General features: G+C 32.7%; 42 protein-coding genes. 10 read left to right on the plus strand and 32 right to left on the minus strand.

Going from position 1 to position 45,247, the window contains the following annotated elements; translation table 11 throughout:
- The first annotated feature begins 654 nt into the window (after positions 1 to 654).
- Complete coding sequence (gene yedE / locus LQU93_RS01635) at positions 655 to 1,716, plus strand: YedE family putative selenium transporter (protein ID WP_229932143.1); 1,062 nt, start codon at positions 655 to 657, stop codon at positions 1,714 to 1,716.
- Positions 1,717 to 2,594: 878 nt separating this feature from the next.
- Here yedE and mrdA read toward each other — a convergent pair.
- The 15 genes from mrdA to LQU93_RS01710 all read right to left on the minus strand — a co-directional run bounded on the left by mrdA (position 2,595) and on the right by LQU93_RS01710 (position 16,811).
- A complete protein-coding gene (mrdA, locus tag LQU93_RS01640) occupies positions 2,595 to 4,394 on the minus strand; it encodes a penicillin-binding protein 2 (protein WP_229932144.1) in 1,800 nt (599 codons plus the stop codon).
- A complete protein-coding gene (locus tag LQU93_RS01645) occupies positions 4,391 to 4,900 on the minus strand; it encodes a hypothetical protein (protein ID WP_229932145.1) in 510 nt (169 codons plus the stop codon). The genes mrdA and LQU93_RS01645 overlap by 4 nt, the downstream gene beginning before the upstream one ends.
- Positions 4,849 to 5,307, minus strand: coding sequence for an N-acetyltransferase (locus tag LQU93_RS01650; protein WP_229932146.1), 459 nt, complete (start codon positions 5,305 to 5,307; stop codon positions 4,849 to 4,851). The genes LQU93_RS01645 and LQU93_RS01650 overlap by 52 nt, the downstream gene beginning before the upstream one ends.
- Positions 5,304 to 5,906 carry a ribosome biogenesis GTP-binding protein YihA/YsxC gene (gene yihA, locus LQU93_RS01655; RefSeq protein WP_229932147.1) on the minus strand — a complete coding sequence of 201 codons (603 nt, stop codon included), beginning with the start codon at positions 5,904 to 5,906 and terminating at the stop codon, positions 5,304 to 5,306. Before yihA ends, LQU93_RS01650 begins: the two co-directional genes overlap by 4 nt.
- Complete coding sequence (gene lptA / locus LQU93_RS01660) at positions 5,903 to 6,379, minus strand: lipopolysaccharide transport periplasmic protein LptA (RefSeq protein ID WP_229932148.1); 477 nt, start codon at positions 6,377 to 6,379, stop codon at positions 5,903 to 5,905. The genes yihA and lptA overlap by 4 nt, the downstream gene beginning before the upstream one ends.
- On the minus strand, positions 6,358 to 6,879 hold the full coding sequence (lptC, locus tag LQU93_RS01665) for an LPS export ABC transporter periplasmic protein LptC (RefSeq protein ID WP_229932149.1): 522 nt from the start codon (positions 6,877 to 6,879) through the stop codon (positions 6,358 to 6,360). The genes lptA and lptC overlap by 22 nt, the downstream gene beginning before the upstream one ends.
- A complete protein-coding gene (locus LQU93_RS01670) occupies positions 6,870 to 7,358 on the minus strand; it encodes a KdsC family phosphatase (protein ID WP_229932150.1) in 489 nt (162 codons plus the stop codon). Before LQU93_RS01670 ends, lptC begins: the two co-directional genes overlap by 10 nt.
- On the minus strand, positions 7,355 to 7,942 hold the full coding sequence (hisB, locus tag LQU93_RS01675) for an imidazoleglycerol-phosphate dehydratase HisB (protein ID WP_229932151.1): 588 nt from the start codon (positions 7,940 to 7,942) through the stop codon (positions 7,355 to 7,357). The genes LQU93_RS01670 and hisB overlap by 4 nt, the downstream gene beginning before the upstream one ends.
- 1 nt (position 7,943) lies before the next feature.
- Positions 7,944 to 8,717, minus strand: a complete 774-nt coding sequence (locus LQU93_RS01680; RefSeq protein ID WP_418884057.1) for a septal ring lytic transglycosylase RlpA family protein — start codon at positions 8,715 to 8,717, stop codon at positions 7,944 to 7,946.
- Complete coding sequence (locus LQU93_RS01685) at positions 8,701 to 9,906, minus strand: lytic transglycosylase domain-containing protein (RefSeq protein ID WP_229932152.1); 1,206 nt, start codon at positions 9,904 to 9,906, stop codon at positions 8,701 to 8,703. The genes LQU93_RS01680 and LQU93_RS01685 overlap by 17 nt, the downstream gene beginning before the upstream one ends.
- Positions 9,907 to 9,918: 12 nt before the next feature.
- Positions 9,919 to 10,707, minus strand: a complete 789-nt coding sequence (locus LQU93_RS01690) for a TatD family hydrolase (RefSeq protein WP_229932186.1) — start codon at positions 10,705 to 10,707, stop codon at positions 9,919 to 9,921.
- Positions 10,707 to 11,966 carry a GGDEF domain-containing response regulator gene (locus LQU93_RS01695; protein ID WP_229932153.1) on the minus strand — a complete coding sequence of 420 codons (1,260 nt, stop codon included), beginning with the start codon at positions 11,964 to 11,966 and terminating at the stop codon, positions 10,707 to 10,709. Before LQU93_RS01695 ends, LQU93_RS01690 begins: the two co-directional genes overlap by 1 nt.
- Positions 11,967 to 12,054: 88 nt before the next feature.
- Positions 12,055 to 13,572: an AAA family ATPase gene (locus tag LQU93_RS01700; RefSeq protein WP_229932154.1), complete on the minus strand. Its 1,518-nt coding sequence runs from the start codon at positions 13,570 to 13,572 to the stop codon at positions 12,055 to 12,057.
- Positions 13,569 to 14,417: an NAD(+) kinase gene (locus LQU93_RS01705; protein WP_229932155.1), complete on the minus strand. Its 849-nt coding sequence runs from the start codon at positions 14,415 to 14,417 to the stop codon at positions 13,569 to 13,571. Before LQU93_RS01705 ends, LQU93_RS01700 begins: the two co-directional genes overlap by 4 nt.
- Positions 14,418 to 14,444: 27 nt before the next feature.
- The gene (locus tag LQU93_RS01710; protein ID WP_229932156.1) at positions 14,445 to 16,811 is read right to left on the minus strand and encodes an EAL domain-containing protein; all 2,367 of its coding nucleotides are present in this window, start codon (positions 16,809 to 16,811) and stop codon (positions 14,445 to 14,447) included.
- A gap of 86 nt (positions 16,812 to 16,897) precedes the next feature.
- Between LQU93_RS01710 and LQU93_RS01715 the strand changes: the two genes are divergently transcribed.
- Positions 16,898 to 17,419 (plus strand): hypothetical protein, encoded by a 522-nt coding sequence (locus tag LQU93_RS01715; protein WP_229932157.1) that lies wholly within the window; start codon positions 16,898 to 16,900, stop codon positions 17,417 to 17,419.
- Here LQU93_RS01715 and LQU93_RS01720 read toward each other — a convergent pair.
- Both LQU93_RS01720 and ciaB read right to left on the minus strand, forming a co-directional pair.
- A complete protein-coding gene (locus tag LQU93_RS01720) occupies positions 17,416 to 19,758 on the minus strand; it encodes a putative bifunctional diguanylate cyclase/phosphodiesterase (protein ID WP_229932158.1) in 2,343 nt (780 codons plus the stop codon). The genes LQU93_RS01715 and LQU93_RS01720 overlap by 4 nt on opposite strands.
- 27 nt (positions 19,759 to 19,785) lie before the next feature.
- Positions 19,786 to 21,621 carry an invasion protein CiaB gene (gene ciaB, locus LQU93_RS01725; RefSeq protein ID WP_229932159.1) on the minus strand — a complete coding sequence of 612 codons (1,836 nt, stop codon included), beginning with the start codon at positions 21,619 to 21,621 and terminating at the stop codon, positions 19,786 to 19,788.
- A gap of 102 nt (positions 21,622 to 21,723) precedes the next feature.
- On the opposite strand from ciaB, the gene LQU93_RS01730 reads away from it, so the two are divergent.
- The 3 genes from LQU93_RS01730 to LQU93_RS01740 are packed head-to-tail and all read left to right on the plus strand — an operon-like array spanning position 21,724 to position 23,775.
- Entirely contained in the window at positions 21,724 to 22,722 is a 999-nt protein-coding gene (locus tag LQU93_RS01730) for a hypothetical protein (RefSeq protein ID WP_229932160.1), read from the plus strand.
- Positions 22,719 to 23,240 carry a hypothetical protein gene (locus tag LQU93_RS01735; RefSeq protein WP_418884051.1) on the plus strand — a complete coding sequence of 174 codons (522 nt, stop codon included), beginning with the start codon at positions 22,719 to 22,721 and terminating at the stop codon, positions 23,238 to 23,240. The genes LQU93_RS01730 and LQU93_RS01735 overlap by 4 nt, the downstream gene beginning before the upstream one ends.
- Positions 23,233 to 23,775 (plus strand): hypothetical protein, encoded by a 543-nt coding sequence (locus LQU93_RS01740; RefSeq protein WP_229932162.1) that lies wholly within the window; start codon positions 23,233 to 23,235, stop codon positions 23,773 to 23,775. Before LQU93_RS01735 ends, LQU93_RS01740 begins: the two co-directional genes overlap by 8 nt.
- Here LQU93_RS01740 and LQU93_RS01745 read toward each other — a convergent pair.
- The 8 genes from LQU93_RS01745 to tupA all read right to left on the minus strand — a co-directional run bounded on the left by LQU93_RS01745 (position 23,762) and on the right by tupA (position 32,240).
- Complete coding sequence (locus LQU93_RS01745; RefSeq protein ID WP_229932163.1) at positions 23,762 to 25,849, minus strand: RNA degradosome polyphosphate kinase; 2,088 nt, start codon at positions 25,847 to 25,849, stop codon at positions 23,762 to 23,764. The two genes, LQU93_RS01740 and LQU93_RS01745, sit on opposite strands and share 14 nt — an antisense overlap.
- A 194-nt stretch (positions 25,850 to 26,043) precedes the next feature.
- Entirely contained in the window at positions 26,044 to 26,544 is a 501-nt protein-coding gene (locus LQU93_RS01750; protein ID WP_229932164.1) for a tetratricopeptide repeat protein, read from the minus strand.
- 4 nt (positions 26,545 to 26,548) lie between these two features.
- Positions 26,549 to 27,226: a tetratricopeptide repeat protein gene (locus LQU93_RS01755; protein WP_229932165.1), complete on the minus strand. Its 678-nt coding sequence runs from the start codon at positions 27,224 to 27,226 to the stop codon at positions 26,549 to 26,551.
- A 35-nt stretch (positions 27,227 to 27,261) separates the two neighbouring features.
- Positions 27,262 to 27,744, minus strand: a complete 483-nt coding sequence (locus tag LQU93_RS01760) for a hypothetical protein (protein ID WP_229932166.1) — start codon at positions 27,742 to 27,744, stop codon at positions 27,262 to 27,264.
- A 1-nt stretch (position 27,745) separates the two neighbouring features.
- Positions 27,746 to 28,531 carry an NYN domain-containing protein gene (locus LQU93_RS01765; RefSeq protein ID WP_229932167.1) on the minus strand — a complete coding sequence of 262 codons (786 nt, stop codon included), beginning with the start codon at positions 28,529 to 28,531 and terminating at the stop codon, positions 27,746 to 27,748.
- 92 nt (positions 28,532 to 28,623) lie between these two features.
- Positions 28,624 to 30,573: a TonB-dependent receptor domain-containing protein gene (locus tag LQU93_RS01770; protein WP_229932168.1), complete on the minus strand. Its 1,950-nt coding sequence runs from the start codon at positions 30,571 to 30,573 to the stop codon at positions 28,624 to 28,626.
- A gap of 126 nt (positions 30,574 to 30,699) precedes the next feature.
- Complete coding sequence (locus LQU93_RS01775; protein ID WP_229932169.1) at positions 30,700 to 31,314, minus strand: IMPACT family protein; 615 nt, start codon at positions 31,312 to 31,314, stop codon at positions 30,700 to 30,702.
- A 107-nt stretch (positions 31,315 to 31,421) separates the two neighbouring features.
- Entirely contained in the window at positions 31,422 to 32,240 is an 819-nt protein-coding gene (gene tupA, locus LQU93_RS01780; protein WP_229932170.1) for a tungstate ABC transporter substrate-binding protein TupA, read from the minus strand.
- A gap of 77 nt (positions 32,241 to 32,317) precedes the next feature.
- Between tupA and tupB the strand changes: the two genes are divergently transcribed.
- The 4 genes from tupB to LQU93_RS01800 are packed head-to-tail and all read left to right on the plus strand — an operon-like array spanning position 32,318 to position 36,013.
- The gene (gene tupB / locus LQU93_RS01785) at positions 32,318 to 33,010 is read left to right on the plus strand and encodes a tungstate ABC transporter permease TupB (protein ID WP_418884052.1); all 693 of its coding nucleotides are present in this window, start codon (positions 32,318 to 32,320) and stop codon (positions 33,008 to 33,010) included.
- Positions 33,007 to 33,951 carry a tungstate ABC transporter ATP-binding protein TupC gene (gene tupC, locus LQU93_RS01790; protein WP_229932171.1) on the plus strand — a complete coding sequence of 315 codons (945 nt, stop codon included), beginning with the start codon at positions 33,007 to 33,009 and terminating at the stop codon, positions 33,949 to 33,951. The genes tupB and tupC overlap by 4 nt, the downstream gene beginning before the upstream one ends.
- A gap of 30 nt (positions 33,952 to 33,981) precedes the next feature.
- Positions 33,982 to 34,812 carry a UTP--glucose-1-phosphate uridylyltransferase GalU gene (gene galU, locus LQU93_RS01795; RefSeq protein ID WP_229932172.1) on the plus strand — a complete coding sequence of 277 codons (831 nt, stop codon included), beginning with the start codon at positions 33,982 to 33,984 and terminating at the stop codon, positions 34,810 to 34,812.
- Positions 34,799 to 36,013, plus strand: coding sequence for a glucose-6-phosphate isomerase (locus LQU93_RS01800; protein WP_229932188.1), 1,215 nt, complete (start codon positions 34,799 to 34,801; stop codon positions 36,011 to 36,013). Before galU ends, LQU93_RS01800 begins: the two co-directional genes overlap by 14 nt.
- Here the strand turns inward: LQU93_RS01800 and hemE are convergent.
- The 7 genes from hemE to gyrA all read right to left on the minus strand — a co-directional run bounded on the left by hemE (position 36,010) and on the right by gyrA (position 43,485).
- Entirely contained in the window at positions 36,010 to 37,035 is a 1,026-nt protein-coding gene (gene hemE, locus LQU93_RS01805) for a uroporphyrinogen decarboxylase (RefSeq protein ID WP_229932173.1), read from the minus strand. The two genes, LQU93_RS01800 and hemE, sit on opposite strands and share 4 nt — an antisense overlap.
- A gap of 16 nt (positions 37,036 to 37,051) precedes the next feature.
- Positions 37,052 to 37,558: a YqhA family protein gene (locus LQU93_RS01810; RefSeq protein ID WP_229932174.1), complete on the minus strand. Its 507-nt coding sequence runs from the start codon at positions 37,556 to 37,558 to the stop codon at positions 37,052 to 37,054.
- Between the two features lie 176 nt (positions 37,559 to 37,734).
- On the minus strand, positions 37,735 to 38,766 hold the full coding sequence (locus tag LQU93_RS01815; RefSeq protein WP_229932175.1) for an aspartate-semialdehyde dehydrogenase: 1,032 nt from the start codon (positions 38,764 to 38,766) through the stop codon (positions 37,735 to 37,737).
- 61 nt (positions 38,767 to 38,827) lie between these two features.
- Positions 38,828 to 39,991 (minus strand): sigma-54-dependent transcriptional regulator, encoded by a 1,164-nt coding sequence (locus LQU93_RS01820; RefSeq protein ID WP_229932176.1) that lies wholly within the window; start codon positions 39,989 to 39,991, stop codon positions 38,828 to 38,830.
- Positions 39,988 to 40,260 (minus strand): hypothetical protein, encoded by a 273-nt coding sequence (locus tag LQU93_RS01825; protein ID WP_229932177.1) that lies wholly within the window; start codon positions 40,258 to 40,260, stop codon positions 39,988 to 39,990. Before LQU93_RS01825 ends, LQU93_RS01820 begins: the two co-directional genes overlap by 4 nt.
- A gap of 107 nt (positions 40,261 to 40,367) precedes the next feature.
- Complete coding sequence (locus LQU93_RS01830) at positions 40,368 to 40,865, minus strand: LPP20 family lipoprotein (protein WP_229932178.1); 498 nt, start codon at positions 40,863 to 40,865, stop codon at positions 40,368 to 40,370.
- A gap of 10 nt (positions 40,866 to 40,875) precedes the next feature.
- The gene (gene gyrA / locus LQU93_RS01835; protein ID WP_229932179.1) at positions 40,876 to 43,485 is read right to left on the minus strand and encodes a DNA topoisomerase (ATP-hydrolyzing) subunit A; all 2,610 of its coding nucleotides are present in this window, start codon (positions 43,483 to 43,485) and stop codon (positions 40,876 to 40,878) included.
- Between the two features lie 757 nt (positions 43,486 to 44,242).
- Here gyrA and LQU93_RS01840 point away from each other — a divergent pair.
- The coding region (locus LQU93_RS01840; RefSeq protein ID WP_229932180.1) for a cache domain-containing protein at positions 44,243 to 45,247 on the plus strand (1,005 nt) is incomplete at its 3' end.

Raw genomic sequence — 45,247 nt, forward strand, 5'->3', positions numbered from 1 at the left:
CAAAACAAGCGAAGCGCTCACGAAGTGATGTTTGTTTAAAACAAGCGAAGCGTTCACGAAGCGATGTTTGTTTAAAACTTCTCAAGCTCAAAGGGCAAAAGTAGCAACTAAAGCCAAGCAAGGCGATGTTTGTTAAAATTTTTCAAACTAAAAAACGATGGTAGCAAACAAAGTAAAATTTACACATAACATCACAAAAAATATCATCTATTGTAATTATAGGCAAAGTAAAACAACTATTGTAAAACTATGAGTATCAACAAAATAGAAAATTTACCAAAATGACAAGAAATCTTAAGAATAAAAATTAATTCAAGCAAAATATCAAGACAATATAGCAAAGTCAAAGCATTTCAAAGCTTTGACGCAAATTAAACAAAGTTTTAACAAAAAAATAAAATCAACGCATTAAATTTACTTAGTCGATCTGTGAAGTGGGTGCTGATAATCATTTTTCTCGCATCCTGATAAAACGAACATGGAAAAAACAATCATAGCAAACAAAACAATCTTTTTCATCTTAATTCTCTTAAATTTTGATATAGCTTTTGATATTTTACAGTGTTTGATTAAATATTTTATTAACTTTTTATTATTTTATCTATAAAATAACGATCTAGGGGCTAGTTAGCCTAAATTTATACAGGAAAATTTATGAATAAACTTAAATATTATGTTATTTCAGGTGGAGTTTTAGGTGTATTTGGTGCTTTGCTTGTATATCTTGGCAATCCAGCAAATATGGGAATATGTGCGGCATGTTTCTTGCGCGATACAACAGGTGCTTTTGGATTTCACAACGCTCAGACGCTACAATACATTAGACCTGAAATTTTAGGACTTATATTTGGCGGCTTTTTAGCTAGTGTATTTTGGACTCGTGAGTTTTTGCCAACAACTGGCTCATCGCCATTTGTTAGATTTTTTCTAGGTATATTTGCGATGATTGGCTGCCTTGTGTTTTTAGGTTGTCCTTGGAGAGCATTTTTACGCCTTGGTGGTGGGGATATGAGTGCATTGGCTGGAGTAGCTGGACTAATCGCAGGTGTTTTTGCTGGATTTAGCTTTAAAAAATTTGGCTATACATTAGGCGATACTCAAAAGGCAACAAAAGCTATCGGTTTAATGCCGCTTTTTATAGCTGTTGTTATTTTTTTGGCATTGATTTTTGAGTTAAAACTTGGCGAAAACAACGCTATATTTAGCTCATCAAAAGGTCCTGGTTCGATGCATGCAAACGTATGGGCCTCACTAGGCATAGCAATGATTGTTGGGATATTTATGCAAAAGAGTAAATTTTGTAGCACTGGTGCGATAGGTTCGATGTTTAGGGGCGAGTTTTCAATGTTTAGCGGTGTAATTAGCATAATCGTATTTGCAACAATTACAAATCTAGCTCTAGGTCAGTATAAATTTGGCTTTGAAATGCAGCCTATTGCACATAATCAATGGGTGTGGAATTTCTTAGGTATGGCACTTGCTGGACTTTGTTTTAGTCTTAGCGAGGGTTGTCCGGGTAAGCATTTAGTGCAAATTGGCACTGGCAACCTAAACTCAGTCATATTTGTGATGGGGATGATGGCTGGTGCTGCACTCGCTCACAACTTCATGCTTGCTAGTTCGCCAAAAGGCATAACGCAGTTTGCTCCATATGCACTTGCGATAGGTTTTTGTTTTGCGATTTATGTTGGTGTGTTTAACAAAAAACAAGCCTAGATAAATAACCTTGGCTAATTTAAATTTTAATAAATTAGCCAGGATTGTTGTAAAAAACAAATAAAAGTAAATTTAACACAAAACCAGCAAAAATTTTTCTTATTAAAAGCTACTTTTTTGGTTGTGAGTATGAAAATTTAAATTTGCGAAATTTAAAAAGCATCTTTGCGTATAAAATATTCACAAAATAAGTAAGCTAAAAATATAAATTTAACAGCAAATTTTATGTTTTGCCATTCTTGTAAAAAGCCAAGGCTTTAAAATTTACAAAAATGCATAAAAAGCACAACAAGCGAAGCGATAGCGAGTGAAATGAGACAAGTTTGTTTAAAACAAGCGAAGTGCTTTTTGCAAAGCAAAAATGTTTCTATAAAACTTCTCAAGCCCAAAGGGAGGCCATAATGAAATCTAAGCGTAGCCAAGAAAGGATGATTGTAACACCATAAAGCAATACTATTTAAAGTTTTATAGTCCAAAAACGTCATAAACCAAGCTAAAACAGTGCAAGAAAAATACCAAGGCAAGCTTTTGTAAAACAAAGCAAAATCATAAATTTTACTTTGTTTGTCACTGCAAATAAGCAAAGTAAAGCCTATTGTTATATCACAATATTTTAAAAGCAATCAAAACTAAGTATAAATTTAATCAAATTTATACTATATCTTGCAAGTAGTATGGCGAAAAATTCGTTTAAATTATCTTTGCCCTAATCACCAAAAATTTACCTTTAATACTCTTAAGTTTATTAAAATACACGCTTTATAAGCAACTATGCTTAGTATAGTGGCAAAGTAGTTAAGCCTAGAAATTATTAATCAAAACAAAAATATATTTAAAATTTACCTAAATCTGATTTTAATCCGTATATTTTATTGCATTTAACGGCGCGATTGCTTTTTAATATACCCCATTTCAACTAGCTTTGAGATTATCTTTGCTACTTTTGGCCCAGCTGCACTACCGCCACCACCACCATGCTCTACTAGCACAGTTACAACATATTGAGGATTTTCATAAGGAGCATATGACGTCATCCATGCATGTGAGCGTTTTAGATACTCCATGTCCTCTTCACGCATACGTTTTACTTCACTTTGAGAAATTCCAGATGTTTGAGCCGTGCCAGTTTTGACAGCAACAGTTACATTTAGATCCTCAAAATACCTTCTAGCGGTGCCACGTTGGTGATTTGCCACTTCATACATAGCATTTCGTATATAAGGCAAAGTTGCCTTTTCTAAATCGTTAAAAATCGTATCACTTGGGGCAAAATTTACACTCTTATTATCATCTATACTACTTAAAAAATGTGGCACTACATCAAGTCCTGTAGCTATCATGGCTGTATTTCTGGCAATCTGCATAGGCGTAACTAAAAAATTGCCCTGCCCAATTGATGTATTTAAGGTCTCGCCTTGATACCACGCTTTAGAGTATTTTCTCATTTTCCACTCTCTGCTTGGAACTACGCCTATAAACTCATTTGGCAAATCAACTCCAGTCTTTACTCCATACCCATGTCGCTCAAGTATCGGCACGATGGCATCAATGCCTATTTTTTGACTATTTTTATAAAAGTAATCATCGCAGCTCTCTCTTATTGCTTTATTCATATCAACAAAACCATGCCCATAAGCATTCCAACATCTAAATTTTCTACCTCCAAGCTCGTAAGAACCACTACAAAAATATCCATCAGTTCGCTTAACACCATTGTTTAAAAATGCCATTGCCATACTCATTTTTACAACTGAACCTGGCGGATATAGTCCATTAACTAGTTTGTTTGTAAATGGATGATTTATGTCTGTTATTAGTTTGTCCCACTGCGTCTTTGATATACCTGTAACAAATGGATTTAAATCATACTCTGGAAAGCTTCCAGCTGCAAGTATTGCTCCATCTTTTAGACTCATTACTACAACTGCACCAGCCTCTTTGCCAAACACATCAGTAACAAACTGCTGAAGCTCTAAATCAATGCTTAATTTTATATTTTGAGAGCTTGGCGAAGTGTGACTAACCTGCTCTAGCTCTTCATTTAACGCATTTACTTTTATTCGCCTATTTCCAGCAACGCCTTGAAGGATTGAATTATAGTATCGCTCAATACCGGTTCTTCCAATATGATTTGTAAGTTTAGTTAGTGGGTCATTATCCATATCTTGTTGATTAGCCCTACCAACATATCCTACAACATGAGACGCTAAAGAACCATATGGATAGTGACGCTTTGATGTTGATATGATTTTGATATTTTCATGCTGTGAAAGTATAGTAAAATATGGCAAAAATTTATCATACTCAATAAAATCAACTACGCTTATAAATTCTTGATTATACAAAGAGTCGTTTTTTTTATATTCTCGTTTGATTTTTGTTGCATTTAAATCGGTAAAAATTTCAGTTATTGTTGAAATTTCATTATCCAAAATTGCATCTTTTTTGCTTAAATGTGGAGCAATTGCAAGTGAAAAACCTAAACGATTTACCGCTAGTGGTCTATCTTTTGTATCAAATATAAGTCCGCGTATAGGTGCTATATTTTGAGTTTTTATAGCATTTTGCTCTGCAATCTCTTCATAATACTCATTTGAATTGACACTTAAATGATATATTCGTGTAAGCAGTGCTGCCCAAAAAGCAAACATTATAGCAAACACTATACGCATTCTCATATCAGTCTATCCTTAAAAAGCACAATTGCAATAATTGATTCAATAGCTATATAAACAGCGTATTCAAAACCCCAATTTAAAATTTCAATCCCTTGCATATGGCACAAAATGCAACTTATCAAAAATGTCATAAAATAACCACAAGCAACAAATAAAATAAGTAGGAATTTACGATGCTTAAACGTTACAGAAAGCCAATCAACAGCAAAATAATAAAATATAAAAAATCCAACTATGCTAGAAAATAAATAATATCCATGCGTTAGTTCAGCAAAAAGCAAAAATGCTATACTAAGATACCAACCAAATCCCAGTTCAATATATGATTTTTGCATCTTTTTTGCATATTCAATAATCATATATGTAAAAAACACACCAATTAATGGTGGTAAAAATACAAAAATACTAGTGACAATCTCGTATCCAAAAAGACACGTTATGCCAATAACATAGCCTAAATATCGTAAATCAGAGCTATTTCGTCGCATACTGGAAAGAACTTGCATTTAATACAGTCAGCCCAAATTTTCTGTACTGGTAGTTCAGATTTTGCTATCTCGACAAAACCCAAACGCTCAAAAAACTTACGCTGATAAGTTAGTGTAAAAACTTGAGAAATTTCATAAAATTTTGCCTCTTCAAGCAAAGCCTTAACTATCATAGAGCCTATACCCTGGCCCCTTAGATCTTGCCTTACTACAAAACTTCGCACTTCGGCTAGATTTGGCGTATGTATATGAAGTGCACAGTAGCCAACTATCTCATCATTATCACACGCTAGAGTATATGAGCGAATATTTGTGCTTACCTCGTCGCTGTTTCTTGGCAAAATAATACCACTTGCAACCTCAGGAGCAACTAGCTCTTGCATCATTACTATATCTTTTGGTTTTGGCTTTCTTAATGTTATCATCTACCTAGAGTCTCTTTTATGATAATATTTAGTGCCTTATTTATATTATTTTTATTTAAAGTTGATACCAAAATACCATCTGGATCATGCTTTAACACAGCAGATTTAAGACTTTGATTAAGCTTATCTGATTTTGTGTATAAATTTATAAGTTTTTGATCTGGCCTTAAAAAACTTTTAATATATTCATTGACATTTTTATCGATGTCTAAATTAAAATGGCGAGAATCAATAAGATGAACAAAAAGTCTAATTGTAGTGCGAAATTTCAAATATTCATCTAAATTTTTACGCCACTCATTATGTAAAGATTTTGCGACTTTTGCATAACCAAATCCAGGCAAATCTACAAACATTACATTAAATTTCTCCGCACTCTCATCGTCAATAATGCCAACTTCAAAAAAATTAATAAGCTGGGTTTTTCCAGGGGTTGATGAGCTTTTTGCAAGTGAGTTATGACTAGTTAAGGCATTTATAATGCTTGATTTGCCAACGTTTGAACGCCCTAAAAATACTATTTCACTCATTCCAAACTCAGGTGCTATTTTGATACTTGGCGTTGATGTGATAAATTTTGCACTAATAGCTCTTATCACTTTTTCTTTTCCTCTGTGTGAAATATAAACTTAACAGGCTGTTTTGAGCCACTTCCAACATTATAAGTGCCATTTTTTTGATCTATTGTAATCTTTTCTCCATACACGTTTTTATCAGTGTCTATCTCTTTTAAATGTCCATTTCCAGTTATGGTGTATATCTCTTTGTTTGGCTCATAAGTTAATACATCACCCTTGCCTGTATAGTGTTTTTCACGCATGAAAACTTTAAAATTTGCATTTGTTGTCGCTGTATATTTTATAGGTTGGCGATTTTTATCAAAATTTACAACAACTTTAGCCGCTCTTAACTCGTCATAACTTCCTTTTTTTATATACACATTACCTATAAATTCAGTAACTTGTTTATTTTCGTCAGCAAAAAAACTATCAGCTACTATCTCTACTTGCTCAGCCCTTAGTCCAACAATCATAAAAAATACAACTAAAATTATCTTTCTTGCTCTATCCATGCCTTTATGCCTTTTATTTTTGTTTGCTTATTTTTCAAATCATACTCTAAACTTTTCCCAACTATTTTATCGCTATTTTGTGTCATAACAAAGTCGTTTTTTGATACAGCAATCTTTGTTTTTTGATTGTATACAACCTCATCTGACTTAAAATTTAAACTATCATTGTTATCATAAACCACATTTTGTATAAACCTAATATTGTCGCCTTGTATTTTTGCTTTATCCGAACTTAAAAAATGCAACAAATCTCCACGCAATATCTCAGACTTAAATATTAAAAACTCATCTTCTTTATTATATCTGTTTAATTCGTCAGCTTCGTATCTAGCAGATATCATAGTCGCATTTATCTCATAATCAACTACGTCATTTACTTGCATATTTGCTACACTTAAATCTTTTTTAAAATCTTCTACAAAATATGGATCAGATGAAGCTAAAAAAACCATCGCTATACTAAAAATAGCAATAACTGCATAAAAAATTTTTACAACCAAAGCTTAGACCACTCATCAAATAAATTTTCGTTTTTTATTAAAATTTCTATCATTTCGCGGACTGCACCATTGCCACCCTTATGTTTTAGTTTGGTTTTTACTTCCAAGTCCTTAATTGCATTTTTTGGCTTAAAACTCCAAGCAACAGCGTTTAACAACTTATAATCATTATAATCATCGCCAATTGCAGCAGCATTTTCAAAACTAAGTCCTTCAAAGCTTAAAATTTCTTTTGCAACTTCTAGTTTATCATGCACACCCTGATAAACATGCGTGATTTTTAAATCCTCGGCTCTTTTTTCTACAATTTGCGAACTTCTGCCAGTTATTATGGCGACCTTTTTACCAAGCTTTAACCAGCTTTGTATCGCATAACCATCTTTAACATTAAAACTTTTAAACAACTCACCATCATTACCATAATTAATCTTGCCATCGGTCAAACATCCATCTACATCTAAAAATACAATCTCAATCATAAACTACCCTTTGTGCTTGGCATACCAATTAATTCATTTTGCTTTAATGCACGCCTTAAGGCAACGGCAACTGCCTTAAATGTGGCTTCAATAACATGATGAGTATTTTTACCACGCATTTTTGTTAAATGAAGTGTAATTCCAGCATTAAAGGCAAATGCTTTAAAAAACTCCTCCACAAGCTCGACATCAAACTCACCAACTTTACCTATCTCGCTAAAATTTTCATATACCAAAAATGCACGATTACTTAAATCTAAAGCACAACTAACAGCAGCCTCATCCATAACAACAACACTATCGCCATATCTTTCTATATTATTAGTAGGGTACAATACATCACGTAAGAGTTGTCCTAAAACTATTCCAACATCCTCAACACTATGATGAAAATCAACATCCAAATCACCCTTGCACTCAACATCAAAGCTAATAAGAGAGTGCTTAGCCAGAGCTTCAAGCATATGATTAAAAAAACCAATTCCAGTATTAATATGTGAAATTTCGCCACTATATAGCTTAAGACTTGCTTTAATATCTGTTTCTTTTGTTGTTCTGTTTATGCTTACTCTATCTTGTTTCATTTTAGCCTCTAATTATATACGCACCTTCAAAATGCCCACTTTTTATAAAATCTCTAGCCTCTTCTTCGCTTCTAAATCCAGTCAAAAAAACCCTATAAATCGCCATGTTATCTATGCTATATTCGCGGATTATGGATTTATATCCCATTATGTTTTGATGCTCTTTTTGATATATGTTTGCACCTTTGATGTTTCTAAATGCACCAATTTGCACCATAAACTCCCCGCCAACCACACTCGCACTTGGCAAATTTTGCACGACTTTGGTATCACTAGGCTGCTTTATCTCACCACTAAATCCAACAACCTCCATACTAACAGGTGCCGTGCCAGCTTGTATCATGCCGATTTGAGTTGCTGCTGCTTTTGAAAGATCTATAACGCGATTTGCCACAAATGGACCACGGTCATTTATACGCACGACAACACTTTTTTTATTGTTTAAATTTGTCACCTTTACGATTGTATTCATTGGCAAAGTCTTATGTGCTGCTGTCATATTGTGCATATTATACACTTCACCATTTGATGTTTTTTTGCCATGAAAATTCGGACCATACCAACTTGCTACACCACTTGCCCTATCACCGACATTAACAACAGTTGGATAGTATGTTTTGCCATTTATTGTATAAGGGCGCATTGTTGCTTTTTGCACGGCTGGTGAATTATTTATCTTTGCGTTTGTGGGTCCTGTTGGAGCAAATAAAGCGTTGTTGTAAGAGCATGCTGTTAAAAATATCGCTAAAAATAAAATTTTAAGGTATAACAATATTGTCTCCTATAGCTAATACATCGTTGCTTGCTAGAGCATTTGCCTCTTTTATGTCTTTAATGGCCACATTAAAACGTTTTGATAAAATTTCAAGAGTATCACCATTTTGCACTACATAACTTTGGATTTTATTACGATCTGAACGTGGAATTATTAATTTTTGATTAATACTAATAATACTAGTTTGTAGCTCATTATACTCTTTTATTGCTTTGTGACTCACACCAGAAGTCTTGGCAATATTTAGCAAGGTATCGCCCTTTTTAACCGTGTATGTATAAAATTTATTGTTTGACTGAATTGGTTTAAAATTTTCATTAAATATAGAAAGTTTGCTCTCTGGTAGATATATGTGGTAATTTTTTGAATTTGGTGGCGTAAAAGCGTAATTTAGATGAGTGTTTTCTTCTTTTAATCTTTTAACACTTAAGCCAACACTATCGCCTACTTGTTTTAGCGTTGTTCCGCCCGGCACACTAACACGAGTAAGCTTTTGCCCTTGTGTGGATAGTATATTAGCATCTCTTGATAAAATAAACTCACTATCTTTAGCAATTATGCTAGCACGTAAAATTTTGATAATAAATCTTCTTGTTTCGTCTGGTAAGTATTTAGCATTTGGATCTAACAAGGTAGTTAAATCATCTGTTCCGGCATTTCTAATAGCCTTTCTTAAACAGCCATCTCCGCAGTTGTATGCCAAAATAGCCAAATACCACTTGCCAAATTGAGATTTTAGCCCTTTTAGATACTTTGCAGCAGCATTTGTAGCTTTTATAGGATCTCGTCTTTCATCTACATATTTGTCTATTTTTAGCCCATGTGCTTGTGCGGTTACTGCCATAAATTGCCATATACCAGCAGCCTTTGCGTTTGAAACAACCTTGTTTGAAAAACCAGACTCAACCATGGCTAGATAAAAAAATGGCTCTGGAAGCCCTGAGCTTTTAACCGAAGTTTTTAAAATCGGTATATACTTATAACCTGCTCTTAAAACTCTTACAAAATCATCAATTTGTCTTTTTGTGATAGATTTTTTCATATCTTTATAGTATGATGTGTGAGTAAAATTTTGTGGTATATCAAGTGATTGTAAAATATCTACTTGATTGATATTTAAATTTTGTTTTGTATTTGCATTAGCACAGGTTAAACCTATTATAAGTAATATCTTAAATAATGCTTTCATTTATCTCCTTATTTAACTTGCAAAACATTTAAACAACCTATTTGCATTTAACGTGGTTGTTTCGCAAATTTCTGCTTCGCTAAGGTTTAAAATTTCAGCCATCTTTTTGGCAACATACCTAGTATACACAGGTTCATTTCTCTCTCCACGATATGGCGTAGGAGTAAGATATGGCGAATCAGTTTCTATTAATAACCTATCTTTTGGTATTTGTTGCAAAATTTCAACCAATTTTTTGGCATTTGAAAATGTCAATACTCCGCCAATACCAAAATAAAAATCACCATACTTAATAAGCTCTAAAAGCAAAGGCGACGCATTATAACAGTGCATAACCGCACCTTGTTTTAGTCTTGGTGCATACTCTTTTAAAATTTCAAAGCAATCTTCATTCGCATCTCTAATATGCAATATGACAGGCTTTTGTAGCTTAATTGCTAACTCAAGTTGAGCCAAAAAAACCTGCTTTTGCAAGCGTTTTTCTTCATTTTTTTCGTTTTCATCTTTTGGTAATCTAAAATAATCAAGTCCACACTCACCAACGGCAACGCACTTAGGGCTCGATGCATATTTAAGCAATATATCTTCATCATATCCATCTTTATCATATGGATGAACTCCGACAGCATAATAAACATCGTCATAAGCACTGGCTATATTGTGTATTTTTTCTATATCATTTATATCAGCACCTGGTATTAAAAATCCGCCTATACCATCTTTTCTTGCTCTATTTATCACATCATCTAAATCATCATTATATCTATTATCATCAAGGTGACAATGAGTGTCGATTATCATCATACGTTTGCAATCTCCACTCTATTTCTTCCATTTTCCTTTGCTTGATACAATGCCTCATCGGCTATATCTATAATCTCTTTTATGCTATATTCTCTATCATAAAATGCCACACCAATAGAAACTGTAATTTTTACATTTTCACCCTTAATACTTACAACACTTTCTGCTATTGCTGCACGTAAATTTACAAAAAACCTTACAGCGTCCTCTTTTATAACATCCTTTAATACGATGCAAAATTCCTCTCCACCAAAACGTGAAACTATATCGTAATTTTTGACACTCTGAGTTAATTTGCTAGATAAAAATTTAAGCACACAATCGCCACCATCATGACCATAAGTATCATTTACGCTCTTAAAATGATCAATATCAAGCATAGCAAGTGCAAAATTTTCATCGCTATCTTGTATCTTCTCACAATATTCTTGCATATTATCAAAAAAGTAACGTCTGTTGTAAGCACCGGTCAAAAAGTCACAATTTGCAAAATTTCCTATTTTTTCTATATTTTCTATTGCATCTATTGTATTATTTACACGACAAACTATCTCTTCTCTCTCAAATGGCTTTGCGATAAAGTCATTTGCACCATGCTTTAAAAACATTGCTGTTCCAACATCAGCATTAGGCGATGTCATAGCAATGACGCCTAAACGATTTTTATCAGCATGCTCGCGAACTTCATGAAGTAGCTCCAGACCATTTTTAACAGGCATATTATAATCAGTCAGTATTAGCTTCATGTCTGGATTATCATAAAAATAATTCATAGCCTCTTCTCCATGAGCTGCAGCAAAGACTTGAAATTGTAAATTTTGAAGTATCTTTTTAATAGAATTTCTAACTGGAGTAGAGTCTTCTACCACCATTACTTTGTATTGTCTATTTTTGCTTAATCGATTAATCATTGAAAATATATAATTAACCTCATTAACATTGCCCTTATAAACATAATCAATAATATCTTTTTGTGTAAATTGCTCTTTTGTAGCTTTATCGATACTACCAGTCAAAACTATAACGCCTATGCCTTTAGATATAGCATAATCAACTATCTCGCCATTTGGGGCATCTGGTAAATTTAGATCAAGTACAGCTAAAAAATATTTATCCTTACTGCCATCAATTAAACTTCTTGCTTCAGCATAAGTATAAGCAACATCGGCTTGCATATCTAGCACTTCCTTTTCCATTTTTTTAGCTAAAAGCTTTGAAAGTGCCTTATTGTCATCTACTATTAAAATTTTATCCATAATTACATAAACTCTTACACATATAAAATTAACAAGGCTCTAATTTTATCAAAAAAATTTATTTTAAAACTTAAATAAAATTCTTAATCTAACCCCTTAAAAGCTCTTTGGCAAAATCCAATGCCTCTTTACTAACAATTTCACCGCTTATCATTCTAGCTAACTCATCCGCCCTTTGATGCTCTTTTAATTGCCTAACACTCGAAATTTCACCTATTTTTTCTACCAAAAAATGAGACTGTGCTTTTGAGCTAAGTTGTGGCTGGTGAGATATGGCAAAAATTTGATAAAATTGTGAAATTTTAACTAAAACATTAGCTATACTCATAGCCTCTTTTCCACTTAAATTAGCATCTATCTCATCAAGAATTATCACACCATTGCCACTTTTTGTTATCTCGCTTTCACTAGCTATAAACGCCAATCTTAACCTATTGGTCTCTCCAGAACTTAACTTGTTTAGAGTCGTTTGATTTAGCGTTAGCACAATCTCATCACAACCAAGCTCGTCGCAAACTTTAGGTTTTATTTGCAAACTCACATCACTCATATAAAGCTCTTTTAAAAAACCATTTATCATATTTTCAAGCTTGTTTAATACAGATTTTCTACTTTCTGACACCTTGCTTGAAATTTCATCAAGTTTTTGAGCAATCTCTTTAAAATTTCTTTGTAGCTGCGTCTTTTCAAAGCTGATATTTTCATATCTTTGTAACTCTTCTTCACGCTTTTTAAGCACAGATATCGCTTCTTCTTCGCTTCCATATCGTTTTATTATGGTATTTAGTGCCTCTATCCTATCTAATACACTCTCTATATCAACATCATCTAGCTCATCCATACTAAGACTCTCTTTTGCAACTCGTAGCTCATTCATGGCATCTTCAAAAAAGCTAGTATCTATCTCGCTAATATTTAGTGCGTTTATCACACTACTTTCATACTCATATATTTGCTCAGCCCTAGCCCATGCTTGTTCGATTTTGTCCTTTTTGCTAAGGCGTTTTTTTATCTGCATTAATTCATCAAATTCATCTTTTTTAGGATTTACGGCTTTGATTTTTTCTATCTCAAATTTAGCAAATTCTTTTAACTCTTCAATCCTATTTTCTTCTTCGTTTATCCTATCTAAGTCTGCTTTAATGTGTCTAAACTCAGCAAAAATCTCTTTTAAATTTAAAATATTATTTTTATGTTTTTCATCTGTAACCAAAGTGTCTAAAAGCGTTAAAAATCTGGCATTTTCAAACTCATTAACCTGTTTTGCCGATAGATATTTTATATGATTTGAAGCAATTTGTGTAATGGCTTTTTTAGATATTGATTGTGCGTTTATAAAGTATCTAGTTTGATTTGTTTTTGTCATTTTAAATGCATTTATGCCTTCATTTTCTATGCCGTATTCACTCATGTCAAAATCAAACAAAACATCAGCCTCAACCATCCTAGCCTCGCTATCAGCTAAGCCAAACACACTCATAATAGCCGACATCAGCACAGATTTTCCAGCACCACTTACTCCAGTAAATACACTAAGTCCTGGTTTAAAATTTAGCTCAGCTTCATTAAAACTTAGATGATTTTTTATAACAACTCTTTGTATCATTCTTGCCCCCAGCACAACTTTTCTTTAAGTATTTGAAAATAATCCCTACTAACACTTCGTATAAGCTTTGCCCTATGATTGCTAAGCCCAACTCTAACGCTTTTGTAATTAGCCATTTTGAATGTGTCTTGTCCGTCTATAACCAAAACTTCATCCATATAAGCTCTAAATTCTACGCTAAAACCAAACGGAAGTATAATGGGACGCTGCGAAAATGAGTGTGAGCATATTGGCGTAAGCGTAAAGACTGAACTAAGCGGATATATGATAGAGCCTCCCGCACTCATGTTGTATGCGGTTGAACCAACAGGGCTTGATACTATCACACCATCACCGTAATATGAATTAAAAATTTTATCATTTAAATATGCTTGAATTTTAGCCATCGATGCTGGTTTAGCACGCATTATAACAGCATCATTAAAGGCTATTTTTTTAAGTATTTCTCCATTTTGCTTCTCAAGCAAGATATCAAGCATATATGGTTCATGGATATTATAAACTCCATTAAAGTAATCAATAAAAAATTTCTCAATCCCACTCATGGCAACATCTGTTAAAAATCCAAGCGTTCCAGCATGTATGCCAAGAACAGCGACATTGTATTGTGCTATCTTGCGACATGTTGATATGAGTGTGCCATCTCCACCAAGAGAGATGATTAGCTCACACTTTTTTGCTAAATCCTTAAGCTCGTAACCAACAATACCCAGCCTATCAGATAAACTTTTTTCTGCTAAAATTTCAACATCGTATTTTGATAAAATTTCAACTAAAATTTTATAATTTTTTTCTAACTGATTATTTTGCTTTGCCACAAGTGCAAATTTTTTACTATTTTGCATTTTTTAAACTTCTTAAACATTTTAAATTCATGAAATTAGGAATGAGTATCCCCCCCCCCCAACGTTTTTTAAATTTTTTAAATATTTTATTAACTCATCTTCTTTAAGCTCTGATTTTATGGCATTTCCTTGCACTGCCTCGCAACCAAGTTCTAGCAACGCATCAACCATTTGTTTAGAATCAACCATTTTTATAATACTTTTTGCTCCAATTATTTTTGTTATCTCGATTAAAGATTTAACGACAATTTTATCACTATCGTTAAAAATAATATTTTGCACCAAATCATTTGAAATTTTTACCGCATCGATATTTTTGCGTCTAGTGAGTGCAATAGATGAATAACCAGAACCATAATTATCCATATAAATTAAAGCACCAGATCCTTTTAATATAGCAAAAATTTCATCAATAACTGCTTCATCATTCATCCATATATTTTCGCAAATTTCAGCTATAAGCGAGCCTCTTGGTATTTTGTTTTTAATCATTGTGTCGCGTAATTTTATGGCAAAATTTGCATTTAAATACTGCATACTTGATATATTTATACTAATTGGCGGACATTTTATGTTGTTTTGTTTTAGTTTAAGTATGGTTTTTGCACACTCATTTAAAACATAATCATACACATCATCTATTAAGTCATTTTTTTCAGCTATTTTTATAAAGTCTTTTGCCAAAAGCTCACCAAATTCATCACTTTTGTATCTAATAAACGCTTCAATAGATAAGATTTTTCCACTTCTAATCTCAACAACAGGCTGATAAACTAAGCTAAACCTATTCTCTTTTCTTGCGTTTTTAAGACCAATAGCGATATTTGACTCTTTAGTAATTAAATCTTGTATCTCTTTGGTAAATAAAAGAACGTTACTATTTAAGACATGGCTTTTTAAGAAGCTAACGGCTTTATCAGCATTTCGCATTAAATCCCTTGGCTGCTTTTTATCATTTAGTCTTGCGATATCATACCCTATAACACAATTTAACATAAAACGATATGACTCTACTTCTATGCTTTCTTCAACGCTATTTATTATCCTTTGTGCTAAATTGGCATGCCACGATGCATCTTGTTTAACTTGCTTTTTAATTGCAAACATAAAATCATCAGCGTTTAATCTAGCAACCACGCCAATATCGCCAGATAAGGACATAAGCCTTTTTGCTATGATTTTTAATATCTTATCACCTACTCCATACCCATATGCCGAGTTTGCCTGAGAAAAGCGTCTTAAATTTACATGATAAAGAACCAATTCTTCATCGTGCTTTAGATTTTTAAGCATACTATTTAGACTATCTATAAGATATAAACGAGAATACGCACTGGTTAAATAGTCTTTATCAACGATTTCGCTTAACTTTAAATTTGCCAACATTACCTCTTTAGTATAATGTTCGATGTGTTTTTCTATCTGAAGCGATGCTTGTTTTTGCGTTTGCAAATACGCATCATCATCTATTTTAGCCTTAATGTAATAACTAATTAAAACATGAACTAAAAGCACCACAATAACATAAAATGAAACGATAGATTCAAGACCATTTTGTATTACAAAAACTATAGCACTTAATGCTGGAATATATTTAAGCATTAAAGAAAAGTTTAAATTCTTTGAATATTGAGCCCTACTTTTATATAGCTCCTGATAAGAGCCAAGCATCAGTATAAAAAAAACTATCATATATGGTATATCTGCAAATAGTCCGTTAATATGCGAATCATTAAAAAGAACATCGCTAAAATGATTGATATTTGTAAGTGCAAATATGATGTTTGCAACAACCACATATACCATGCTAATATGCACCATTACATCAGAACTCATAAATAAAATACTAAGTGCAAAAAATAGTATCAAAAAGCTAATGCAAGAGCTAATAAAAACAGAAAATTTCATAGAATTAATCGATAAAGACGTAAAATCAAAGCTCTGATATGTCATCACGCCAAAAAGCAAAAGCATCAAAAATACGCTTGATATGTCACTATAAAGCAAAATTTTATTTTTTGTATTTGCGTTAAAACATTTTATAGTATAAATAACAAGAGACGAAAGCATAAATATGGCTGGAACGATATAAAAAGTGTGTGCGTGATCATGCCTAGCATGCTCTATATTAAAATTAAACCAATAAATATACCAAAAAATATAACCAAACAACCACAAACAAACAGACAGGCTAAGCAAAACCCATATCTCAGTATGTATAGTGCGTCTAATTGCTACTTGAAACATCCTAAATGCAATGATTGCCAAAGCGATTATTTCAATAAAATGTCCAAAATATTCGTGAGCAAATACCAAAGCGTTAAAATACACAAAAAACAAAACAGCCAATATTACAATAGTTTGATTTCTCTTAACTTCAAAAGGTGTTATCACTAAATTCTCTCCTAACGAACTTTTGATTATACCATTTAAAACCTTTTTTGGTTATAATTTAGAAATTTTACACACAAAGAGAAAGTATGAAATTTTCACTTACAAATAACGATTTGCTTGATTTTCAAACCTACATAATCACATCATCTAAAAAAGCAAAACGTATGCAAATATTTAACACGATAGGAATTTTTACAGAGTTAATGGTGGTTTGTTTTTTAGTTGATATACTGCTAAAAACGTCATTTATAACGATAACAGGAGTATTTTTAGGAATTGCTTGGCTTGTGTTTTATCCAAAATTTTTACGAAAAAAACAACTTAAAATACTAAAATCACTTAAAATTTCAACAGATAAAAAGGATTTTATCTTAAATATAAATGAAACTGGCTTCACATATGAAGATGAAAATTTCAAATTTGATGAAATTTCAAATATCATAGAGTGTGCAAATATCTACATTTTAAATGCCAAACAAAAGCTTTATCTAATCATCGCCAAAAATGCTCAAACACAAAAAGCAATCAGTAAAATAAGCAAAAACTCAAATAAACTAATAGCAAGATACGAAAAGCTTAGTTATGAAAATTTTATCAATAATGTCTAATTTTCACTCATTAGCTTGTGTCTGCTTGCAATAAAGCTCTCAAGCATTTCAGCCTCCATTGGCTTAGCTAAGAAATAGCCTTGTATCTCATCACAACCTATATTTTTTAAAATTTCAACTTGCTTTTGGCTCTCTACGCCTTTAGCCACTGTTTGGATATTCATATTTTTAGCCAATGAAACTATTGCTATTACGATATTTCTATTAATTTTATCAAATTGTATATTATCAATTAGCTCTTTTGCTATTTTTAATTTTGCAATCCTAAATTTATTCAAATAACTTATCGATGAAAAGCCAGTTCCAAAATCATCTATTGAAATATTGATATGATTTTTGTTCAATTCTTTTAAAACATCTTTTATTATTCTTGAAGTTTCTAGCCAACTCATCTCTGTGATTTCTAGGTGCAACCATTGAGATTTTAAACCATTTTGCTTAACAACATTTAAAACCTCACTTACAAAATTTATACTATCTATTTGTTTTGGCGAAATATTTACGCTAACATACAAATTTAATCCGTATTTTTCATTTATCATTTTTATATACAAAGCTGATTGTTGCAATACCCAACGTCCAATATGCACAATAAGAGGCATTTGCTCAGCAATTGGGATAAATACAGCCGGAGAGATATTGCCTTTTAGTGGAGAGTGCCATCTTAAAAGTGCTTCTATGCCAATTAGTTTTTTGGTTTTTATATCAAATTGTGGCTGATAAACTATGCGAAATTCTTTCTCGAAATTAACACTATCAAGAAGCGATTTTATATAATATTCTTGATAGTTTATTTTATCATTAATCTCATTATATATTACATGTTGTTTATCATTTTGGTGTTTTGCTATTTTAAGTGCTACACTAGCATTTGCAATCAAATCAGCAGTTTTTAGTTGGCTTGTTTGAGTATGGCTAATGCCTATTTTTACATTTACACTAATCTCATGTCTTTCGATGTGCATTGGCTTACTTAATTCAAACAATATATTATTGACAATAAAACTATGATCAAATTCATGTGTTTTAGCAACAAATGCCACCATTATGTTGTCTCCGCCAAATCTACCAATAATGCAATTATGCTTTATGGCATTTTTTAGCCTATCAACAGTAATAATTAGCACCTCATCGCCGACATAATGCCCATGAGTGTTATTTATAAACTTAAATTTGTCTATATTTATATTATATAGACATACGCTTTGACTAAGTGTTTTTTGCATTATCATCTCTGATAATTCTAACTCAAAATTTTGCTTATTTAACGCAGATGTTAAAAAGTCATTTTTACTTAGTTCTGATAATCTTTTTCTTGTAGCTTTTAAATCTGATATGCGTTTATTTTTAATTTTTTCTAACTCAACAGTCATTTTTCTTTCATTTTCTAGCATAATGCGTGTATGTAGTTTAGTGGCTGTATGGTAACTAACAATACCATACAAAAGCATCACAGACATCACAAATGTAACATGCGTAAGCGTCATAAAACCAACATACGTGCAAATAAGCAAAGGAATGATCGCAAGTGCTAAAATCTTACTAATTATTGTCTTGGCTAATATCTCTCTTTTTGTTACATAATGAGTGTGATTTTCGCCCTTTAAAAAAAATGAACCAAGCATAATTATGACAAAAGATAGCTCATATATGGTCTCATAAAGCGTGTTTGCTAAACTATTATCATCTAAATCCATAAAAACATAAAATACATCAAAGCACGAAAATATACCAATAGCAATCATCAATAGATAGGTTGAGCGTTCTTTGGCAAAATTTTCAATACTAAAAAATATGATAAAAATTATAGACATACACAATATATCAAGGATTAAAAATCCACCATTTAATATATCTACGCTATCTTTACTTACTAAAAAGTCATCGCTATTTGATAGTGCATAAAAACTAAAAACAACCCACATTAAAACAATAAAAATCACATCTACAATAAGCTGACGCGATCTGGTCTCATCAATGCAACGCTTATAAATTGAAAAGGTTGTTAAAAATATCAAAAAAGCAGGTATGACATAAGAGACTTCTTTAAAAATTTCAGCAGTGTAGTCATTTAGCTCTAAAAACATCCAAAACGTATCACAAAAAGCCCATGACAAAATAGCACCAAACGCCAAAAACCAATAAAATTTATGCTTTTTAGACGAGCTTATACCATAATAAGTGCAACCAGCTATAAAAAAATTAAAAATTATGCCTAATAAATTTTTAGTATCTGAGTTAGCATAGTGCAAGGCAAACATCATGCCTACCAAAAGCACAAGCGATATTAAAAGCAAAACACCACGATTATTTGAAATATTATTTAAAATCTTTATCAACACAAATCCATATAAATTTTTGCTTGATTATATCGTATCTTGGCTGATTTTATTCTGCCATTTTTCCCACTCGTCGCTCTCATCAATCTCGTTTGAAATTTGCTCAAAACGAGAATAATAGTATTTAACAAAAGCATAAACATCATCATCAACAGGCATATAGGTAGAATTTTCACTTTTGCAAAATTTAGCCAAAAACTCAGCTGCGTCTAGTTTATTGGCATAGTGTCTAGCTAAATTCTTATAATTATTTAAACATAAAATTTTAAACCTATCATAAGCATTTTTACTAAAATCAATGCTTAGTTTTTCATCATTAAATTTCAACACATCTGCTTGAAATAGCAAAGATAAATGTATAAGTCCCTCGCAATAATATGCCCTAACCTCATCAACTTTCATCCAGCCAACAAGCCCTATCGCACGTGCGATTAGCTCGTAAAACACTGCCATTTTATACTCATCTTTTTCATTGTAAAAAAAGTTAATAAGCCCACCACTTGTAGCCTTATACTCTTCGATATATTTAAACACACCGCTTTTATTCATGGCATTTTCTGTGTCGCTAGAAATAAATAAAATATGCCCAAACTCATGTCCGATGGTCGAAATTTCATATACTTTTTTCCAAACATCTGGCTTGGTAAATAAAATCTCCCGCCCAAAATCCAAAAAATCCTTGCTAAAAATTTCAGCCGATAGCTTAGAAAACGGCTTGGCTTTGGCACTTTCATAAACATAATTTACAAATGCAAAAATTTTCTTGCCACACATCTTGCTAACACTCTCATCATTTGGCACAACCTGTGCTGAAAACAAGCCATTTAACTCAGCACCATAAAAAATAAACGGCACACAAACGTAAAGTTGAGTTTTTTGTATGTTTGATAAAACTTGATTTTTCATCTTATCATCACTGATTTTTAGCTCGTCATAAACATGCAAAAAGCTATCTGTGATATTTGATTTAAACTCGCTCTCATCAACGCCACCATCATCGACAAGTCTCACATCCCACTCAAGTGCCACAGCATGAGTGTAGGCATCTTCGTAATACTCAAGCGGATGTCCTGGCTGAATTGGCGATTTTATATCCATCCAAGCAATTTCAGCATCTTGCCACGCCTTAATAACCCTGTCATTTTCACGCTCATTAAAGGCATCTTTAAGTTTAGAAAAATAATTAATATAGGCTTTTTCGCTATCTGTTTTTGCAAGTTTTGTTAAAATTTTAATACCCTTTTCAAACTCATCACTTACAGCCTTAACCTCGTCACCAAATGCCACCGCATACGTCGCAAAACTATATGCATCGCCATTTTTAATCACGGCACCATAGCTTCTATCTGCTATCTCATTGCCATCTAAATGATAAAGCTTATTATCTTTTATAAATTTTACAGCATCTTTTATGTCTTGAAATTTTAGCTCAAACTCTTTGTTTGTAGTGTCTATTATCTTCTCTTGCCAAGCTTTTTGCCAAGTGTTTATTTTAAGTCCAACGTTATGAATTAGCATCAAAATTTCAACATTAAACTCATCTAAAATTTTCTCTTTTTTAATCTGCGCTATCATATCGGCATGATCTTTTTCATATATATTTTTTACATACTCATACATTTTTTCACGCACATCTTCTTGTCTGTCGTCACTAAAACCAAGCTTTTTAAGTTCGTTTAAAAGCGGATCTACCTTTAAATCAACTATACGTCTAAGAACTGCTATTTTTTCACTTTTTGTTCCACTTAAGCCTGAAATTTCAAGCCCTTTAAGTAAAATTTCATCATCTAAATTTTTATATAAATTATTTTTTCTAGCTTTAAATTCTTTAGCTATTTCATTTAGTCTTACAAAATTATTCATAATTTTCCTTTTTTAAAAAACATAATTATACAAAGAAATTTTTAATATTTTTTAATGCGTTTTTAGCTAACATATCACTATTTTAAGCAAACTAGGAGATTTATGGGCTTTTGTATACGCAAATTATTTTCAAACCTTTTCTTAAGCGTGATAATTGAAGGCTCAGAATGTTTGTTTTATGGACGCGTATTTAAAAATGGCAAAGTAGTAAAAACGCTACAAGCAAAATTTACAGAAATAGACCCAAACAACATCGATGAAAAAGTTATAGCCTATATAAAACGCCAAGAAGATGCCTACTATGGTGTGTATATTGCACTTTTATACACGGATGATTTCCAAGGTGCATTACCAACTCTAAACAAAGAGGACTTTAAACGCTACAATATACGCACCGACGATGTTGTGACACTAAGTATAAATTATGCCTCAATTTATGCTGACATAAGTGCTGTAAATTTAGCAAGAAACACATTTGGACAAAACAGTATCGACCTGCTTTATTCGCCTATTGCATTGATGTTTTATGAGATTAGGCGTCAAGGAGTGAGCGAAAAAACTACGATGTATATATACTCATATGGTAGCACTTCAGCTCTAAGCATATTTAAAGATAAAAAAATGAAATTTGCAACATTTTTTAAAATCAAAAACGATACAGACGACGATGATACACCTAAAATTTTCAAAAAAGAAAACATTACAGATATTGATAATTTAATCATTGAAGACGAAAACAAAATGTCAAGCATGGATGATTTTACAAGTCTTGATGATTTAATTATGGAAAAGCCAAAAGAATTTGAAGATTTAGGATATGATTTAAACATGCCAAACTCAAGTGACGTTGCTACTTCTGTGACTATTTTTGGTAGAGATATGAGCATGTTTAGATACATAAACTCAGCCTTAAAAGAATTTTATACCAATCCAATCTATGACGGCGATTTTATCGAGCAAGTTATAGTATTTGATAGCACTAAAACAAGTGCTACATTTTTGCACTATGTAGAAACTGAACTATTTGTAGAAACATCTGTGCATACTGTTGATGCACTAAAAGATATGAATGAGCTAATGACTCAGGAGATAGAGCTTTGATGTATAGTTTTATTAAACCAGAACCAAGACCATTATTTAGTATATTTAGTAAGCTTTGGATAAGTTTTATAGCCATAGTTTTTGCACTGTTTTTAGTGGCAAATGCTTTTATATCTTTTAAAAACTACTCGCTAAAATCAAGAACAACTGAATTTATGCAAAATCAAAAAAAAATGAATGATGAAATTGTAAAAATCGACGAAATTACTGAAATTTTAAGCACTCAAGTAGAGATTGCAAACAATGTAACAACATCTAATTTGCTACTTAAACAGAGTTTGCACAATCTTTTTGATTTGGTTCCTGATAGCATAACGCTAGAAGAGGTGCATATGGACAAAAATTTACTAATAATACGCGGAATAACGCCTAGCAAAGATGTATTTAATCAACTTCTAGCTTCACCTTTAAAGTCTATATTTAGCACATCAAACACAAGTTTTTATCAGATAAAAAATGGTTGGTATGGCTTTGTTAGCACAAACAAAATGGACACACACGAGGGATATAATGAGTAAGAAAGACACAAGTTTAGAAAATATAGATATTGTTAAACTTCTAATTTTTATACTTATATTTGCCTTAATTTGCTTAATTATGATATTTGCCTTTATTGTCCCAAATATCAAAGAATACAAAAATCTTAATTCACAAAACCGCTCTGCATCACTAGCTCATGCAAAGGTAAAAATGCTATATGACAATAAGCTAAATACGCTAGATAGCATAAAAGAAAATAGCAGATTTATACTTAGCGCATATGATACAAATTTTGACAAAGACAAATTTTTAAAATTTGCTACTGGGTTTTTTTCAGATGTAAGCTTAAATGAGATTAAACACGTGCAAACAGCTAGTGAGGACTATTTTTTATTTGAGCTAAATGTCACTAGTGCTGTAAATTCGCCAACGAAATTTTATGATTTTTTAGATGCATTAGCCAAATATGAAAATATCATAAAAGCTGAATTTCCAATTGTGATGAAAGGCGATGACAAACTAATTCGCACCACCTTTAACATCAAAGTATATGGCAAACCTAACTCTCTTTAATGAATTTCTTGACTAGTAAATCAGCTTTAGCTTTATCTGTGTCCTTTTTGACTGAATTGTATATTTTGTTCATATAATTTTCAAGAATATCATGCGAGTTTATCAGCTTTTCGTTTGCACTTGCTTTTTTGTATTCATCATTTACACAAAGTTCAAATGCCAAATCATTATCACTTAGCTGAAGTTCTAACATCTCAAGAAGCCTATCTTGCAAACGATTATCATAAATAGGCGTCATTAACTCCAATCTTCGTTCTAAATTTCTTGGCATCCAATCTGCACTTGAGATGTAAATTTTAGGATCGGAGTGTTTAAAATAAAGCACTCTTGCATGTTCTAAATATTTGCCTATAATCGAGCGAATACGGATATTTTCGCTAAGCCCAGCCACACCAGGACGCAAACAACAAACACCACGAACAATCAAATCTATCTTTACTCCTTTAGCACTTGCTTTACTTAGTTCATTTATCACATCGCTATCAACAAGAGCGTTCATTTTAGCAATGATTCTGCCATTTTGTCCATGAGAGGCTTCAGTTTTTATCATCGAAATTATGCGTTCTTTTATCTGAAATGGTGACATTGAAAGAGTATTTAAGCGACGATTTTTATTATATCCTGATAGTATATGAAAAAACGTCGTAGTATCACTGGCAAATTCTTCCTTGCTAGTAAATAAACTAACGTCAGTATAAATTTTAGCAGATGAGCCGTTGTAATTACCTGTGCCAAAATGCATGTAAAATTTCAGCTTATCACCAACTTGACGAATGATTTGCGATACTTTTGCATGCACTTTAAATCCAGTTATGCCATATATCACGTGAGCACCAGCATCCTCTAATGCCTTTGCCCAATGAAGATTGTTTTCTTCGTCAAATCTAGCCTTTAGCTCAACCATAACCGTTACTTGTTTGCCTTCACTTGCAGCATCTATTAAAGCTTGAATAATAGGCGAAGTTTTATCTACTCTATAAAGCGTCATGCGTATGGATACTACTTTGGGATCTTTACTAGCCTCTTTTATAAGTGCAACAACTGGATCAAAACTCTCGTATGGATGAAGCAACAACACATCTTGCTTATCAATTGCATCAAACATGCTTATACCAGTGCCAAATGGCGGTAGAGTTTTTGGTGCATATGGTGCAAGACTAAGATGGCTAAAATCTTTATTTGATGCGATTTGCCATAAAGAGCTAAGAGTAAGTGGAATAGATGAATAATATATATCTTTGTGGAAAATTTTCATCTGAGTATTTAAAAACTCCAAAATTTCAGGATCTGCTCCATCTTGCGTCTGAAGTCTTACAAAAGCACCCTTTCGGCGAAGCTTTAGTCCTTGCTCAAGTATCATCATAAAATCATCAGCTTCTTCTTCTTCTATAACGATATCAGCATTTCTAGTAACCCTAAACGCACACGAACTAAGTAGCTTATAACCTGGGAAAATTTCGCTAACATGCCTATGAACTATCGTTTCTATCGGAACATATACATTTTCACTAGCCTGAGTAAATCGCGGAAGCACACGTGGAATTCTCACCATGCCATATTTTAAAATTTCAGGATGACTTGCGTCTGCTAATTTCACAGCCAACGAAAAACTTAAGTTGTTTAAATGCGGAAAAGGATGTGTTGCATCAATAGCAATAGGCACGATAACAGGCATTATATTTGAGAAAAAATACTCATCACATTTTTGTTTTAAAGCATCACTTAATTCATCATAGTTTTTGATAAACAATCCCTCTTTTTCCAAGCCCTGTTTTATATTTTTATAATGATTTTCTAAAGTAATTTTTTCATTTTGCAAATATTTTCTAATAGCCTTTAACTGATCTAGCGGACTCATCTCATCACTGCCACTAATTGTTACACCAGCGGCAAATAACTGCTTTAAACCAGCTATGCGTATCATATAAAATTCATCTAAATTTGTGCTATAAATTGCAAGAAATTTTAACTTTTCAAGTAGTGGTATATCACGTTCGCATTGCGAAAGCACACGAGTATTAAACCTAAGCCAACTGAGTTCTCTATTTATGTATAAATTTTTAATATCCATCATATTATTTTTCCTTTATTTAAAGAACAAAATCAATTAAATCTCATACTTAATCACAATTTTAATTTTAAAAAAATATTTTTTTGTTAAAATTGCATTTATAAATTAACAAAAAGGCTAAATCAGTGTCAGATTATATCATATTGCTAGGTATTTTTATCGCATTTGTTGTAATATTTGCTATCATTAAAAAGGTCTCATTTTAACTTTTCTAGCAAAAAACAAGCTTGTTTATACTCAAATTTACAACTTTTTTCCAACAACTCAAATGCCTTTATGGCGTTTTGCTCCTTTAGCTCATTAGAGCTTGTTTTATAAAGTAGCAATGCCATATTATAACACCCTACTCCATCTTCACTATCGCATGATTTTTCATATAATTGCGTTGCTTTTTGCATGTCAGAGTCTGTGCCACCCAATCCCTTTTCATAAATTTGCCCAAGATTAGAACACGCAGTAGCTAGCCCCAAATCGCACGAAATTTCATAATATTTTTTGGCATCATCAAAATATTCATCATTGCTATAAATAACAGCTAAATTATTGCATGAAATTTCATCTTTTTCATCACATTTTGCCTTTAAGGCTTCTTCTTGCTTCTCGCTTTTGGTTTTAAAAAGCCCAAAGCTTAGCATACTCTGCCACGAAGCACAACCACCAAATAAAAAAATCATCAAAATAAATATAATTTTTTTCATCATCTTACTTTATATTTAGCTTATCGCCCAAACGCTTCATGTGAGGACACGCTTTATTAAAACCCCTAAAACAAGCGACCTTGTAGATATTATACGCTTTTACTTCATCTTTTTGCACACCATGACCTAGCTCATACATCGAGCCTATATTTGCACAAGATGGCACGTCCTCTTTTTCACACGCACTCGTATAAGCACTATGTGCGATAGCATAATCTTGAGCAACAATCTCACCCTTTCTATATGCCGTAGCTAGATTATAACATCCCAAAGCACCGCCGTTGTTGCACGATGTTTTGTATATATCTAGTGCCTTGGCTGGATTTTTGCTCACACCAAGACCTTTTTCATACATCATGCCCATATTTGCACACCCTATCTCTATGCTATTATCACATGCACGAGTATAAAATTTCATAGCGTTTTCATACTCGCCAATTTGCTCATAAGTCGCTCCTAAATCATTACAAGCATTACTATCTCCAAATTCACACTTTGAGTGAAGTATATCTATGGCACTTAAAATAACTTGCGTGTTGCCACTATCTGGTTTAGGTTCAATTTTTACTTGTTTTTCAGTGTCTATTTTTGGTTTTGTATAGTCATAAATAGGCTTTTTTGAGCTTATGCAACCAGCCAAAATAAACGCAAACAAAGCAATTAAAATATAATTTTTATACATATTAGCCCCTTTTAATTTATTTTAAATTACCGCAATTAGCTTAAAATTTTAGCAAGTATTGCTTTTATCTCATCGCCCCACTCGCTTACACTAATCACATCGCCACTCTCGCACACTTTAGTATCACTTACATCACAATATTCACTTAGTGCATTTTTATATCCACCTCTAATACAAGCACTCTTGTTGTTTAAAAATCCAGCTCCAGCAAAAATAAGTGTGCCTAAATCAAACCCAAGCTTGACTTTAGCATTTGAAGCGGATTTAATCCATGATAAAAATATCTCATCATGGCGTAAATTTAACGCTCCTATCCCATCTGGTATGATGATGATATCTGCTCCATATATACTCTCGCCACTAACTTCAGGCGTGATTTTTAACCCATACTCATCAACTATCTCTGGTTTAAAAGCACAAGTTTTAATCTTTGCTTTTTGAAATGATTTTACAAAACTAAGCACATTTGCAAGACTTATTAAATTTATCCTATCATACATCACAACCGCAACGTTCATATCATGCCTTTATCTTAAATTTCATCGTCGTACCATAACTCACTAGCTCCACCCTACCATCATCACAAAGCTTACTAAAAAGCTCTTTAAGTTTGTTGCTATACCCAATTTGCTTTAAGTCTAAATCTTTAAATTCTTGCTTTAGTACGTTGCCAAACAAGCCACAATTATAATATCCATCAGCATCTGGTTTATATAGCTCACAAATCTTTTTAAATACCTTATCTAGCTCATCTTGCTCTCTTTTTGGCTGTAGTTGTTTTGGGATTAAAAATTTACTATACAGTCCTAAAAATTTCTTTACAAAACCCTGCTTTAATTGCACAGCTTCATCTAAAATTTCCGCATCAACTGCGATCTGTTTTGCTTTTGGTTCTAGGTAGATAAAATGATCAAAAACAGCCGTATTTCTAAATCTTGAGCTTACGCCTATGCTTTTTATCCTGCTGTCTTTAATGCGTGATGAAAGGCGGATAAAATCGCTATCGTTTGAGACTATAGCTAGTGCGTCATAATCGCCACTTTTTAATATATCCATAGCGTCTATAACTAGTGCAATATCGGCTGAGTTTTTGCCGATAGTTTGAGTAAAGACTTGCATTGGAGTAATATTGTGTTTAAAACATATTTGTTTGTATGCTTTTAAATTATCAGTGCTATAATCTCCGTATGCTAAAATTTTCCTTACATATCCAAGCTCATCTAGCCTAGATATCGCCTCACTCACAAGAGTGTGTGAGAAATTTTCAGCATCTATTAAAACCGCCATATTTTCAACTCTCAACACAACGCTCCATTTATTATTTTTGAGAGTGTAGCAAAAAATTATTTATAAAATAATAAGTAAATTTTAGACCCTAATCTAAAAATAAAATTTTATCAAATATGAAGTTTAAATTTAATATAAAAATTACGCCCTATTTCATTGATTTTAGTATCATTTTTATTAGCGACATCATTTGCTGAAATTTTACTTAAATGATACGCATAAGATTTATTTGTGAGATTATCCACGCCAAATATAACCTGCATATTTTTATGCATCACTCCAGCACTAAAACCATAAACAGCAAACCCACTGCTACTTTTACTATCCAGTCCTGACACACTGCCAAAACCACTTGCTATGCGATTTTGCCTAGAGTTTGCTTGCATATCTAGCTTTGCAAACCAATTTTTTTGCTCTAAACCAAGCCCAAGCTTAAACGACAAAGGAGCAATTTGAGGCAATGCATCATTGCGGTTTAATACAGCATTTGTCATTGCTTTTTTGTTTATAATTTGTCTTTTATTTACACCTTTTATATATGATGTTGCTATCTCAAGCCTTAAAATATCGTAAAATTTTAAGCTTAAATCAGCCTCAGCCCCATAAATAAGTGCGTTTGTATTAAAAGCTTGTTGTTTGCTAAGCAAAATATAATCATTAACCTTTGAATAAAACAAACCCAAACTTATCTCATCAGTTTTATTTTTATAGACTACGCCGGTATCTAGCTGGTTATTTTTTTCTTTTTTTAGAAGATGAAAATTATCATAAGTGTTGTTATTTGCATATCCAAATACTTGATTAAACTCCCAAAAATCAGGTGATCTTTGTGCATGAGCGACGCCAATATATGCACTTAAATTTTCATAATATCTCTCAAATCTCATAAATGCTGAGTTTAGATCGTATCTTTGGCTTGGTTTTTGCAAAATCCCATACTCTTGCCACTCATTATCCCATGCATCCCTAACCCTAACATGCTCATTTTTATACCCAGCAAACAAAGCACTCTCATCAAACATATATTGCCCCTGCAAAAACATAGCTTTAGTATCAAAACTAAGCCCATCTTGATACTCTTGATTATTAAGTTTTGCATTGACATTTTGGATAGAATTTCCACTTGCACTTTTGTTTTTATAGCTATTTTGTTCGCGTTGCAAACCAGCATAAAGTTTTAGATTATCAAGCGTTGTAATGTTTTCTAGCCTTAAGCCTTTTATCTTTCGCTTTGGATTAGAAATTTGATAGCTCATGCTTGGATTACGCATAGTAAAATTATCCATTTTGTGATCTATCTCATGATAAAAAGATGATAAATTCAGTCTATTTTTTGTGTTTAAATCATGCTCTAATTTAAAATTTAACGAACGCCTATCAAATCTAACTCCATCCATCTGCCTATCAGCGTAAGCAGCGTTTGCCTTAGACGCATCAAACGACAACTCAACCGCCGTATCATTAAGTATAGCAGATGATATTAAGCTTAAGTTTTGTTTGTGAAATTTTGAGTTTATTTTGTTGTTGTTTGCATCTTTATAATCATTGCTTTTATAATCGCTAGCAAAAATTTGCACCGCATATCTTTCATCGCCAATAGTTGCATTTATATTGTTATCAAATCTGGCATAACTACCATACAAAGTGCTATAATTAAACAAATAAGTTGGTTTTGCAAGTCTTAAAATTTCACGCTCAAATAAAACTGCACCAGACATTACAGTAGCATATCTAAGATCTTGCGGTCCTTTTATGATGCTTACGCTATGATAGCTTTGCGTATCGATGTAGCTTATGGCATTATCCATCCTGCCACTACAGCCACCATGCAAACTTGAGCCATCAAGTAGTATTGGCATCCTTGCTCCACCTTGTGAGCGATAAAATATCTCCGAGCCAAACCCACCCTTTCTCATCATGCTAAATCCGCTAAGTTTTGAGAAAGATTTTGCCATATCAGAATGCTGTAAAAGTTTGTCTTTATCTGAAATTTCAAGCCTAGTAGGATAATCAAGTAGCTCTTTTTTATCTTTAAAACTAACTTCAACCTTATCAAGCAAAATATCATTTGCAACTAAAACATTACAAAAAACACCAAAAATACAGCAACAAAATGCACAATAACTCCAATTTGCTAAGATATTAAACAATATATTAACAAATTTAAATAAATTATCTATAAAATTTTAATTATTTTTTGCAAAAAGTGGTATAGCAAGTAATATAAAGCCAGAAATTTCAAATGTGTGCGAAAATGAGTGAAATTTTTCATACTCATCTTGCTTAAATTTAATAATCCACCTTGCACCATTTTCGTCAAATTCTCTACTAAAATCGCTTAAATTTTCGGAGTTTAAAAAATGTTCAAACCTGCTCATTAAAGAAAATGGCGTATAAAAAACACACTCACTTTTTTGATCAAATTTTATCAATTTTGCAATTTTTATAACTTCGTTTGTAGCACCACCATAAGCTCTTACAAGACCACCCGTGCCTAGCTTAATGCCACCAAAATAACGCACTATAAGCACTCCGCAATCAACCAAATTTGCACCCCTAAGAGCGTTTAAGCTAGGCGGACCAGAAGTGCCTTTTGGCTCACCATCATCACTTTGATTTTCAACAATTTGATTATACTTGTTTATCTCTCGCTTTGCCCATACGATATGCACGGCTTTTGGGTGATTTTGCTTAAGCATTTCATGCGTAGTGCTAAATTTATCTATAGGCACCAAAAATGCCAAAAAACTTGACTTTTTAATCTCAATTTGTGTGCTAAATATCTCATTTATAGTATTCAAATTCTTGCCTTTTTGTGATATTTTAGCAAAATTTTAAAATTATTGTGAGTGGAGTTTAGCGAGAATTTCGATAAAAATATATCAAAATTCTCAAAAATTAAAGCTTATTATTGCTTTCTTTCATTTGCATCTGGAGTAAATAACTGCTTATTTTCTAGCTTAAAATCAGCTATAAATTTCTGCCCTTCATCGCTAATAATCCAATCTATAAAGCGATTTGCATTCTCTACATCAGTATTTTTGCAATGAGCTGGGTTTATAGCGATTACTGAGTAGAAATTTTTAAGACTATCATCGCCTTCAGTTACAATTACAACTTCAGGATTACCCTTGGCATTTGCTTCATATTTTATATACGTGCCACGATCTGTAAAACTAACTCCATTTTGTTCATCAGCCGCATTTATCGTAGCTATCATACCTTGCCCTGTTTGGCGATACCAGCTTTGGTTTTCAGGCACTTCGCCAAACTCTTTTTTCCAAATTCCTTTTTCTTTATTATCTGTGCCTGATTTATCTCCGCGTGAAAAAAATGGAATTTTCTCAGCCTTTATAATCTCAAACGCCTCTTTTACACTCTTGCCCTTTAGCTTATCAGCCACAGCCTTATCTGCAACCAAAACAAAATCATTATACATAACAGCCTTGCGTTCAATACCAAAACCTTTTTGGATAAATTCTTTCTCTACCTTTGGAGAATGCACAAAAAGCACATCAACATCACAATTTTCGCCCATTTTTAGTGCAGCACCAGTGCCAACAGCAGTCCATTTTAAATCAACGCCAGTTTTTGCCTTATAAACTGGATATATAGCATCTAATAAGCCTGTATTATCAGTGCTGGTTGTTGTAGCCATTAGTAAATCGTTATCCGCCGCAAAAAGCGAACTAAATGCAATTAATGAGCATAGGACTATTTTTTTCATAATTTTCTCCTTTATTTTAAAACAAACATGCTATACTAGCATATTTTGACTAAATATTACGTAAATAAAGGATAATTTTGGACTTTCTAATACAAGGCGTGTTGTCTGCATTTACTTTGCTTTTAAATGGTGATTTAGAAACATACTCAGCCATCAAAGCGACCATATACACATCATCTATATCTATCATCTTGGCTCTTTTGGTAGGACTTCCGATAGGATTTGTGCTGGGATTTTATAATTTTTTTGGTGCAAAAGCATTGCGGTTTTTAAGTGATACATTTTTAGCCATGCCAACTGTTGCAATTGGACTTATAATTTATGCTTTTATTACCAGAAATGGCCCACTTGGCGAGTTTGGATTACTTTTTACATTAAAGGCCATTATTTTAGGACAATTTATACTGGCACTACCAATTATCATATCACTCTGTGCTAGTGCAGTGCAAAATATGGATGAAAAGCACTATTTTAGCATATTATCATATCGTCTTAATCCAGCACAATTAACACTTTGTGTGATTTATGAATTAAGATATTCTCTTTTAGTTGTTGTTGCTACAGCTTATGGCAGAATAGTAGCAGAAGTTGGCGTGGCAATGATGATAGGTGGCAATATTAAGTATTTTACACGCACGATAACAACAGCAATATCACTTGAAACAAACAAAGGACAGTTTGAAATGGGGATAGCGCTTGCGTTGGTGCTTATTTTTATAGCATTTATTGTAAATTTCTTAATAAATACCCTAAAAAGGCTTGATAAATGATTAAAATTTCAAACCTTAAGCTAAATTACAATAATCAAAAAGCTCTTGATATAGATAAATTAATCATCAACACAGCCATAACAACTGCACTACTAGGATTTAATGGAAGTGGCAAAAGCACTTTGATTAAGGTTATTGCCCATCTTATTAAACCAAATAGTGGAGAGATAAAAATATGGGGCAAATCAAAACTAAGTTTAAAAGATTTAAAAGAGATTGCCGTGCTACTTCCTGAGCCAATGCTACTTAAAAGAAGCGTTAGACAAAATTTTATGTTTGCACTAAAATCACGCCAAAATGAGACTAAATTTAACCAAATAGTACCAGAGTGTTTAGAGCTTGTTGGGCTTGATGAGACTTTTTTAGACAAACGCCACTTTGAACTTAGCTCAGGACAATTAAAAAGAGTGGCTTTTGCCATCACTTTATCACTTAGATCAAAGCTTGTCTTACTTGATGAGCCAACAAATGCTGTTGATTTAGCAACAGCAAAGCTATTTGCTAAATCAATAAACTATATAAAACAACAATATAAAACAGGATTTATCATAGCAAGTCACGATGAAAAGTGGCTAAGTGCCTTGTCACAAAATAGTATATTTTTGCATAATGGCAAAGTGTGTGAGTTTGAGCTTAAAAATATATTTAGTGCAAAAAACGGATATTTGCAAAATTTTGATATTAAACTGCCAAATAGTATGAAAAACTCAACCAAAATAGCAGTAAATCCAAACAAAATATCATTAAATAAACCAGATAGTAATATATCTGGCATACTTCATTCAGTATCTCTTGTGTATGATAATAGCTTATTAATCAAAATAAAAATTGGCGAAAATTTAATAAAATGCATAATCAAAGATGCAAATATAGGCAAATATATAACAGGCGAAAAAGTAAATATTAGTATAGACGAAAGCGCATTTTTAAGCTTGGAGTGATAAAATAATAAAATTTAAACAAGGATTTATATGATACAAACTTGTCTTTTTCCAGCAGCTGGATATGGAACACGATTTTTACCAGCTACAAAATCTCTCCCAAAAGAGATGATGCCTATCCTTACAAAACCGCTTGTGCATTACGGTGTAGATGAAGCACTTGAAGCCAATATGAACAATATGGCGTTTGTCGTAGGTCGTGGCAAACGTGCATTAGAGGATTATTTTGATATAAGCTATGAATTAGAACACCAAATTGCTGGAACATCAAAAGAGCCTCTTTTAAACGAGATAAGAGAACAAATGAGAAAAGCAACATTTAGTTTTACTCGCCAAAATGAGATGAAAGGGCTAGGACACGCGATATTAACAGGCAAGACGTTGGTTAAAGACGAGGCATTTGGCGTTATACTAGCTGATGATTTATGTGTCAATGAAAACGGCGAAGGTGTTTTGGCTCAGATGATGAAAATATATGATAGATATCGATGCTCTATCGTGGCTGTAATGGAAGTACCAAAAGAGCAAACCAAAAACTACGGCGTAGTGAGTGGGCGAATGATAGAAGATGATTTATTAGTCGTTGATGATATGGTAGAAAAACCAGATCCAAAAGAAGCTCCAACAAACCTAGCAATCATAGGAAGGTATATACTAACGCCAGACATATTTGCGATTTTAGAAAATACAAAACCAGGTAAAAACGGCGAAATACAAATAACAGACGCACTAAAATTTCAAGCAAATCGTGGTATGGTTTTAGCGTATAAATTTAAAGGTATGCGTTTTGATTGTGGGTGCTTAGATGGCTTTGTTGAAGCTACAAACTATTTTTACAACAAACAACATGATAACAAATAGTTTTTATTTTAATCTAGCTAGTGGCGACGAGATAGAACAATACGCCAAAAAAGTAAAAGATGAGTATCAAAGTGGTAAAATAGGCTACTATCATCTACCGGACACATCTAAAACACTTATTGATGATATTAAAAAATATGAAGCAACCATAAGCGATATAAAAAACATCGTGCTTGTTGGCATAGGTGGTAGCTCACTTGGCGTAAAAGCTATAAAATCAATGCTTGGCGAAAAAAAGCGAAAATTATACTTTTTAGATAATGTTGATACAAACACGTTTAATTTGGTTTGCAATAATATAAAATTTAATCAAACAATATTTATAATAAGCTCAAAATCTGGCACAACAATAGAAACAATAACACTTTTAAAATGTATTTTGAATAAATTTAATCCAAGTGATTTAAGTAAAAATTTTATCATTATCACGGATACAGACACTCCGCTTGAAAGATTTGCAATCAAAAATAACATAAAATTTTACAATATGCCAAAAAATGTTGGGGGTAGATTTTCTGTTTTGTCCGCTATTGGTATAGTTCCACTAGGGCTTTGTGGATACGACATCAATTTATTATTAGATGGAGCTAAAGTGTGTCAAGATAGATACATACACAATAAAAATAACGAAATAATAGCCAAAGCTTACCATTATGCAACTCATCGTAAGGCCGATATAAACGTGCTTTTTAGCTACTCAGATAGACTTAAAGATTTTAATGACTGGTATGTTCAGTTATGGGCTGAGAGTCTTGGCAAAAAGCACGAATACAAACGCATAGGTCGTACGCCGATTGGCTTAATTGGCAGCACAGATCAGCATAGTTTCTTACAGCTTATAATGGATGGTGTTAAAGATAAAACCGTAACTTTTATAAAGATACAAAACTCAGATAATATTAAAATTCCAAATATCAGCCTAGATGAGCTTGAAGCAACAGACTTTGTGAATAATTTAAATTTAAACGAGTTATTAAACGCACAATGCGATGCCACCAAAATGGCACTAGTGCAAGAAGGTCTAAGCGTGGATACGATAACAATAAAGCATTTAAATGAATACAGCACCGGATATCTTATATATTATTACGAACTACTGACATCGGCTACTGGAATAGTCCTAGATATAAACACATACGATCAACCAGGCGTAGAGATAGGCAAACGTATATTAAAAACAATAATTAAAGCTAGGGATTAACCCCTAGCACTTCGCTCTTGCACTTGCTTAATAAAATACTTAGCATTTTGCACTGGTATATCTGGAAGTATGCCATGACCTAGATTAAAGATATGGTTTTGACCCTGCATGACTGATAAAATTTTATCAATTCCTTCATCAATCGCACTTTGAGAATATAATCTAGTAGGCTCCATATTTCCTTGAAGCACATATTTGTCTGCAAGATGAGCTTTAGCTAGCTCGATAGGCGTACTCCAATCAACACCAAATACATCAAAATTGCCTGAAATTTTAGGCAAATATCCGCTTATTCCTTTTGGAAATACAATCACTGGAAAATCAGCAAATTCACGCTTTATCTCATCAACTATACGCAAAATATAGCTCCAACTAAACTCAAAAAACGCACTCTCTTCAAGTGCCGCCGCCCAGCTATCAAATATCTGAATAGCATTTACACCACTTCGTATTTGCATCTTAGCATAGCCTATACAAGCCTTGGTTACATTGTCTAAAATTTTATGTAAAAGCTCAGGGTTTGAGTAAAGCATTTTTTTACAAATAGCATAGTTTTTGCTTCCTTGTCCTTCAATCATATAAGTCGCAAGCGTCCATGGAGCACCTAAAAATCCGATCAAAGCCTTATCATTTGCGAGATTTTCACGAGTTAATTTAATCGTATCATAAACATAGTTTAAATTTTTCACAGCTTTATTAGCATCTAGCTTGTCTAAATCATCTTGTGTTTTTATTGGCTCATCAAACACTGGTCCCTCGCCCTTTAAAAACTTAAGCCCCATGCCCATTTCAAGTGGCACAACCAAAATATCACTAAATAAAATCGCCGCATCAACACCTAAAATATCAACAGGCTGTATTGTAACCTCACTAGCTCTTTTATAATCCTTACAAAGACTTAAAAAATCCCCAGCCTCAGCCCTAACACGCATATATTCAGGCAAATATCTACCAGCCTGTCTCATCATCCATACTGGCGTATATTTTGTCTGTTTTTTTAAACAAGCATCAACAAATATCATATTTATCCTTAAAATTTTAGTGCGAATCACCCTTGTGTAAAAAATAAAGCCCAACACAAAGTGCAAGTATACTAAGTGCTAAATACCCCATTTCAAGTGGTGTTGTAAAATTTGCATGAAGCACACGCTGGAAAAAATTTACTATCAAAACCATAACAATGACTTTAGCAAGTTTATCTTTTAGCTCATCTAATGAATGCACCTCTAAAACACTGTTTTTCTCGCCCTTCATCTGCTCTATCTCACCGATAAACAGCTCATATATACCAAATCCAAATATAAACAGCACCAAAGCCATTAAGTAAAGATCAATCGCACCGACTATAACCCCAACTATATCAGCATGAAAATCCTCTGGATGAATGCCTTTAAAAAAATAAGCATACACATCGCCAAATACAACAAGCACATCATAACTAGCTATGATAAAAAGCACAATCGCCCCAAGCAAACAAAATACGACTGGCAAAATAGTAAATGTGCTACTTGCTAACATTAACTTCTCAAAAACTCTTTTAAGCATTAAATTCCTTATTAAAATTTCAATTACTCATTGTATAAAAATTTGGCTTAATTTATTAAATTTAAAAATTTACTAGCTGCTTAGCCCTTTTAAAGCGACTAAAATTTTAAGTTTTTTATATTTTTTAAACAGTATTGCTTAAAACTAGCCACGAAATTTATGGCTAGTTTGATAAATTATTTATTTTCTGGTAGCTCTATCCATTTTTGTGCTATTCTAACAGCATTTGTCGCTGCCCCTACGCGGATCTGATCAGCACTGCACCATAAATGTAGCACGTTATCGCGGTATATATCTTTACGTATCCTTCCAACATAAGTTTCGTTTGTATCAGTTGAATGTAGCGGCATAGGATACTCTTTTTTTGCTGGATCATCAAGCAATACAACACCAGGAGCCATTTTTAAAATCTCTTTTGCACGTTGGACATTTACACTATTGTTAAAATGTATAGTAATTGCTTCTGAATGACTTCTAAGCACTGGCACACGCACACAAGTGGCTGAGACTTCTATATTTTTGTGTAAAATTTTCTGAGTTTCATTTACCATTTTTAACTCTTCTTTTGTGTAATCATTATCACAAAATACATCTATGTGAGGGATAACATTAAACGCTAAACGATGTGCAAAAACTTTTGCCTCGCACTCATCAAGCTTAAATTCAAAAAATTTCTGAAGCTGAAGCACAAGCTCTTCCATACCCTCCTTACCAGCCCCACTTGCAGCCTGATATGTCGATACATCAACACGTTTTATATCAAACTCATCGTCTAATGGCTTTAAAATTTGCACCATTTGTATGGTTGAGCAGTTTGGGTTTGCGATAATTCCAGTTTGTTTATACAAGGCGATATCTTGTGGATTGCACTCTGGAACAACCAAAGCAACATCTGGTTGCATTCGAAAATGACTTGTGTTGTCTATCACGACCGCTCCACTAGCTGCTGCAATTGGAGCAAATTTTTCTGAAACTGAGCCACCAGCAGAAAAAAATGCTATATCTATATCATATTCGTCCCAAATTTCATTTGTAAGCTCTTTAACCTTATAACTTTTGCCGTTAAATTCTATCTCACTTCCAGCACTTTTCGCACTTGCAAGTGGCAAAATATCGCCAACAGGAAAATTAACTTCAGACAAAACATTAAAAATCTCTTCACCTACAGCTCCAGTCGCACCTACAACAGCAATGTTAAATTTTCTCAATTTTTCTCCTTTTTTGCTTAAATTTTATTACACTTTAAATAAACACTAAATTTTAATCACGCTAAACTAAGGCACCTTTTCTAGCCCTTAAAAATAAATCATCTGTGCCTATAGTCTCATTATCGCTTAATATTGCAGCACGCTCGACTATTGAAACTAGCTCTCTGATATTTCCAGGATATGTATATGATAACAGCTCATCTACTGCTGTTTTATCAAAGCTTTTAACTCCTAATTCATACTCTTTACTTACTTTCTCAAGGATAGAGTTTGCAATAGGCAAAATTTCATCTTTTCGCTCTCTTAAAGGCGGAATATTAAGTGGAATTGTATTTAGTCTATAATATAAATCTTCTCTAAAATTACCATTTTTTATTGCATTTTGCAAGTCAGCATTTGTCGCACTAATGATCCGCACGTCAATCTTTATACTCTTTGTTCCACCAAGTCGTGTAATTTCTCTCTCCTGCAATGCCCTTAAAATTTTAGGTTGCAAATTTATAGGCATCTCAGCTATCTCATCTAAAAACAATGTTCCACCATTTGCTAGTTCAAATAGACCTATTTTAGCACTACTTGCATCAGTAAAAGCACCTTTTTCGTAGCCAAAAAGCTCACTTTCTATTAAATTTTCAGGAATTGCCGCCATATTTATAGCCACAAATGATTGATTATTTCGCTTTGAATTGGCGTGAATATAGTTCGCAAAAACCTCTTTGCCCACTCCACTCTCACCCATTATCATTACACTAGCATTAGTGATTGCAGCCTTTAAGGCAAGTTTTTTGGTATATTGTATCGCTTGTGAAGTTCCTATAAAACCAGCTGAAATTTCAGTGTTTTTGATATCTCTTTTAGGGGTGCTTACTACTTTTTGTCGCTCTTTTTTTACTCTCATTATTGCTTGATACAGCGTATCTACATCAAAAGGTTTTGTTAAAAAATCCTTAACACCAAGCCTTACACTCTCTATGGCTCTGTTTAATGTGGCATTTGCAGTCATAATTATCACATCATATTTTCCATCCAATGCATTTACAAACTCAAGTCCATCCATGCCAGGCATATTTATATCTGTTACTATTAGTTCAATCTCATCATCAAGTTTTTTTAGTGCTTCCGTGGCTGATTTATAACATTTTATATTGAGTTCATCATATTCACTTAGTGCAATTTGTAATGATTTTCGCATATTTATATCATCTTCAACAATAGCTATATTCATTTTTGTCTCTTTTGAAATTTATAAATAACAACTGAATTTTGTTTAAAATCAATCGTAAAATATATCGGATATAGTGTTAAATAGATACTATTTGAAACATTTGTTGTAGTTTTTAACAACTCACTACGCACACTAACTCTTTCATTTGTAAAACAATCAAATAACAAGTCTTTATGAAAATTTAAATACCTAAGTATATCCATATCATCATGCTTTTTAGAATCTATCTCGCATTGGTATGTAAATTCTCCACCACTTCGCGAAATCATAGAGCGCGATATATTTAAATTTTGCGAACTTATAACATTGTTTTTTACATTTACATTAGCCCAAAAAACAAACTCATCCAGGCTAAATGTAAATTTTAAAAACAATATCAATAAGCAAAAAGTTCGTGCCACTTGTTTTGATCTACACTTAAACTCATATCTACTTTATACAATCCATTTACAAAGCTTTCATTTGTAATTGTTGCATTTTTTACAAGTCCTTGAACTTTTGAAGTAATAGACGAATCTTTCAACATCGCATCACGGACGGTATCTTGTGCGTTAATTTTAACACCGTAAAGCTTACCAGCAAGTTGTGAATATGCGTCAGCCATAGCAGCACGCTTTGCCAGTGTAAGAGCCTGTGCATATGACACAGTATTCATCGGAGCTATTCCCTCGCCAGTAGCATTAAAACTAACTTCAACAGGTGCAGTAGCATACGACATCTTCTCTTTTTGCATAACTTCTCTTAAATCATCTTTGTCAATTTTTTGTATGACTATATCTCTATTTGCGGTTGTTCTTGGTTCACCAACAAAACCATTCCAAGAGCATCCACTAAATACCAATAAAATCTTGATAAAAAAAGCTACTTTTTTCATACTTTTTCCTTTATTCTAGGTCTAAATTCTCATCGCCTTCTGTTTCGTCTTCATCAGCCTTAGGACATTTTGCTATACTTACTACATCATCGCCATCTACATTTACAACTATAACGCCACTTGTATTTCGTCCAGCTTTGCGTATGCTTTGCATATCCACCCTTATCATCTTGCCACTTGATGTTAGTGCCATCAAATCAGCCTCATCATCAACCATAACAACGCCCACCAAATCACCAGTGCGATTATTTAGCTTCATGCAAATAACCCCTTTGCCACCACGATTTGTCAAACGATATTCATCAGCGGTTGTGCGTTTGCCAATACCTTTTTGAGATATACTTAAAATTTCTTGCATATTGTTTTCAATAACTGCTGCACCAACAACCTCGTCACCATTTTCTTTAAATTTAATACCAGTTACACCACGTGCAGTTCTGCCCATTTGGCGAACCTTACTTACATTAAATTTAAGACACATGCCTTTTTTAGTAACAATAAACAACATAGTTTCATCACAATTTTCATCAATAGCATCATCATCAATACTTTCATCATCAGCCACAACTGCTTCAAAAGCTATGTTTTCTTCTGTGTCTATTACACCATTATGTTCATTATCGCTTGATACAAAACCTTCATTTGCCACCTCAACAATAAGAGCCGTTACAAGCTCGTCGTTATCATCTAGGCTAATCGCTCTAACGCCAATTGAGCGGATATTTTTAAACTCACTTAAATTTGTGCGTTTTACAACACCATTTTTAGTGAAGAACGCAAGTGATTTATTCTCATCAAAATCAGTAGTTGGAATGATTGCTTTTATCTTTTCATCAGGTTGTAGCTGGATTAAATTTACGACAGCTTTGCCTTTTGCCGTTCTTGATCCTTCAGGAATTTTATACACTTTAAGCCAGTAAAGCTGTCCGCGATCGGTTACAAACATCAGCGTATCGTGAGTATTTGATGTAAAGAAGCTTTCTATAAAATCATCATCATATGTAGTCACCGCCACTTTACCCTTGCCACCACGCTTTTGTTTTTCATACTGCTTACTTGGCACACGTTTAATGTACCCACGGTGCGTTATAGTTACAACCATATTTTCATTAGGTATTAAATCTTCTATATCTATATCATCATAATCATCTACTATCTCAGTTAATCTAGGGACTTTAAATTTAGACTTAACCTCACTTAACTCATCTCTTATGATGTTTTCTAGCAGCGTTTCACTTTTTAAAATTTCGCTCAGTCTTTCTATTTCAGCCATTAACTCTTTTAATTCAGCTTCTAGTTTTTCACGCTCAAGTCCGGTTAATTTACTTAAACGCATATCAAGTATCGCATCAGCTTGCAATCTAGATAGACTAAATTTGCTCATCAAGCCCTCTCTTGCCGTAGCTGTATCAGCACTAGAACGAATTAGCTCAATAACTTCGTCTATATTATCAAGTGCGATTTTTAAGCCGTCTAATATATGTGCCCTTGCTTTTGCTTTTTCTAAATCATATATCGTTCGGCGTATGATTATGGTTTTTCTGTGATTTAAGAAAAGCTTTAATAACTCAATTAAATTAAATACCTTTGGCTCTTTATTGTCAATCGCAAGCATAATAACACCAAAAGTGCTTTCCATAGTAGTTGATTTAAACAGATTATTTAAAACAATATCGCTCATTGCATCGCGTTTTAATTCGATAACTACGCGTATGCCCTCTCTATCGCTTTCATCACGCACCTCGCTTATGCCTTCAATCTGTTTTTCCTTGACTAATTCGGCAATTTGTTCAATAAGACGAGCTTTATTTGTCTGATATGGCAATTCATCTATAACGATAACATCTTTGTTTTGCTTTTTTTCTATATGTGTTTTAGCTCGAACTTTTACGCGTCCGCGTCCAGTGCGATATGCATCTATAATGCCTTTTTTGCCAAATATAATACCACCAGTTGGGAAATCTGGACCTTTTATGTGTTGCATTATCTCTTCTAGGCTTGCATTTTTATTATCAAGCACACACAAAAGTCCATCTATAAGCTCATCTAGACTGTGTGGGGGGATATTTGTCGCCATACCAACAGCAATACCGCTTGAACCATTTAATAATAAATTTGGTACTCTACTTGGAAGCACATCAGGCTCCATTTCGCTTCCATCATAGTTTGGTATAAAATCAACCGTATCTTTTTCTATATCGCTTAAAATTTCTTCGCTTAATCTTGTCATTTTAGCTTCAGTATAACGCATGGCTGCCGCACCATCACCATCGATAGAGCCAAAGTTACCCTGTCCATCAACACTAGGATATCGCATAGAAAAACTCTGTGCCATTCTAACAAGTGCATCATAAACTGCCGTATCGCCATGTGGGTGGTATTTACCTATGACATCACCAACTATACGGGCTGATTTTACATATTTTGCACTAGCTCTTACTCCAAGTTTGTGCATTGCATATAAGATACGTCTATGAACAGGCTTTAGCCCATCTCTAGCATCAGGCAATGCACGACCTATAATAACACTCATAGAATAATCTAAATAACTAGCTTTTATAGAATCTTCAATATCTATTTTTTGAATATCTTGATGTTGATTTAATAAATTTTGTTCCATATAATATCCTTAAAATTTGAGAATAAATTATAACCAATATTTAATAAAAATAGACTAAATGCTTTTTATGTAAAATTAACTACAAAATTTAAATTTAATAGTAATTTTGTTTTACTGGCATATTTTATAACTTTTTTTAACTTTAAAATACACAAAAATAGTTTTAGGCCATGATTATACCGATAAATATACTTTTTGTTTATAAAATTTGCAAAATTTCTCAAAATTGTCTCACAAAGATAAAGACACAAACAGTATCTTTAAAAATATTTTGTTACAAAAGACAAATATAACGACTTTTACGTTAGCAAAAATATCTCTACAAATAGATAAAATCATATACAACTTAGATTATTTTTAAAATTTATTTAAAGCAAAAAGATAGCAATTTTGATTGTTTTAAGTTTTGATAATGCAATTTTTATAAATCACAAATCAAAATAATTTTTTGATTTAAGTTTAAAATCTATATCTTATATATGATTTTTTGTTTTTGATAAAATAAAAAAATTATTTTAATTATTTATATTAATATTTTTTTAATATATTTCTTATATGTTTTGTTTTTATAAATATTTAGATAATGCATATCATAGTATTTAGAGATATTTTTAAATATAATTTGTGATACATAAAATGTAATATGCAATCTATTTATCATAATTTATCATAAATAATATATTTAATTATTTTAATTAAGTTTTAATAATCATAGCTGTAAAATAATCACGCAAAATCTTACATAAAAAGGATTAAAATGAAAAAGGTTGCAAATAAAATAGCCATTATTATCTTGGTGCTATTAAGTGTTGCTTTTATCGTATTTTCGTCGCTTAGCTATTTTAGCTCAAAAGACAATACTATAGAGTTAGTCAAAAGCTCAAAGCAGTCCATGTCTGTATCTATAGATGTGTTTATCCGTGAGCTAATAGGGACAAAATTTATTGCTCTTGATGGCTTTGAAAGCTATATTAAAAATCATCCAGAGATGCTATTTGATAGAGAAGTTTTCAAACAAGAACTTGCAAGGATGTCTGGAGCACTTGATGTCGATGAAATTTTCATGGGATTTGCCGATGATGGAGAGATGATTGTTTCTGAGATAAAACAGGGACAACCACCTAAAATCGTTTCTGTAAAACAATCAAGCACTTTTGATGCTAGACGTCGTGGCTGGTATGAAAGAGCTATGCAAAACCCAGGCAAAACTATATTTAGCAATCCATACTTAACGACAAGTGGAAATATGTCAATTAGTATAGCTAGACAATTTAGTATGAATGGCAAAATATATGGTGTAATTGCTATTGATATATATTTAACAAAAATCGACGATGCGCTACTTAAAATTCGTGACACACAAAATGCTTATGGCGTATTAATAGACATGAATAAAAAAGTATTCATTTCTCATCGCAATAAAGACTTTATTTTGTCAGAAAATCCAGAACCAAAAAGCATCGTAAATGCAATCATGGCTGGGTATAGCCAAAATCCAGAAAGCGGTTTTATCTATAATGGTAAAGGCAATACCGACAGAGTTGGTGCGTGCGAAGAATATGAAGAAGCTGGTTGGCTAGTATGTTCAGCAAGTCCTATGTCTGATTATGAAGATATGCTAAATAAGGCACTAATAAATCAAATTATAACCTCCATCCTCTTCATCATAATCATAGTTGCAATCTTAGTATTTGCTATAAACTACTTCTTACGTCCTTTATCTGGAATTTCTAATGGATTAAATTCATTCTTTAAATTCTTA

The organism is Campylobacter majalis (genome assembly GCF_905120465.1).
Lineage (GTDB): Bacteria > Campylobacterota > Campylobacteria > Campylobacterales > Campylobacteraceae > Campylobacter_A > Campylobacter_A majalis.

Bases quoted from the DNA above. Each gene is read 5' to 3' on its own strand.
- yedE (WP_229932143.1), top strand. From the start codon at position 655: ATGAATAAACTTAAATATTATGTTATTTCAGGTGGAGTTTTAGGTGTA.
- mrdA (WP_229932144.1), bottom strand. From the start codon at position 4,394: ATGAGAATGCGTATAGTGTTTGCTATAATGTTTGCTTTTTGGGCAGCA.
- LQU93_RS01645 (WP_229932145.1), bottom strand. From the start codon at position 4,900: ATGCAAGTTCTTTCCAGTATGCGACGAAATAGCTCTGATTTACGATAT.
- LQU93_RS01650 (WP_229932146.1), bottom strand. From the start codon at position 5,307: ATGATAACATTAAGAAAGCCAAAACCAAAAGATATAGTAATGATGCAA.
- lptA (WP_229932148.1), bottom strand. From the start codon at position 6,379: ATGGATAGAGCAAGAAAGATAATTTTAGTTGTATTTTTTATGATTGTT.
- LQU93_RS01670 (WP_229932150.1), bottom strand. From the start codon at position 7,358: ATGATTGAGATTGTATTTTTAGATGTAGATGGATGTTTGACCGATGGC.
- hisB (WP_229932151.1), bottom strand. From the start codon at position 7,942: ATGAAACAAGATAGAGTAAGCATAAACAGAACAACAAAAGAAACAGAT.
- LQU93_RS01685 (WP_229932152.1), bottom strand. From the start codon at position 9,906: ATGAAAGCATTATTTAAGATATTACTTATAATAGGTTTAACCTGTGCT.
- LQU93_RS01690 (WP_229932186.1), bottom strand. From the start codon at position 10,707: ATGATAATCGACACTCATTGTCACCTTGATGATAATAGATATAATGAT.
- LQU93_RS01695 (WP_229932153.1), bottom strand. From the start codon at position 11,966: ATGGATAAAATTTTAATAGTAGATGACAATAAGGCACTTTCAAAGCTT.
- LQU93_RS01700 (WP_229932154.1), bottom strand. From the start codon at position 13,572: ATGATACAAAGAGTTGTTATAAAAAATCATCTAAGTTTTAATGAAGCT.
- LQU93_RS01705 (WP_229932155.1), bottom strand. From the start codon at position 14,417: ATGCAAAATAGTAAAAAATTTGCACTTGTGGCAAAGCAAAATAATCAG.
- LQU93_RS01715 (WP_229932157.1), top strand. From the start codon at position 16,898: ATGAAATTTTCACTTACAAATAACGATTTGCTTGATTTTCAAACCTAC.
- ciaB (WP_229932159.1), bottom strand. From the start codon at position 21,621: ATGAATAATTTTGTAAGACTAAATGAAATAGCTAAAGAATTTAAAGCT.
- LQU93_RS01730 (WP_229932160.1), top strand. From the start codon at position 21,724: ATGGGCTTTTGTATACGCAAATTATTTTCAAACCTTTTCTTAAGCGTG.
- LQU93_RS01740 (WP_229932162.1), top strand. From the start codon at position 23,233: ATGAGTAAGAAAGACACAAGTTTAGAAAATATAGATATTGTTAAACTT.
- LQU93_RS01745 (WP_229932163.1), bottom strand. From the start codon at position 25,849: ATGATGGATATTAAAAATTTATACATAAATAGAGAACTCAGTTGGCTT.
- LQU93_RS01750 (WP_229932164.1), bottom strand. From the start codon at position 26,544: ATGAAAAAAATTATATTTATTTTGATGATTTTTTTATTTGGTGGTTGT.
- LQU93_RS01755 (WP_229932165.1), bottom strand. From the start codon at position 27,226: ATGTATAAAAATTATATTTTAATTGCTTTGTTTGCGTTTATTTTGGCT.
- LQU93_RS01760 (WP_229932166.1), bottom strand. From the start codon at position 27,744: ATGAACGTTGCGGTTGTGATGTATGATAGGATAAATTTAATAAGTCTT.
- tupA (WP_229932170.1), bottom strand. From the start codon at position 32,240: ATGAAAAAAATAGTCCTATGCTCATTAATTGCATTTAGTTCGCTTTTT.
- tupC (WP_229932171.1), top strand. From the start codon at position 33,007: ATGATTAAAATTTCAAACCTTAAGCTAAATTACAATAATCAAAAAGCT.
- galU (WP_229932172.1), top strand. From the start codon at position 33,982: ATGATACAAACTTGTCTTTTTCCAGCAGCTGGATATGGAACACGATTT.
- LQU93_RS01800 (WP_229932188.1), top strand. From the start codon at position 34,799: ATGATAACAAATAGTTTTTATTTTAATCTAGCTAGTGGCGACGAGATA.
- hemE (WP_229932173.1), bottom strand. From the start codon at position 37,035: ATGATATTTGTTGATGCTTGTTTAAAAAAACAGACAAAATATACGCCA.
- LQU93_RS01810 (WP_229932174.1), bottom strand. From the start codon at position 37,558: ATGCTTAAAAGAGTTTTTGAGAAGTTAATGTTAGCAAGTAGCACATTT.
- LQU93_RS01820 (WP_229932176.1), bottom strand. From the start codon at position 39,991: ATGAATATAGCTATTGTTGAAGATGATATAAATATGCGAAAATCATTA.
- LQU93_RS01825 (WP_229932177.1), bottom strand. From the start codon at position 40,260: ATGATTTCGCGAAGTGGTGGAGAATTTACATACCAATGCGAGATAGAT.
- LQU93_RS01830 (WP_229932178.1), bottom strand. From the start codon at position 40,865: ATGAAAAAAGTAGCTTTTTTTATCAAGATTTTATTGGTATTTAGTGGA.
- gyrA (WP_229932179.1), bottom strand. From the start codon at position 43,485: ATGGAACAAAATTTATTAAATCAACATCAAGATATTCAAAAAATAGAT.